This window comes from Sporosarcina sp. QA0331, from assembly GCF_055808055.1.
Genome location: NZ_CM147850.1, coordinates 170,716 through 228,386, shown reverse-complemented (window position 1 = coordinate 228,386; position 57,671 = coordinate 170,716). Strand labels below are relative to the sequence as shown.

The 57,671-nt window shown below is 44.7% G+C and carries 57 protein-coding genes, 1 pseudogene, 1 riboswitch and 1 other annotated feature (2 of these 60 only partly in view); of the genes and pseudogenes, 21 read left to right on the top strand and 37 right to left on the bottom strand.

Translation table 11 applies throughout. The annotated features are described in order from the left end of the window. Positions 1-64, bottom strand: the start of a protein-coding gene (locus tag AC0L13_RS01200; protein ID WP_473643125.1) for a helix-turn-helix domain-containing protein. It extends 1,220 nt beyond the left edge of the window; the window shows 64 of its 1,284 coding nt (coding positions 1-64); it begins with the start codon at positions 62-64; the stop codon falls past the left edge of the window. Positions 65-202: 138 nt separating this feature from the next. On the opposite strand from AC0L13_RS01200, the gene AC0L13_RS01195 reads away from it, so the two are divergent. Beyond that, positions 203-1,465: an MFS transporter gene (locus AC0L13_RS01195; RefSeq protein ID WP_473643122.1), complete on the top strand. Its 1,263-nt coding sequence runs from the start codon at positions 203-205 to the stop codon at positions 1,463-1,465. A gap of 288 nt (positions 1,466-1,753) precedes the next feature. On the opposite strand, the gene AC0L13_RS01190 is transcribed toward AC0L13_RS01195, so the two are convergent. The 12 genes and pseudogenes from AC0L13_RS01190 to AC0L13_RS01135 all read right to left on the bottom strand — a co-directional run bounded on the left by AC0L13_RS01190 (position 1,754) and on the right by AC0L13_RS01135 (position 13,329). Next, positions 1,754-2,545 (bottom strand): dioxygenase family protein, encoded by a 792-nt coding sequence (locus tag AC0L13_RS01190; protein ID WP_473643120.1) that lies wholly within the window; start codon positions 2,543-2,545, stop codon positions 1,754-1,756. 22 nt (positions 2,546-2,567) lie between these two features. Further along, positions 2,568-3,686 carry a muconate cycloisomerase family protein gene (locus tag AC0L13_RS01185; RefSeq protein WP_473643118.1) on the bottom strand — a complete coding sequence of 373 codons (1,119 nt, stop codon included), beginning with the start codon at positions 3,684-3,686 and terminating at the stop codon, positions 2,568-2,570. Then, a complete protein-coding gene (locus tag AC0L13_RS01180; RefSeq protein WP_473643116.1) occupies positions 3,664-4,323 on the bottom strand; it encodes a 3-oxoacid CoA-transferase subunit B in 660 nt (219 codons plus the stop codon). The genes AC0L13_RS01185 and AC0L13_RS01180 overlap by 23 nt, the downstream gene beginning before the upstream one ends. Next, positions 4,307-4,993 (bottom strand): CoA transferase subunit A, encoded by a 687-nt coding sequence (locus tag AC0L13_RS01175; RefSeq protein WP_473643114.1) that lies wholly within the window; start codon positions 4,991-4,993, stop codon positions 4,307-4,309. Before AC0L13_RS01175 ends, AC0L13_RS01180 begins: the two co-directional genes overlap by 17 nt. Position 4,994: 1 nt before the next feature. After that, a complete protein-coding gene (locus AC0L13_RS01170) occupies positions 4,995-5,702 on the bottom strand; it encodes a carboxymuconolactone decarboxylase family protein (protein WP_473643111.1) in 708 nt (235 codons plus the stop codon). Further along, on the bottom strand, positions 5,695-6,546 hold the full coding sequence (locus AC0L13_RS01165; RefSeq protein ID WP_473643110.1) for an alpha/beta fold hydrolase: 852 nt from the start codon (positions 6,544-6,546) through the stop codon (positions 5,695-5,697). Before AC0L13_RS01165 ends, AC0L13_RS01170 begins: the two co-directional genes overlap by 8 nt. Further along, positions 6,543-8,090 (bottom strand): 4-hydroxyphenylacetate 3-hydroxylase family protein, encoded by a 1,548-nt coding sequence (locus AC0L13_RS01160; RefSeq protein WP_473643108.1) that lies wholly within the window; start codon positions 8,088-8,090, stop codon positions 6,543-6,545. The genes AC0L13_RS01165 and AC0L13_RS01160 overlap by 4 nt, the downstream gene beginning before the upstream one ends. A gap of 156 nt (positions 8,091-8,246) precedes the next feature. Next, positions 8,247-8,714, bottom strand: a complete 468-nt coding sequence (locus AC0L13_RS01155; RefSeq protein WP_473643106.1) for a flavin reductase family protein — start codon at positions 8,712-8,714, stop codon at positions 8,247-8,249. Between the two features lie 348 nt (positions 8,715-9,062). Beyond that, entirely contained in the window at positions 9,063-10,409 is a 1,347-nt protein-coding gene (locus AC0L13_RS01150) for a GntP family permease (protein ID WP_473643104.1), read from the bottom strand. 161 nt (positions 10,410-10,570) lie between these two features. After that, positions 10,571-11,692 (bottom strand): RNA-guided endonuclease InsQ/TnpB family protein, encoded by a 1,122-nt coding sequence (locus AC0L13_RS01145; protein ID WP_473643102.1) that lies wholly within the window; start codon positions 11,690-11,692, stop codon positions 10,571-10,573. After that, positions 11,655-12,058, bottom strand: a pseudogene (locus AC0L13_RS01140) (IS607 family transposase); the annotation flags it as partial. The gene AC0L13_RS01145 and the pseudogene AC0L13_RS01140, both read right to left, overlap by 38 nt. A 134-nt stretch (positions 12,059-12,192) precedes the next feature. Then, a complete protein-coding gene (locus tag AC0L13_RS01135) occupies positions 12,193-13,329 on the bottom strand; it encodes a glycerate kinase (protein ID WP_473643100.1) in 1,137 nt (378 codons plus the stop codon). Positions 13,330-13,461: 132 nt separating this feature from the next. On the opposite strand from AC0L13_RS01135, the gene AC0L13_RS01130 reads away from it, so the two are divergent. Next, entirely contained in the window at positions 13,462-14,544 is a 1,083-nt protein-coding gene (locus AC0L13_RS01130; protein ID WP_473643098.1) for a CdaR family transcriptional regulator, read from the top strand. Between the two features lie 248 nt (positions 14,545-14,792). Here the strand turns inward: AC0L13_RS01130 and AC0L13_RS01125 are convergent, their stop codons facing one another. After that, positions 14,793-15,035 (bottom strand): glutaredoxin family protein, encoded by a 243-nt coding sequence (locus AC0L13_RS01125; RefSeq protein ID WP_473643096.1) that lies wholly within the window; start codon positions 15,033-15,035, stop codon positions 14,793-14,795. Between the two features lie 94 nt (positions 15,036-15,129). Here AC0L13_RS01125 and AC0L13_RS01120 point away from each other — a divergent pair, with 94 nt between their 5' ends. Continuing rightward, positions 15,130-15,864 (top strand): MBL fold metallo-hydrolase, encoded by a 735-nt coding sequence (locus AC0L13_RS01120; RefSeq protein WP_473643094.1) that lies wholly within the window; start codon positions 15,130-15,132, stop codon positions 15,862-15,864. Positions 15,865-16,065: 201 nt separating this feature from the next. Then, the gene (locus AC0L13_RS01115; protein WP_473643092.1) at positions 16,066-17,100 is read left to right on the top strand and encodes an AI-2E family transporter; all 1,035 of its coding nucleotides are present in this window, start codon (positions 16,066-16,068) and stop codon (positions 17,098-17,100) included. Between the two features lie 88 nt (positions 17,101-17,188). On the opposite strand, the gene AC0L13_RS01110 is transcribed toward AC0L13_RS01115, so the two are convergent. The 11 genes from AC0L13_RS01110 to AC0L13_RS01060 all read right to left on the bottom strand — a co-directional run bounded on the left by AC0L13_RS01110 (position 17,189) and on the right by AC0L13_RS01060 (position 29,411). Next, on the bottom strand, positions 17,189-18,016 hold the full coding sequence (locus tag AC0L13_RS01110; protein ID WP_473643090.1) for a PepSY domain-containing protein: 828 nt from the start codon (positions 18,014-18,016) through the stop codon (positions 17,189-17,191). An 86-nt stretch (positions 18,017-18,102) separates the two neighbouring features. Next, entirely contained in the window at positions 18,103-18,834 is a 732-nt protein-coding gene (locus tag AC0L13_RS01105; RefSeq protein ID WP_473643088.1) for a PepSY domain-containing protein, read from the bottom strand. 45 nt (positions 18,835-18,879) lie between these two features. Then, positions 18,880-20,238 (bottom strand): sensor histidine kinase, encoded by a 1,359-nt coding sequence (locus AC0L13_RS01100; RefSeq protein ID WP_473643086.1) that lies wholly within the window; start codon positions 20,236-20,238, stop codon positions 18,880-18,882. After that, complete coding sequence (locus AC0L13_RS01095) at positions 20,228-20,935, bottom strand: response regulator transcription factor (protein WP_473646801.1); 708 nt, start codon at positions 20,933-20,935, stop codon at positions 20,228-20,230. Before AC0L13_RS01095 ends, AC0L13_RS01100 begins: the two co-directional genes overlap by 11 nt. Positions 20,936-21,014: 79 nt before the next feature. After that, positions 21,015-21,842: an undecaprenyl-diphosphate phosphatase gene (locus tag AC0L13_RS01090; RefSeq protein ID WP_473643084.1), complete on the bottom strand. Its 828-nt coding sequence runs from the start codon at positions 21,840-21,842 to the stop codon at positions 21,015-21,017. 3 nt (positions 21,843-21,845) lie between these two features. After that, positions 21,846-22,457 (bottom strand): DedA family protein, encoded by a 612-nt coding sequence (locus AC0L13_RS01085; protein ID WP_473643082.1) that lies wholly within the window; start codon positions 22,455-22,457, stop codon positions 21,846-21,848. A gap of 347 nt (positions 22,458-22,804) precedes the next feature. Further along, the gene (locus AC0L13_RS01080) at positions 22,805-24,088 is read right to left on the bottom strand and encodes a DUF4139 domain-containing protein (RefSeq protein WP_473643080.1); all 1,284 of its coding nucleotides are present in this window, start codon (positions 24,086-24,088) and stop codon (positions 22,805-22,807) included. Between the two features lie 499 nt (positions 24,089-24,587). Continuing rightward, a complete protein-coding gene (locus AC0L13_RS01075; RefSeq protein ID WP_473643079.1) occupies positions 24,588-26,210 on the bottom strand; it encodes a long-chain fatty acid--CoA ligase in 1,623 nt (540 codons plus the stop codon). Positions 26,211-26,319: 109 nt separating this feature from the next. Further along, positions 26,320-27,468 (bottom strand): acyl-CoA dehydrogenase family protein, encoded by a 1,149-nt coding sequence (locus tag AC0L13_RS01070; RefSeq protein WP_473643077.1) that lies wholly within the window; start codon positions 27,466-27,468, stop codon positions 26,320-26,322. A 12-nt stretch (positions 27,469-27,480) separates the two neighbouring features. Next, complete coding sequence (locus AC0L13_RS01065; protein WP_473643075.1) at positions 27,481-28,248, bottom strand: 3-hydroxyacyl-CoA dehydrogenase; 768 nt, start codon at positions 28,246-28,248, stop codon at positions 27,481-27,483. 14 nt (positions 28,249-28,262) lie between these two features. Further along, the gene (locus AC0L13_RS01060; protein WP_473643073.1) at positions 28,263-29,411 is read right to left on the bottom strand and encodes a thiolase family protein; all 1,149 of its coding nucleotides are present in this window, start codon (positions 29,409-29,411) and stop codon (positions 28,263-28,265) included. Positions 29,412-29,610: 199 nt separating this feature from the next. On the opposite strand from AC0L13_RS01060, the gene AC0L13_RS01055 reads away from it, so the two are divergent. The 5 genes from AC0L13_RS01055 (at position 29,611) to AC0L13_RS01035 (ending at position 33,035) form a co-directional block, all read left to right on the top strand. After that, positions 29,611-29,964: a lmo0954 family membrane protein gene (locus AC0L13_RS01055; protein ID WP_473643071.1), complete on the top strand. Its 354-nt coding sequence runs from the start codon at positions 29,611-29,613 to the stop codon at positions 29,962-29,964. 13 nt (positions 29,965-29,977) lie between these two features. Then, positions 29,978-30,616, top strand: a complete 639-nt coding sequence (locus AC0L13_RS01050) for a PspA/IM30 family protein (protein ID WP_473643069.1) — start codon at positions 29,978-29,980, stop codon at positions 30,614-30,616. A 67-nt stretch (positions 30,617-30,683) separates the two neighbouring features. Next, on the top strand, positions 30,684-31,385 hold the full coding sequence (liaF, locus tag AC0L13_RS01045; RefSeq protein WP_473643067.1) for a cell wall-active antibiotics response protein LiaF: 702 nt from the start codon (positions 30,684-30,686) through the stop codon (positions 31,383-31,385). Beyond that, positions 31,382-32,425 (top strand): sensor histidine kinase, encoded by a 1,044-nt coding sequence (locus tag AC0L13_RS01040; protein ID WP_473643065.1) that lies wholly within the window; start codon positions 31,382-31,384, stop codon positions 32,423-32,425. Before liaF ends, AC0L13_RS01040 begins: the two co-directional genes overlap by 4 nt. Further along, positions 32,403-33,035 (top strand): response regulator transcription factor, encoded by a 633-nt coding sequence (locus AC0L13_RS01035; RefSeq protein WP_473643063.1) that lies wholly within the window; start codon positions 32,403-32,405, stop codon positions 33,033-33,035. The genes AC0L13_RS01040 and AC0L13_RS01035 overlap by 23 nt, the downstream gene beginning before the upstream one ends. 195 nt (positions 33,036-33,230) lie before the next feature. Here the strand turns inward: AC0L13_RS01035 and AC0L13_RS01030 are convergent, their stop codons facing one another. Both AC0L13_RS01030 and AC0L13_RS01025 read right to left on the bottom strand, forming a co-directional pair. Then, positions 33,231-35,042, bottom strand: coding sequence for a mechanosensitive ion channel (locus AC0L13_RS01030; protein WP_473643061.1), 1,812 nt, complete (start codon positions 35,040-35,042; stop codon positions 33,231-33,233). Between the two features lie 159 nt (positions 35,043-35,201). Then, complete coding sequence (locus AC0L13_RS01025) at positions 35,202-38,288, bottom strand: efflux RND transporter permease subunit (protein WP_473643059.1); 3,087 nt, start codon at positions 38,286-38,288, stop codon at positions 35,202-35,204. Positions 38,289-38,387: 99 nt separating this feature from the next. Between AC0L13_RS01025 and AC0L13_RS01020 the strand changes: the two genes are divergently transcribed. After that, positions 38,388-39,221 (top strand): TetR/AcrR family transcriptional regulator, encoded by an 834-nt coding sequence (locus AC0L13_RS01020; RefSeq protein ID WP_473643057.1) that lies wholly within the window; start codon positions 38,388-38,390, stop codon positions 39,219-39,221. A gap of 50 nt (positions 39,222-39,271) precedes the next feature. Here AC0L13_RS01020 and AC0L13_RS01015 read toward each other — a convergent pair whose 3' ends face one another. Both AC0L13_RS01015 and AC0L13_RS01010 read right to left on the bottom strand, forming a co-directional pair. Next, on the bottom strand, positions 39,272-39,736 hold the full coding sequence (locus AC0L13_RS01015; protein ID WP_473643055.1) for a DinB family protein: 465 nt from the start codon (positions 39,734-39,736) through the stop codon (positions 39,272-39,274). Positions 39,737-39,814: 78 nt separating this feature from the next. After that, a complete protein-coding gene (locus AC0L13_RS01010) occupies positions 39,815-40,147 on the bottom strand; it encodes a hypothetical protein (protein WP_473643053.1) in 333 nt (110 codons plus the stop codon). A 406-nt stretch (positions 40,148-40,553) separates the two neighbouring features. On the opposite strand from AC0L13_RS01010, the gene AC0L13_RS01005 reads away from it, so the two are divergent. Beyond that, entirely contained in the window at positions 40,554-41,204 is a 651-nt protein-coding gene (locus tag AC0L13_RS01005) for a CPBP family intramembrane glutamic endopeptidase (RefSeq protein ID WP_473643051.1), read from the top strand. Positions 41,205-41,255: 51 nt separating this feature from the next. Here AC0L13_RS01005 and AC0L13_RS01000 read toward each other — a convergent pair whose 3' ends face one another. Both AC0L13_RS01000 and AC0L13_RS00995 read right to left on the bottom strand, forming a co-directional pair. Next, a complete protein-coding gene (locus tag AC0L13_RS01000; protein WP_473643049.1) occupies positions 41,256-41,855 on the bottom strand; it encodes a class I SAM-dependent methyltransferase in 600 nt (199 codons plus the stop codon). 77 nt (positions 41,856-41,932) lie between these two features. Further along, entirely contained in the window at positions 41,933-42,970 is a 1,038-nt protein-coding gene (locus tag AC0L13_RS00995; protein WP_473643048.1) for a potassium channel family protein, read from the bottom strand. 181 nt (positions 42,971-43,151) lie between these two features. On the opposite strand from AC0L13_RS00995, the gene AC0L13_RS00990 reads away from it, so the two are divergent. After that, the gene (locus tag AC0L13_RS00990) at positions 43,152-43,772 is read left to right on the top strand and encodes a hypothetical protein (RefSeq protein ID WP_473643046.1); all 621 of its coding nucleotides are present in this window, start codon (positions 43,152-43,154) and stop codon (positions 43,770-43,772) included. A 63-nt stretch (positions 43,773-43,835) separates the two neighbouring features. Here AC0L13_RS00990 and AC0L13_RS00985 read toward each other — a convergent pair whose 3' ends face one another. After that, a complete protein-coding gene (locus AC0L13_RS00985) occupies positions 43,836-44,033 on the bottom strand; it encodes an ATP-binding protein (protein ID WP_473646799.1) in 198 nt (65 codons plus the stop codon). 471 nt (positions 44,034-44,504) lie between these two features. Here AC0L13_RS00985 and AC0L13_RS00980 point away from each other — a divergent pair, with 471 nt between their 5' ends. Together AC0L13_RS00980 and AC0L13_RS00975 are read left to right on the top strand one after the other, a co-directional pair. Beyond that, the gene (locus AC0L13_RS00980; RefSeq protein WP_473643044.1) at positions 44,505-45,122 is read left to right on the top strand and encodes a hypothetical protein; all 618 of its coding nucleotides are present in this window, start codon (positions 44,505-44,507) and stop codon (positions 45,120-45,122) included. A 6-nt stretch (positions 45,123-45,128) separates the two neighbouring features. Next, positions 45,129-45,722 carry a zinc metalloprotease gene (locus AC0L13_RS00975; protein WP_473643042.1) on the top strand — a complete coding sequence of 198 codons (594 nt, stop codon included), beginning with the start codon at positions 45,129-45,131 and terminating at the stop codon, positions 45,720-45,722. Positions 45,723-45,862: 140 nt separating this feature from the next. Here the strand turns inward: AC0L13_RS00975 and AC0L13_RS00970 are convergent, their stop codons facing one another. Genes AC0L13_RS00970 through AC0L13_RS00960 form a run of 3 tightly spaced genes read right to left on the bottom strand, consistent with a single transcriptional unit; the run spans position 45,863 to position 48,916 of the window. Next, entirely contained in the window at positions 45,863-48,070 is a 2,208-nt protein-coding gene (locus AC0L13_RS00970; protein ID WP_473643041.1) for a sensor histidine kinase, read from the bottom strand. Continuing rightward, complete coding sequence (locus tag AC0L13_RS00965) at positions 48,070-48,249, bottom strand: hypothetical protein (RefSeq protein WP_473643039.1); 180 nt, start codon at positions 48,247-48,249, stop codon at positions 48,070-48,072. The genes AC0L13_RS00970 and AC0L13_RS00965 overlap by 1 nt, the downstream gene beginning before the upstream one ends. Next, complete coding sequence (locus AC0L13_RS00960; protein ID WP_473643038.1) at positions 48,227-48,916, bottom strand: response regulator transcription factor; 690 nt, start codon at positions 48,914-48,916, stop codon at positions 48,227-48,229. The genes AC0L13_RS00965 and AC0L13_RS00960 overlap by 23 nt, the downstream gene beginning before the upstream one ends. Before the next feature lie 226 nt (positions 48,917-49,142). On the opposite strand from AC0L13_RS00960, the gene AC0L13_RS00955 reads away from it, so the two are divergent. The 4 genes from AC0L13_RS00955 (at position 49,143) to metG (ending at position 54,247) form a co-directional block, all read left to right on the top strand. After that, a complete protein-coding gene (locus AC0L13_RS00955; RefSeq protein WP_473643036.1) occupies positions 49,143-49,340 on the top strand; it encodes a hypothetical protein in 198 nt (65 codons plus the stop codon). A gap of 40 nt (positions 49,341-49,380) precedes the next feature. Beyond that, a riboswitch (cobalamin riboswitch) is annotated at positions 49,381-49,513 on the top strand. Between the two features lie 156 nt (positions 49,514-49,669). Next, the gene (gene metE, locus AC0L13_RS00950) at positions 49,670-51,970 is read left to right on the top strand and encodes a 5-methyltetrahydropteroyltriglutamate--homocysteine S-methyltransferase (RefSeq protein WP_473643034.1); all 2,301 of its coding nucleotides are present in this window, start codon (positions 49,670-49,672) and stop codon (positions 51,968-51,970) included. Between the two features lie 93 nt (positions 51,971-52,063). After that, a complete protein-coding gene (locus AC0L13_RS00945; protein WP_473643032.1) occupies positions 52,064-52,243 on the top strand; it encodes a hypothetical protein in 180 nt (59 codons plus the stop codon). Positions 52,244-52,296: 53 nt separating this feature from the next. Continuing rightward, positions 52,297-52,556, top strand: a binding site (T-box leader). A gap of 53 nt (positions 52,557-52,609) precedes the next feature. Continuing rightward, positions 52,610-54,247, top strand: coding sequence for a methionine--tRNA ligase (metG, locus tag AC0L13_RS00940; protein WP_473643030.1), 1,638 nt, complete (start codon positions 52,610-52,612; stop codon positions 54,245-54,247). 70 nt (positions 54,248-54,317) lie between these two features. On the opposite strand, the gene AC0L13_RS00935 is transcribed toward metG, so the two are convergent. Beyond that, complete coding sequence (locus AC0L13_RS00935) at positions 54,318-55,007, bottom strand: hypothetical protein (RefSeq protein ID WP_473643028.1); 690 nt, start codon at positions 55,005-55,007, stop codon at positions 54,318-54,320. Further along, a complete protein-coding gene (locus AC0L13_RS00930) occupies positions 54,964-55,521 on the bottom strand; it encodes a sigma-70 family RNA polymerase sigma factor (RefSeq protein WP_473643026.1) in 558 nt (185 codons plus the stop codon). Before AC0L13_RS00930 ends, AC0L13_RS00935 begins: the two co-directional genes overlap by 44 nt. A 506-nt stretch (positions 55,522-56,027) precedes the next feature. Between AC0L13_RS00930 and AC0L13_RS00925 the strand changes: the two genes are divergently transcribed. The 3 genes in view from AC0L13_RS00925 to AC0L13_RS00915 are tightly spaced (at most 30 nt apart) and all read left to right on the top strand, a layout consistent with a single transcriptional unit that may run on beyond the window. Next, on the top strand, positions 56,028-56,885 hold the full coding sequence (locus AC0L13_RS00925) for a hypothetical protein (protein WP_473643024.1): 858 nt from the start codon (positions 56,028-56,030) through the stop codon (positions 56,883-56,885). Then, positions 56,878-57,438, top strand: a complete 561-nt coding sequence (locus AC0L13_RS00920; RefSeq protein WP_473643022.1) for a hypothetical protein — start codon at positions 56,878-56,880, stop codon at positions 57,436-57,438. The genes AC0L13_RS00925 and AC0L13_RS00920 overlap by 8 nt, the downstream gene beginning before the upstream one ends. Positions 57,439-57,468: 30 nt before the next feature. Further along, positions 57,469-57,671: the 5' portion of a lysostaphin resistance A-like protein gene (locus AC0L13_RS00915; RefSeq protein WP_473643020.1), read on the top strand. Its footprint extends 688 nt past the window's final position; 203 of the gene's 891 nt are visible here — the first part of the coding sequence; the start codon lies at positions 57,469-57,471; its stop codon lies beyond the right edge, outside the window.

Below are 57,671 nucleotides of genomic sequence, written 5' to 3'. Positions count from 1 at the left end.
CGTCTGAGATGGTCATATTTTTCGCGGTGCGTATGCGTTTAATGTTTTCTCCGACATGGGTCAAGTTCCTTCACCCTTTTCAATGTTTTATTACTTGTAAGTATAGCAAATTTAATTAACAAAACTATTTTGTTTAATATATTGAACACGAATACCATTTGTGCTAAGTTCAATATATTAAACAACTAAGGGGTTGGGAGAATTGATCAAAAGAAATATGTCCTTAATTGTGACGAACCAATTTTTAACGGTGCTTGCGGACAGTATTTTCACCATTTCCATCATGTGGTATATGTACGACATAACACAGTCGCCGCTTTCTTCTGCATTAGTGACTGCTGTCGGCGCAATGACGGCCGTTTTCATTGCGCCTTTCATCGGTGTCCTTGTCGATCGAAAAGAACCGAAGTCTTCAATGCAGATCGGGTACCTTATCATGGTGGCAGTCGGCGTTTTATTGACACTCGCCTATCTGTTTTGGTTGGATGGCGTCGCTTTTGCGATCTACGCAGCGCTCATCGTCCACAATATTTGCATGACATTCATAGGTCCAGCGAAAAATAAGCTGTTACCGCGGATTGTCGGCGTTGACCGAATTGTCAAAGTGAACGGTTATATATCTTCCACAAGCGAGACGTCTTATTTGATAGGCCAGGGGATTAGCGGCGTGTTGATTACGATTATGGGGTTCGTCGGTGTCATGCTGTTGCATTCAGGAGTATATATCATTGCGAGCATCTTATTGATCTTCGTTATTAATATTTCGCTGCCGCGGGCTGAGGAGGAAACAGAAAGTGCGCCTGCGAAAAAATCTTCCATGCTTGCCGAATTCAAAGAGGGATGGACTGTCTTGCGGAATAATCGGCCTATCTTGAAGTTGTCAATCTTGGCTTCTTTAATGAATGCAACTACGATTGCAGGGGCTTTGATGGTCGTATTGATTACCGATCAATATGGAGGGAATGCATTTCAATTTGGTTTGTTCGGCGCTTTTGCAGCTGTAGGGGGAATATTGATTGGGCTAGTTGCGGATAAAGTCACCTCATTCGCGAAGCCATATATGGTCTTGTTCATTTCCTTAGCGGGGGCGGGAGCAGCGTTTATGTTTATGGGCGTTACATCGGATCTCTACGTGGGCATTGTTTTATATGTAGCAATGAATACACTCATGACGATATATGGCGTTTTATACAACTCCTTACTTATCGTGTTAGTCCAGGACAAATTCAGGGGCAGGGTCTATACGTTGAATAGTGCAATTGCAACTTTTCTAATGCCGGCGTTTGCCATAGCGGGTGGGATTATTGCCGAGTGGGGCATCTCCGTCAACCAATTATGGGTTGGCGCCGGTATTTGGGTGATACTTCTCTCACTCGTTTTCTTGTTTGACCCGGATCTGCGGGGTGTTCAGAAAGTTTCAGAGGAAAAAGTTGATGTTGGGGATGTGGCTGTTGAGGGGGAATGAAAAGTATGAGTGCAGGTGGATTATTACCGCTTCGATTGAGTTTATCACCGACTCTCGGCGTGTTATCACCGACATGAACTGGTTTATCACCGACTTTCGAGGCGTTATCACCGACTCTATACACTTTATCACCGACTCGACCAAAAATCATAGTTTATCAAAGAGACCTCCAGCGATTGTTTTGCGCGAGTTCGAACCTGTTTTGCTCGTCTCCTGACTATAGGACCAGTCAATCAACAAATAACATGCACACAGCCACCCCCGCTGTGTGCATCACCATACAATCTATCAACTATAAACAGGCTTATCCTGTAAGCGCAGCTTGAAGTCCAAATGGGCTGTGTAGAAGTCGGTTTCCAACCCTTTTTCCGCTCCGTCGTGTTTCTCCAATTTTGTAATGAGCGTTCCGCGCACCCCATTTGCGACATCGTTGTCCAAGTATTGATTCCCTTCGAAGAATACTTGGGAAATCAACGGATCGCCGTTTTGCGGTTTGAATAGGAAGTGGAGATGGGCAGGCCGGAATGGATGGGAGTCGATCCACGTCAGGAATTTGCCTGTCGGGCCGTTCGTTGGAATTGAATAGTCACCTGGTACAACCGTCTGCACTTCGAATTTTCCATTCTCGTCCGTGAATAGCACCGCGCGCAAGTTTTCGGCTGGAATTCCTTCTGCAAATCCGGAATACTCACCGTTCGTGTCCGCTTGCCAAATATCTACTTTCGTATTCGGCAGGGGATTGCCGTCTACATCTGTAACAGTTCCGCTAAAGAAAAACACGTCGCCTTGCTCGTCATCGCGCATCGGCATGACGCCTGGATTTTCGATTTCAGCCGCATTCGGAAGATAGAAAGGTCCAAGGATTGTCGGCTCTGTCCCCTCTACATTTTTATACATTTCCTGAAGAGCGTGAGTTTCGAAGAACACGTCCATGAACAGCGGAATTTCGCCAGCACGTCCGAGTTCATCCGCCCAATTGACGAGCGCCTGATAATCGTTATGATCGAGCTCATGCTCCCGAATTAATTCCTTAAATTTAACGACCATTCCATTGTAAACATCTACCACTTTTTGATTCATCTCTTCATCCTTTCATTTTTTATTAGTAATCCCTTGCATAATGGAAGATTTTCTCCACATCCATCTCCACGCCATAGCCTGGTCCGCTCGGGACTTTCAACTGAAAATCATCATAGGAAATCACATTTGTCGTAATCGTGTCTGTGAATAAAAGCGGACCGAACAGCTCCGTGCCGTACTTCATTTCAGGGATGGTCGAATAGAGATGAGCACATATTGCCGTTCCGAGCGACGATTCGATCATCGTTCCACCGTATAGCGAAATGCCCCCCGCTTCCGCAATGGCTGCCACCTTTTTCGTCGCAGTAAGACCTCCCACATTCGCGGGCTTGATGGAAAACACATTCCCCGCCCGATGCTTCGCCACTTGATAGGCCTCTTCCAACGAACTTAGCGACTCGTCCGCCATGATCGGCACACGGAACCTCGACGTAAGGCGTGCCATCCCTTCCTTATTCCAAGCAGGCAACGGCTGTTCTATCAAATCAATGCCGCCATCCTCCAACGCTTCAATACAATACATCGCCGTCGTCTCGTCCCATGCTTGATTGACATCGACTCGGACGCTCGCTTCGTCACCGACAGCTTCCTTGATCTTTAGCACATGGGCGACATTCCTTTTCGGATCACCCATGCCGATTTTCAACTTGAAAATGTTATGCCGTTTTGCATGCAAGCTTTCCTTCGCCTCTTCAATATCCCTTCGCGTATCCCCGCTCGCGAGCGTCCATGCGACCGGCAACGATGCGTGAATCTGTCCGCCGAACAATTCATGGACAGGAATCCCCTTTTCCTTAGCCGCAAGCTCGACGATTGCCGCTTCCACTGCTGCCTTTGCAAACGTGTTCCCTACGACATTCTTGTTGACGGTATATGAAATCGCATCGAAATGGGCCGCATTCCGCCCGATGACAAAAGGCTTTATATACATTTCAATATTCATCTTGATCGCTTCCGGTGTCTCCGCACAATACGAAGCACCACCGATCGTCGCGACTTCCCCCCAGCCTTCCAGCCCACCCTCTCCTGTCACCCGGACGAGGATGATCGTCTGCATGACAATCGTATGCATCGCTAGCTGGTGCGGCCGGATTGTCGGAAGGTCGACAATGAGGACATCAAGCGTTTGAATAATGTTCATATGCGGAATCCCCCTCCACGAAATGCGCGTCCGTACTTTCCCGTACTTGCTCGAGCGTGATGTCCGGCATAAGCTCTGTCAAAACCAGCTGTTCATTCACGACTGTGAAAACAGCCAATTCCGTAATGATCATATCGACGCTGCGGGTTGACGTGATCGGGAATGTGCATGATTTCATCAGCTTGCTTTTGCCTTCCTTCGTCAAATGAGAAGTCGTCACGATCACTTTCTTAGCGCCGACAAGCAAGTCCATCGCGCCTCCGACTCCGATAATGTTTTTTCCCGGGATGGCCCAGTTGGCGATTCGTCCGTTTTCATCGACTTGAAGGGCGCCGAGAATCGCAACATTGATATGCCCGCCACGAATCATCCCGAACGATTCTGCACTGTTGAAAAACGAAGCTCCTACTCGTTCGCCGACCGGCAATTTCCCTGCGTTCACTAAGTTCGGATCCTCTTCCTCAACATCCGTTACGCCTAACAGACCGTTTTCCGTATGAAAATGGATGAGGTCATCATCGATGTACTTCGCGACGAGTGTCGGAATGCCGATGCCTAAGTTCACGACAGAAGGGCCGATCAATTCACGGGCAGCACGCTTTGCAATCAATTCTTGAACATTAGCGATGGACGACACCTTCCTTCGTCAGGATTTTGTTCGCAACGAGGAGCCGATCGACAAATAGATGGGGCGTGACGATTTCTTCCGGGGACAGCTCACCGACCGCGACAATCTCATCCACTTCAGCAATGACGAGGTCAGCGGCAGTCGCCATGACCGGGTTGAAATTCCGAGCGGTCTTATAATAGATGAGATTGCCGAGTGTGTCCGCCTTATGTGCACGGATCAGCGCTATATCTGCTCGCAATGCATGTTCGAAAACATAGGGCTCTCCATTAAGTTCTCGTACCTCTTTCCCTCGCGCAAGCTCTGTCCCGACGCCGGTTTTCGTATAAAAGCCACCGATTCCCGCGCCACCCGCACGCATCGCTTCCGCCAACGTCCCTTGGGGCAGAAGCTGGAGATCGATTTCCCCACGCTGATACGCTTCACCGACTTCCCGGTTGCTTGTAAAATAGGAGCCGATAGCTTTTTGGATTTTTCGTTGACGGAGTAAGACGCCTAGCCCTTCACCCGCTTCGCCGAGGTTATTGCTTATGATTGTCAGCCCATCGACATCTTTCCTCGTTAGGCCATCAATCAAAGTGAGCGGCGCGCCGACGAGGCCGAAGCCTCCTACCATGATTGTCATCCCGTTCTTAATTGCAGAAAGAGCATTTTCAACCCGTTCATAGACGATGGCCATATTAGCCGCCTCCTTCACACAATGAATCGCTCGCCTCGAACCACGCCGGGATTCCGGCGGTCAACAGGCAGATGAGACCGACTTCGGCCAATTCTCCTTCAGTCGCCCCATTCTTTCGAGCTTGTTCCATCCATTTCCCGGCTTCTGTTCCCTGAAGGCCCGTACTATGGATACCGACCATTAAAAGGGATTTCATCTTCGAACTGACGACTCCTCTTACAAGCAGCAAGTCATCCCGCAGTTCCTCCGGCGCTTTTAATATGTTCGAAACAAACAATGCATCCTCTTCTTCTAGGATGGAAATGAAATAACTTAACATATGCTCATTGCAAACACCGTAAGGCATCTGGCCCTCTGGCAATCCTTTCAAGGAACATGCATACTTCACGGATTGGATGCCTGTTTGCATCGACTCGAGCCCGCCATATCGGTACGCGACAAGCAAGTACTCGACCAGCTCCTGAATGGTAGCGCCTCCATCGATGGCACCTTTCGTATGGTAGACCATGCTTCGCTCGTAGCATCTTGCTGCATTGATACCAACAAGAAGGAGGTCCTTTTCCTTGCCGGATAAAAGCCCGTCTCCCATGATGGCGCTGCGCAAGTTCGTGTAATGATCAAGCGCATCCGGCCGATAGGCGTACATTTTCGCTACCCAACCCGGAACTGCTCCATACACTTCCTTAAAATAAGTCAATCCGTCACTCATCCAACATCACCCCATCCAAGAAATCTCGGATTGCAGTCAAAATGTCATCCCGTTTCTCAAAGACCATCGTGTAATGATTAGAATCCGAACGGAATGTTGTCAGTTTTGATGTATGCTTTTTCGTTTCTTCATAATCGGCATCCATGAAGAACGGCAGGAACGGTCCGATGTCCCCGTCCGCTTGAATAAGCAATGTTTCGCAAGTGATTTTCTCCATCACTTCAATCGGGTTGAAAAAATCGAAGCTTGCAAAGTCCTCTTCGATGTTTTCATGAGCAGACTTGTGCATCCATCCGTTGCCCGTCCCATGGATTTCGTACTCCACAATTTCCTGGACGGCATCGGTCCATTTGATGCCGAGCCGTTTATAGAGCTGCTTCAGCTCTTCGACATACGCCCGCTTCGATTCATACGTCTTGCGGAGCCTTCCGAGTGACGGCCTGACAATATCATGTTGGCGTCCTGACATCCGTGCAGCGCCATCCAGTAAGATGAGTCCTTTCACGGTCGGCATTTCGCTTGCCACAATCGCGGAGACAAATGCCCCCATTGAATGGCCAAGTAAAATCGGGTTTTTTATTCCCAAAACGCCGATTAATTTTTCAACGTCTTCGGCGTGGGAGAAGATGGAGGGGACGTCATCCATCCCCGAACTATCTCCCCTTCCCCTTAGATCGCATGCGATGAACCGATAGTCTCCACGTAGGCTTTGTGCGTAATGAAGCATGTTCTTATGGGTTCCGGTCAATCCGTGAAGCGCGATGATCGTCCCCTTTTCGCCTGGATAATCGACGATTTGCAGATGACGCCCTTCTAGTTCTACTTTGTACATTTTCTTTGTCATTTTTTTAAGTAGCTCACATCATCCGGATTAATCCACGTATCATTCGTCCAGCCGTTCAAATCATAATCGCCCATACATTCCTCAACGAACTTCTCGAACTTATCTGCCTGCCCGCTTATATTAGCGACGACGAGGCTTTCCAGCCGGATATTTTCGTGGTTGCCGGAGTAATTGCGCTCATACAGTTCGTGCCTGCCGCCATATTCCGTTCCGATCGCATCCCACAGCAATTTGATGAGCTTAATTTTCTCCTCGGCTCCTACACCATATGAACCTCGGTACAGTTTTTCTAACAATGGACGGAGCTCTGGATTTTGGAAGTCTTTTGAACTTGATGGCTGTGCAATCAGGCTCCCTGCAACAACATTTTCTATGATTTCCTTGACCCGCGGCCACCCTTCGGACATGAACATCCGGTATGCGAGCCCGTAATTTAAATTCGGCAGCTTCGTCCCGTTTCGCCCTTCGTCCGGATTCAACGCCATCGCATCGCTCAATGCCCAGAACATGTTTTTCCAAGCGATCACTTCGCCGACGTTCACTTGGACGCCGCGGAATTGGTCTGAACCGTTCATCTTGACGGCTTTCAGCAATAAACCTGACATGAAATCGAGCTTGACAGCGAGCCTTGTCACACCATGGAATGTAAATCTGTGCAGGAATCCGCTGTCCGCGAAAAAGCTATTTACTTTCTCTACGTCTTTATAAATGATGATGTTTTCCCAAGGGATAAGCGCATTGTCGAAAATGAGGACCGAATCGTTTTCATCGAACCGGCTGCTCAATGGGTAGTCAAACGGACTTCCCATGACTGCTGCATTCATTTCATACGATGCACGGCTCACAAGCTTTACGCCAGGCGTATCCATCGCCGCCACGAAGACGAGTGCAAACTCCTCCTTTGTGATCGGGGCAGCGCCGTAATGGGCGACGAAATTGTAGTTCGTCAATGCAGATCCGGTCGCGACCATTTTTGCCCCGCTGACGATAACCCCTTGCTCCGTCTCCCCTACCGCCCGGACAAAAATATCGGACACCGCCTCAAGCGGCTTATGCCTGTCCACCGGCGGATTGATGATCGCGTGGTTGAAATACCAATTCCGCTCCTGCGCCTCTTTGTACCATCGGCGTGCATTGTCCGCATACTTCCCGTAGTAATCCGGGTCTGCGCCGAGTGTTGCTAGAAATGCCGCCTTGTAATCCGGCGACCTTCCCATCTGCCCGTACGTCAGGCGCGCCCATTGCGCAATCGCGTCGCGCGACTCCAACAAGTCCTGCGCACTCTTGTCCACACGGAAATACTTCTGCGTGAAGCCGCCATTCCCCGTATCCGTCTCGACTGTCAGGACTTCTTTCGTCTTTTCGTCATGCAGCGCATCGTACAGCCGAGCAATCGACCTCGCAGCGTTCCGAAAAGCCGGATGCGTCGTCACATCCTTTACCTTCTCGCCATTCAGCCATATTTCCCGCCCATCCTTCAAGCTTTCCAAATACTCCTTGCCGGTCAATGGTAATACCGTCTTCTTTTCCTGTTCAACTGGCATGTATTCACTCCTTCTTGTCCCATTACACCTATACGTATGCCTGTCTCATGGGAAAAATGCCGAAGTGAATGAAAAGAATATAGTTCCCCTGCCTCAGCGAATAAAAAAAGGCTCGCTTCCCGGCAAAATCTTTTGCCGACAAACTAGCCATTCACTTTATTGTTGAGGTGCCACTTTCGTGAACTTCCCACTGTAAAAGGCGAGCGGCGCCCCGTCTTCATAATCAAATCGTACAACCTTCCCGACAAACAATACATGATCGCCGCCGTCATACTCCGCCCACGGTTCACATTCCAAATACGCGAGCGAACCTTGGATCTGCATGCCATCCCATTCGAACGGTTCGGGAGTTTGTGGCCTGCCTGCAAAGTGCAACGCCGTATTTTGCTGGTTCTCCCGTAGAATATTGACTGTGAAACGATTGTTTTTCAAATACGGCAACGCTTTCGTCCGTCGATCCACCGACACGAGCACAAGCGGCGGATCAAGCGAAACCGACGTGAAGGAATTCGCCGTCAACCCATGCTTCCCTTGATCATGCGCACATGTCACGACGGTTACTCCCGTCGCAAACCGTCCAAAGCAATTGCGCAGCTCCCGTATATCTATCGCTGATTCACCCATCCGTTCATCTCCTTTCCAGTTGTTTTTATAATTATCATTTTCACAAATGGACAACTCATTCATGTACTATATGCATGGAAATGATGCACATATGCTGATTGGGAGATATCTATGGTAGTTATCACCACTTACGACGAGGTTATCACCGTTCATCCATTATTCCCCATTAATAATAGACTTGTCACACACGCATCGAAGTTTACCACCGATTTTCGACATGTTACCACCGATGCTCAGCACTTTATCACCGATTCGAACGAGTTTACCACCGTTGCTCAGTACGTTACCACCGATTCCACTATTTCTTCATGCAAAACGCTGATTCCCCGAAAGGAATCAGCGCTTTCTTTACACTAATATCATCCAAAGAATCATCGTCACGACAATCGTTGTCACGCCTTGCAGCAAAGTAGCTATCGTTTGCGCTTTGTAGGCGTCCGTCACTTTCATTCCGCTGAACTCCGTGACGACCCAGAAGAAGCTGTCGTTCACGTGGCTCACTGTCATTGCACCCGCGCCGACTGCCATGACGACAAGAGCGAGTGGAACGGCTCCCTCGATTCCCATCGCCGGAAGCAACGGAGCAACTAACGTGGAAGTGATGACCAAGGCAGCAGTTGACGAACCTTGTGCTGTTTTCAACGCCGCCGCGATGATGAACGGAACGAGTAGGAAGAATGCACCGCCTGCTAACGCATCGAAGTTCATTCCACCGATCAAATCAGCGACACCCGAATTCGAAATGACTTTCCCGAACGCGCCGCCCGCACCGGTGATGAGCAAAATCGGAGCCGCTTCCTTCAACCCTTCCCCGATCCACTTCGTCAATGTCTCTTCATTCCATTTCGGCAACAGGAGGAATGCTGCTAAGACGCCGAATAACAACGCAACTGAAGGCGCCCCTAGAAATTGAAGAAAATTGTTAAAACCGCCTTCCTCCATCGTCAACTTCGCGACAGAACCGACACCGATCAGAACGATAGGCAAAACAATCGGCAGGAACGCTTTGAACGTCGACGGCATTTGGCCGAATGACTTAACAATTTCATCATAGTCTAAACCGTTATCCTCTACATCTTCCGGAACCGAAATTTTCGATCCGACCTTCACTGCCCATAAATAACCGACAACGACCGCCGGAATGGCCACGATAAGACCGATTAAAATAATAGTGCCCAAATAACCTTCCGCGCCGATATTACCAGCTGCAGCAATCGGACCCGGTGTCGGCGGCACTAATGTATGTGTTGCATATAATCCCGTTGCGAGCGCAACAGCCATTGATGCTATCGCAACTTTTGCCCGTTTCGCCAATGCTTTCTTTAAGCTGGATAAAATAATGAAACCTGAATCACAGAAAACCGGAATCGATACGATATATCCGATAATGGACATCGCCAATTGAGGACGCTTCTCCCCGATCAGACGCAACACAACTTCCGCCATCCTGAACGCGGCGCCCGATTTCTCTAAAATAACGCCAATGATCGTACCCGCAACTATGACGAGTCCGATTCCCTTCATTAATCCTCCAAAGCCTTCGTTCACATTTTCAACGACAGTCAACAGCGGCATACCAGTCGTAATTCCGACGAAAAATGCGCCGGCCAATAATGATAAAAACGGATGCACCTTGAACACCGCTGTCAGGACTACAATAAGGACAACACTAAACACGATCATTGTAATTAACATTCCCTACACCGTTGCCAAAGCCTTATAAACTCTATAAAGTATGTTTAATTCTTGCTTCATCCTGTCCGATTTTGCATAAGCTACTTTCGTTTGGTCTAACAGTCCACAAGCGTAAATTCGGGTACAACGAACCCTACACATTAACAGCGTCTTGAAGGTGACTAAACTGTTAATCTTCCATAACCCGCTAAATTCAATGATGCGTTCACATCCCGATTCGACTTAAAGCCACATTCACATGAAAACACACGGTCAGACAGTTTTAAATTGTTCTTAATCGTTCCACATGATGAACACGTTTTAGAAGACGGGTAATAACGATCAGCTTGAATGAATCCAATGCCGTATTTTTCGCATTTGTATTCCATTTGGCGTATGAACTCTTTGAGCTTTTGATTAGCGATTGCTTTTGAAAGATGGCGATTTTTCATCATCCCCCTCACATCCAAATCCTCCATCACAACTTTGCTAGGCTTGGTTTTCACGACAGCGTTCGTTGCCTGGTGGATATGATTGTTTCGGATGTTTGCCAATCGTCTGTGCAAGTGTTGTATTCTTTTTTCGAGTCTTATAATGTTGCTTGTTTTGACGAAACGGCTTCCCTCCTTATTCATTTCGTATTTGCGGGAAACACCTCGTTGCAACCTACGCAAGCGTTTCTCGTTCTTTCGTATTGCTTTCGTTTTATTGATGTTTTTGAATACTTGACCGTTGGAACAAACTGCCAACTTTTTAATCCCTAAGTCAATTCCAACAATTTCATCTGTCAGTTCAGGCTGTTCAAATTGCTGTTCGATTCCCACGGAGATATACCAATATTTATTGTCATAGCTGATTCTCGGATTGGTATATGTTACGCCAATAGGAATCTGTTCACTTGTTTTAATCCAACCCACTTTTTCAATCAAAACAAGGTTCTTTTTCACCTTCAATTTACCAGTATCATTATAAAAAGATGGTTTAGACTTCTTTCGACTTTTAAATGTAGGAAACTTCGCCTTTCCGTTGAAAAACCTTTGAAAGGCATGACAAGCATCCTTTATAGCCTGTTTTGTAACATTGTTTGACACATCAAATAACCAATTAAATGCTTTTGTTTGTTTTAGTTTTGTCAATTCTTTCCGTAAATCATTATTCGAAATAAACATTTTTCCCAGCATGAAGTTTTCTTGTTGTCTGTTTAACGCCCAATTATACGCCCATCTGGCAGTACCTACAGACTTCCATAACTGTTCTTCTTGTTCTTTAGTTGGTCGGAGTCTGATTTTCTTCGATAGAATCATTCTCTAACAACTCCTTAATAATTTTCCTGGCTTTGTTCGCCCGTTTCCCTTGGAGTCTACAACTAAACACAGTGACAATTTATATTAAATCTTCAAATAACTCCTGTTCCACGGTCTTTTCAGTGTTATCTATGACTTCAATAGTCTTTCCATATTTACTGCATAGGTTCTGATTAGTTCATAGCCAAATTGGATTAATCTATCTTTATATAAAACAACAATCTTTTCCACTTCCCAATTCGTAACCATCGATTAGTTTGTTAATCCTTTTTTGTTGTAGTCAATCCCACCTCCAACATTTGTAATGTCCATTTTATTTAGTTGTCTTTCACCCTTGATGCCTAAGAAGTGATGTAGCTGTTCTTGCTAGTAGTATCAATTCGGCGAATTCACCAATTGAGTTATATTTCATCCACCACCAGTCTCTAATTTTATTATACTGAATAATATAATAAATTTAAAAGGCTTTATATTCTTTTAGAACTACATTTAGACAGTTGTTATTCCCCTTTTTCTGTGATCAGCTCCATGACCTTTTTCGTCTTCTTGCGCAAATGATCATAAGCATTTGCAATTGCATCTTCCATGGTCATATTTCCATCCATGATCGCGTGGACTTCCGTAAACAATGGCGTCAATGCATCGCGGCTTTCTTCATCTACAGCCCCCGAGATAAGAATGACAGGCTTTCCTTCCCGATGCGCCACTTTTGCAATGCCAAACGGTGTTTTCCCGGAAAGTGTCTGCAAATCGGTTTTCCCTTCGCCAGTGATGATCATATCCGCATCTTTCACATGGTGCTCAAAATCGATCGCTTCAAGCACGACATCGATCCCTTGCCGCATTTCACAATTGAAGAACGCTTGGAACGCACCTCCTGCTCCTCCGGCAGCACCTGCTCCTTCCTTTGTATGAAGGACAATTCCCGTTTCTTTTTCAATCGCGTCCGCGAATTTCCGCAAATTCCGGTCAAGTTCGTCCACGTCCGCTGGAGAGGCCCCCTTCTGCGGTCCAAAAACAGCAGATGCACCCTTACTACCGACAAATGGATTTTTCACATCGCTCGCAATTAAGAATTCACTTTCCGCAATCCGTTCATCCCAGTTCTCATCGTCTATTGAGCAAATATGCTCGAGTCCGCCTCCCCCTTTCGGCAGTTCAATTCCTTCTTTATTCAACATACGCATACCAAGAGCTTGGAGAATTCCTGCTCCTCCATCATTCGTTGCGCTGCCTCCGAGACCGATGATGAATTTCCGATAGCCGTTCTCCAATGCATGGCTGATCAATTCACCGGTGCCATATGAAGATGCGATTAACGGATTCTTTTCATTTTCTTGCAGACTCATAAGTCCAGAAGCCTCCGCAATTTCAATCGCGCACGTCTCGCCGTCACCAAGAATGCCATATGTCGCGGGAATCGGTCTGCCGAGCGGGTCTTCCACAGTTACTGACACGTACCTCCCGTTTGTCGCATCGACCAAACTCCTCATTGTACCTTCTCCGCCGTCGGCTGCTGGCAGCAGTACCGTCCTTATGTCCGGATCGACCTTATGTATACCTGCAGCCATCGCCTCGGCTGCTTCAATAGCTGTTAAACTTCCTTTGAATGAATCAGGTGCTACAATCACCTTCATGCAAAGCACCTCCAAGTTAAGTAATTAAAACGCTTTCATTTAATTATATGTTTTGAAAATGAAAATACATTATACTTGATGTATAAGTTTCACGTGGAAATGAAGGTGTTTTTTATACACGGGGGTGGTTTCTTGATTACGAAGAAGCTAGCAGAAGAAATAGTGGAACAGACAATGTTCAGGTTGGACAGGAATTTAAATGTGATGGATACGAATGGAATGATTTTGGCTTCCGGAGAAAAAGAGCGTATCGACCGCATCCATGAAGGGGCCGCACATGTCGCTAAAACGAGACGACCGCTTTGGATAGATGATGAGAATATATTGGATTGGCAAGGAGCAAAGCCTGGCGTGAACATGCCCATCTATTATAAGGACCGATTGATCGGCGTCATCGGTATTACCGGCAATCCGAAAGAATTAAAAGACATTGCGACGCTCGTTCAATTGACGACCGAGATGATGGTCCACCAATCACTCATTACATCGGAGTCGGAATGGAAGCGGAAGATCAAGGAACTCGTTTTTGAAGAGCTGATCGACAGCGGCCCTCTTTCACCGATTGTCATCGACCGGCTTGCCTTATTAGAATTCAATATGACCGGACCTTATTTGACGCTATTAGCGCAAACAAATAATTTGCCCGAATCTCCTCAGCGATTACTTGAAACGATGGAAGAGCAGTTCGAGAGAAACACAGCCCTGATCGGACACTCACAATTGAATGAGTTGTTCATCGTTCTGTCCGACGTGAAAATGTCCGTGCTTGAGTTGAAGCTGCAGAAAATCCTTGCTTTATTACAAAAGCATTCCTCCGTCGAAATCGGCGTCGGATTGCCTGTCAAAAACTTGGAAGGCATCTCCCATTCGTATGAAACAGCAAAATACGCAATCCAGTACGGGCATTCGAGTGAGCTAATCCATTATTACTATGATGATATCGAACTGATCGCCCTCTTGAAAAGCTGCCCGTCCCAATTGAAGGAACGCTTTGCCGAGCGGATTCTTGCCGGATTGAACGAGCAGCTCATTGAAACGTTGGAAGCATTTTTCGAACATGACCAAGCTATTGGCGAAACGGCAGCTACCCTTGCCATCCATCGCCATACCTTGACGTATCGATTGCGGAAAGTGAAGGAGCTCACATCATTGGACCCTACCCGTTTCCGCGATGCAGTATTATTCCAAATCGCATTGCTAGTGAGGAGTAATTAAAGAGGGATTTTGCAGTTATCACCGTTTATCTAAATATGTAATATGTATAGGATTCCTATTTGAATTCAAAAAACCCTCATCGACGTTTTCAGGTCAATGAGGGTGCATTCAGTTCATCAGCTCCATAATCACAAGAAAAACTCCTGTGAGGAAGAGCGCAATATGGCCGACGCATATTTTCGGGTAACATGTATCAGAAGTTTTGATCGAGCATGATTTGAAAGCAAGAAAGGACTTTTTCAACTTGCTTACGCTTTCAAGGCTTCCTGGACAGCTTCTGTGTCAAAACCAAGGATCCATTTGCCGTTTAGTTCAGTTTGCGGAACTCCCATTTGGCCTGTCGTTTCTACAAGCTTGCGGCCAGCTTCCTCGTCCGCTTGCACGTTCACTTCACGGTATGGGATATTTTGTTCATCCAAATAATTTTTCATCATTGTGCAGTATGGGCATGTACTCGTAGTGTACACTGTAGCTATAGGTGTATTCGACATTTTCATCTCTCCTTTATTTTTTGATTACACTTAGCATAATATACCCTAGTAGGTATAAAAGCAAACAAATGGATTTCACGGAGGTGCGGTAAAAATGAAAGTAATTCCGGTTGGGATTTGGGGTGGCTATCCGAAAGCGAACGGGGCCACTTCCTCTTTTTTGATTGAACATGACGGGTTTCATTGCCTCGTCGACTGCGGCAGCGGCGTTCTTGCTTCTTTGCAAAATTATGTACCGTTGGAAAAGTTGAATGCAGTTGTCATAAGCCATTATCACGCGGATCATATCGCGGATATCGGCAGTCTTCAATATAGTAGGCTCATCAACTATTATCTCGGGAATCCGTCTCCGGCATTGCCGATATACGCACATGACCGGGACGAAGAGAATTTTGCACAGTTATCGCATAAGGAGCAGACAATCGGCGTTGCTATACAAGAAACGGATATTATACATATCGGGCCATTCGAAGTTTCATTCTGCGAAACAATTCATCCCGTCTATTGTTTAGCAATGAAGTTCAAGGTAGACGGCCGTTCTGTCACATTGACAGCTGATACGGAATGGAGTGACAAACTCGTCGAATTTGCGAGCGGATCGGATCTTTTAATTAGCGAAGCGAACTTGTACGAGGAGCATCTCGGGAAAGCACCGGGGCATATGGCGGGAAGCGAAGCGGGACGACTTGCGAAAATGGCGGGTGTGAAACGATTAGTGTTGACGCATCTACCTTTGCACGGAAATCCTAAAGATATTTTAGATGCGGCAAAGGGAGTATATGGAGGGAATGCTGAATTGGCAGTCGTCGGGAAGGAATACGAAGTTTGATAGGAGAGTTTCGCACAAATTCAAAGGTATTTTAGCCATAAAGCAAAGGAATTTTTTCAATTGACTTATAGAATGTCAAAAAGTCACGTATACTAGTAAAAATGAAAGGGTTCCTGCTTGTAATCTTTTTATGACAAGTGGATACTATTAGTAAAGGTTCAAATTTTGCATATTAATTGGATATGAGAGGTACTTGCTTATATGGATTCGATATCGGCTTTATTCCGAAAAAAAGAAGTGAAGCGGATCATTATTTTCGCTTTGATCATTTTAATTCTCTACAGTGTACGGAGTATGATGAATTTAATCTTGCTCACCTTTATTTTCTCGTTTTTGATGAATCGCCTAGTCGATTTCACAGGTAAACGTCTGCGGTTAAATCATAAGTTGACCGTGATACTCCTCTATACTTTGATAGTCGGTATTTTGACTATTAGCCTCGTCAAATATTTACCTATTATCACAATGGAAATTAGCCAGCTTATTAAACAAATTACGAGCTTCTCCATACAATCGCATGACAATCCATTGCTTGTTTTTCTCGAATCTATTATTTCCAGCGAACAAATTAAAGGATATGTGGAAAATGGATTTTCATTTTTACTAAAATCGTTCACAGATATAAGTAAAACGAGCGTCCAAGTACTCATCGCCATCATTTTAAGCTTGTTTTTCCTTCTTGAAAAACCACGTTTAATAGAATTCACGAATAAATTTAAGAATAGTAAGATTGCCCCGTTCTATTTTGAAATTGAATTTTTCGGCAAGAAATTTTCCCGCACATTCGGTAAAGTAATCGAAGCGCAGTTCATTATCGCGTTTATCAATACTATTTTGACGGTCATCGTATTGATGGTGCTTGGCTTCCCGCAAATTATCGGATTGGCCATCATGATTTTCTTCTTAGGGCTCATTCCTGTCGCGGGCGTAATTATTTCACTAATACCACTCTCACTTATCGGCTTTACAATCGGCGGATTTTTGACAGTCGTCTACTTGCTCATTGCAATCATGGTCATTCATGCCATTGAAGCGTATATTTTAAATCCGAAGCTCATGTCTTCCAAAACGGATTTGCCGGTGTTTTATACGTTCATCGTTCTTATTTTTTCACAGAACTTCTTTGGCGTTTGGGGACTGATTATCGGGATTCCGGTATTTGTTTTCCTGCTGGACATCCTCGATGTGACAGACAAAGAACCGGAAAAGATTACTGTATTTGACAAAGACGTCTAATGGAAAGATTAGAAAAGCATAAAAAGAGCGTGCAGTATGGCAGCTGCACGCTCTGTTTTTATGTTTTTTGACGAATATCTTCAGTTACTTAATCATCATCCCGTTCAAATGAAAGGATGGCGCCTGTGTAGGCATGGATTTCAAGGTCATATTCGATGTCGCCGTCTTCCATTTCGATTTCATAGACATTGTCATCCAACTCGAAATCAGTTACGACACCACTTGCATGTTGCTTGGCGATGGAAATTGCTTGCTCCTTCGTCAGCAGCTTTTTTTTGTCAGTCTGTTTCACAGCTTGCTTTTCTTTTGTCGGTTCAACGACTTGTAGTGTAGAAGCCGCTACTTTTTCAGTTTGCGCTTTCACTTCGTTTTGTGGTTGCACTTGTTTCGCGCTCCGGTACCGTTCTTTTTCAAATTTCAAGAACTCTCCTGTTTCTGCATCTATCTCAATTTCGTATTTAAAATGATCGTCTTTCATTTCAATGTCATATTCTTTACGACCGTCATCCGTATCAAGCTCGATCTCCTTGACTGTACCAACCGCTTTCTTTTTCACAATAGCGATTGCTTCCTCTTTCGTCATCACCTTGCCGGATGTTACTGCTTGCTTGCGGTTCTTTTCCACTTCTTTTTCGAACTTAGTGATTTCTCCCGTGTATGCGTCCACTTCTAAATCGTATTCGTATTTTTCATCTTTCAAATCTACATCAAAATGATAACGGCCATCGTCTTTATCCAACTCGATTTCTGTCACGACGCCGCCTTTCACTTTGTCGGTAGCTACTTGTTTCGCTTCCTGCAATGAAATCATCTTATCTGCCTGCTTTGAAACGCTTGGAACCGAGTCATCTGCCAACGCAACGCCACCGATTGCTACAACTCCCGCCATCGCTGGGATCAACATCCATTTTTTCATGTTTGTTCTCCTCCTTTTCGTTCTATCTTCATAGTACCCTGTGAAGATGAGAGGACATTGAGAAGAATATTAGAATTTGATGAGAATTACTCATCCCAAGTGACCGTTATTACTTTGCCGGAAATCGCATGGATTTGATACGTTACTTCATCCATGTCATCTTCTGTGTCAATCTCGATTTGTACTAAATAATAGCCGCCATCAGTTGAATTCACAAAATCCACGTCATCGACTTCGCCGATCATTCCAGCTGGCAATTGAGCCAAACCGATCTTTTCCGCTTCCTGCTCGGAGATGAAAACTGTTTTTTTTGGCTTTTCCTGTTTCACTGGCTTAGATTGCTCAGGTGTCTTATTTGCATTTTGCTTCGGCGCTTCCGTGTTACCTTCTGCTTTATCCGTTGCTTTGCTATCTGCAGCTTTATTATCCCCCTCATCCGTTATCTCGCTATCCGCTTTACCTGTTTCATCAGGCGATGCTTCAACAGTTTGGCCTTTTTCCCCTTCATCTGTTTCCATTACGATATCGGTATTCGTAGATTCTTTCGTTTGAATAAGCGAAAGGACTTTGCCCGTTCCGGCATCGACTTCCACGTCGTATTCCGCTCCTGCTTTCGATACTTTCGCTTTATATACAGATCCCTCTAACATAAGAGCTTGCACTTCTCCGCCGTAGATCATCGACAGTTGGGATCGTATTTCCTGTTCCGGCAAGTTTTCCGCCTTTGTCAGTTTACCTGCCGTATACAGCTGCCCCACAACGACAATGATGATCGTCAAGACAATCGGGATGAACCAAGGTTTTTTCCATATCTTCATGCAAAAATCCTCCTTTCTTTCATCTTACCGTCCTAACATTAAAATTCACTGAGAACCTTCCTTTTTTTTCGGAATCAAAACCCGAATAACCGTCCCCATGTCAACAACGCTTTCAATCGTTAGTGTAGCACCAAGTCCGTCAGCAATTTCCTTCGCAATGGAAAGTCCTAGCCCTGTTCCGCCCGTCTTACGGCTACGATCCGATTCCACCCGATAAAAACGGTCAAAAATATGTGGCAAATCCGCTTGGGGAATTCCTTTTCCATAGTCCTTAACGGTAATTTCCACTTCGGACCCCTTATCATCGATAGAAGCGAATATTTCCCGATCGCTATATTTCCGCGCATTGTCGAGGAGAATGAACAGCAGCTGCTTTACGAATTTCCCGTCCGTATCGACGATTGCCGGTCCTGCCGCCTCAATCATGATGTCTCTTCCGTATGCCTGCCTCAACGGCTTAACTGCAGCTTCCAACAACTTCGTCAAGTCGACTTCCGCAAATTCAAACACTTCGGAACCGCTGCTTTTCGCCAAATCAAGCATTTGCGCAATCATCTCTTTCATCCTGCCCGTTTCAGAAATAATTGCATTCAGCGCCTCATCGACGACTTCCCGATTTTCGAAACCCCGCCTCGCCAATAAACGGGAGTAACTTTCGATCACAGTCAACGGCGTTTTTAATTCATGAGAAGCGTTTGAGACGAATTGCTCCTGCTTCATATAGTTCTGTTCTAACTGCTCCATCATCTCATTGAACGTTCTTTCCATTTGCGCCAGCTCGTCATTTCCATTCACTACACCGGTCAACTTTTCATACGTGCCAGATCGCCTGCTTCTATTCATCGCCGTTATGAGATTCTCGATAGGCCGGGTTACAATCCTGCCGAGCGTCATGCTTGAGAGGGTGATCGGAATCATTGCAAATGTCGTAACGCCGATCAAAACATACTTCAGAACCTGCATATTTTCCTCAACGTCTGTAAGCAGTTGTGTCATTCTCATTGTGACGACTTCGCCCGTCGGCCAAATGATCGGCATTGAAATGGATAGCGCTTCCGTACCTTCGAATCGGTCAATCGTATAGGAACTGCTCGGACTTACCTCGCCGCCGACTTTTCCGAGTCCAGCTAAAGACTGGACATTAATGAGAGGCTTATTATTGCTGTCTACGATCGAAATGGCGCCATTAGCAGGAATGAATGCACGCAATAGAATGTCCGCATCCACTTCTGTCTCCAGCTTGCTCAATGCCGCGGTCAGTTCCTTTGCTCGGCCGATCATCTGCTCATATTCCGTGTTATGGGACATCCTTTCGAAAAGGAAATAGATAAGGATGTTCGCTAGCACGAGAAGAATGAACATTAAAAGAGTCGAAAAGACATTTATTTTCTGTTTAAGTTTCATGGGTTGGTCCCTTCAATGCATAACCGACACCCCGGACTGTTTGAATGAGGGAAGGCTCATTTTTTTGATCAATTTTCTTCCGGACATACCGAATATAAACATCAACTACGTTCGTGTCGCCGTAATAGTCAAAGCCCCAAACTGCATCCAGCAGCTGTTCACGTGAGAGTACTTGATTCGGATGCCGGATCAAATGAAGCAATAAATCATATTCCCTCGGCGTCAAATCGATCGATTCGCCATTCCGTTTCACTTCGCGGGACTGCTCATGGATCGATAATCCAGCAAACTCATGAAGAAATTCATCTTTCAGGATCGTTTTCTTTTGAGACGTGCGTATTGCCGAACGTATACGAGCGAGCAATTCATCAATTTCAAATGGTTTCGTAACATAATCATTCGCCCCTAAGTCGAGCCCAGTCACTTTGTCTTCCACATCGCTTTTCGCTGTCAATAAAATAACAGGCGTACCGTCTTCCGCCGCTCGAATCCGCCGCAGCACGTCCAACCCGTTCATGCCGGGCAGCATGAGATCCAGTAGCACTAGATCCCACTCCTGCTCTCTGAATTTAATAAGTCCGTCTGTGCCCGTATGCGCGACACCGACCGAATAACCTTCAAACTCAAGCTCCAATTGAAGAACACGCGCGATTGCTTCTTCATCTTCAACAATTAAAATATGTTCACTCAAGTTCATCACCGCCACTTTTTCCTTTAGTGTAGCAGAAAATTGTTCTGATAATAAAAAAACGACCCATGAAAGAGTCGTAAATGCATTATAAAAATACGATTGCCGCTAAGATGATTGCTAGAAAAATTCTGTATAACGCGAACGGCACTAGCTTGATTTTCGAAATGAGCTTCAAGAAGAAGCGGATCGAAATGAGCGAGAATACAAATGCGCTCAGAAAACCGACGATGTAAAATGAAAGATGATCCATCGACATGTATTCCCAGTTTTTCATGACCGATACGAGACTTGCACCCGCCATAATCGGAACCGCCATGATGAACGTGAAGTCCGCTGCGGTTTTATGGTTCATTCCAAACAGGACACCTCCGGAAATCGTCGCACCTGACCGTGAAAATCCAGGCCATAACGATAAACATTGAACGAGCCCTACAGTGAATGCCTGCCGATATGTAATCTGGTCCAATGTTTGCACTTTCGGTCGTTTCGGTCCGAACTTGTCTGCCGCAAGCATCAGAAGTGCCCCAGCGACAAGTGCGAAAATGACCGTCTCGACGCCGAATAAATAATCATCAATCAAGTCCTTGAAAGCAAAACCAAAAATGACTGCAGGAAGCATGCCTACAATAACATGAAGCAAGTTAAACCGATTGCCCATCTTTTTGCCGTCCACTTCATAGAGGCCGACAAGGCTTAGCAACCTCTTCCAAAAAACAACGACTACAGCTAAAATCGATCCTAGTTGAATAACAATTTTAAATGTGATTGCTGGATATTTGCCGAGAAACTCCTCCGACTTCAACCACATATCATCAACGATTATTAAGTGACCTGTCGAGGAAACCGGCGCAAACTCCGTCATCCCTTCAACAAAACCAAGGATCAACGCCTTTACTAATTCAAATAAATCCATCCACTATGCCCTCTTTCTACGGAATCGGATATATAAAATACAAACCGCGATGCCGCCAATTACTATAAGTGCGTAAACAATATTAGAATAGACGTCCATATAATGAACGATCGATTCCCAATTTTCACCGACCGCAAACCCTATTGAAACAAGGATAGTATTCCAAATTAAGCTTCCGATCGTTGTCAGTGTGATAAACAGCAGGAAATTCATATGTGCCATCCCAGCCGGTACTGAAATTAGACTACGCAAGAGAGGAACGAGACGGCAAAAGAACACTGTCCAAGGGCCATACTTTTCAAACCATTTTTCAGCCCTTCGCAAATCCTTTCTCGACAGCCGCAACCAACGACCCCATCGGTCAACAAACTTCTCAAGTCTTGCTACATCAACGAGCAAGCCGACACTATATAGAATCATCGCACCGACGACTGCACCAATTGTGGCAGCGATGATGACACCCATTCTCGTCATCGTTGTAAAACCTGTTGCATATCCACTAAAGGTCAAAATGATTTCCGATGGAATTGGAGGAAATAAGTTTTCTATTAATAGCAGAAGCAGCACTGCGAAATATCCGTGCTCTCCTATCAATTCCGTTATCCAGTTTTCCATTGCACTCTCCTTGCCTGCTAAAAAAATTCAATTACATGTCCATTCTATCAGACGTCTTTATGAGACGTCGACATTGACTTGGAAGTTTCAATCTATCCTGATGGATTGTACGTATATAAATAGAAGAATATGAATGGGATTGTCGTGGATAAGTATGTCGAAATGGACTTATGCACTGAAAACTGTGGGTAAAACTGTTTATATGTTTATAATTTCTGAATAAAGGGTGTTTTTCATTGAATATTATCCACATGTGAATAAAAAAACACCTGAACGCCGGTTTTATCCACGACGATAGGTGCTTTTCCACATTTTCTTGATATATGCATAACTTGAAATATCATTCGTTAAAAACCAATTGTCCTTCTTGCGGCTCGATCGTGACGAATGGTGAACTTCACTTTTTCCTCTACACCGACCGGCACCTGGACAGGCAGCAAAATCTTATCTCGCTTCTTCTGCCATTCATGCGTCGATTCATCCACCGTCCATAAATGACCCGGAACTTGTTGACGGATGACCGCCTCGACCGGTGTGCCTTTCGTATTGCAAATACTATATTCGTATTCGGTATACTCGTATCCGCCTTCCTTATACTTACCTGATTTTTTGGCAGTCACTTCGATGTCACACGCTTCTCCCGACTTCAAACGGACTTTTTCACCGACTTCTGTATGCTTAATCGCATATTCGCCGATGAATTCAGCGCTGCCATCATCCGGATTCGTCCGGTACATTTTGAAAACCCCTGCCGGCAATGGAAAGCCGAGTCCATTCTCTGCCGTATTATCAAATTCAATGAAGATGTCCGGATTCGATGTCTGTTCATTAATTTCATAGATGATGCGCGCTTTTGAATTGGCGGATGACAGAAGACGAAGCTGCTTTTGCTGCCGATCTTCCAAATCGATTTCCCGCGGAAACGTGTACGTATGGAAATCAGAAAAAGCTTCCGTTTTATGTTGTTCGCGTCTCGACAGTTCAGCACTTTTCTCTTCGTTTTCGTTGCCTGCCTTGCTTAGTTTTCCGGAAATCAGACGAAGTGTCGCATCGTTAAAAGAGACACCTGAATAATTTTTCATCGTCAGCCAACCCGACATGTCGAAACGATCTCCATGCATGGAAATGACATAATCTGCTTTCCACGAAACACCGCCCGTCAAATACGACACACAAACTTCATCGCTTCGTTGCTTGGCAATTTTCCAAACGAGCGTTGGCTCCACATGATTTCCGCCTTCCAGTTCCGGGAATCGCAGCTCGCCTTTCGGATTGATAATAAACTCTTTCGTCTCGACATCCTGCATAACGACCGGCCCATTTCCGCGGAGCAATGTATACTTCCGATCTTGTTTGGCATACGGATCTCTAATTGTCAGCTGCTGGCCTAAATATCTTTCAAAAATCCTCAATTCATCCATTAAATCATATTCATAAACAAGCTCCGATACATCCAATCCCTCGACAATGATGGAATCGGGCTTTAACTTCCTCGACACCCCAACAAAATGGACGGAATCATTTTCCTCAAATTGTGGAATGGAACGTGTATCTTTCACAAGCGCAAAGCCATCATTGTAAACAGTTAAGGAACAAGCGGTCGTCTGGGATTTCGGAATTCGGTTCAGCATACTAAAACCTCCTAATTGATTGAACATTCCTCTACACTTTCCATTGCATATGCTCCCTATACGCTATTCCCTTTTCTCGAGGAATTAATGCGGAGGAGTGGAATAAAGTTTATCACCGCCTTGGGGGACTTTATCACCGACACTCGGCGCTTTATCACCGACTCGGGGTATTTATCACCGTTTGATTACAATTCAATTTTAAAAATCACCTGTTTAGGGATGGATTTCAATTGAAAAATGCTTTTATCACCGCTTGGAAGGAGTTTATCACCACTCAGATGAAGATTATCACCACTTAGATGAAGATTATCACCACTTAGAAGAGGTTTATCACCACTCAGCTATAGTTACCACCGATTCGAAGGCGTTTACCACCGATGCTCGAGTGTTTTCCGCCGTTGCTCCCTCATTTACCACCGATTCGTCCTAAATATGGAGATTTCCCATAGAAAATGCCATCAAAAAAACCATCCGCTCAGAAAAAGCGGATGGCCCCATTTCACACTTCCAACACATGGCCTTTCAATTGATCGCGCAAGGACGCTTTCAAGAACTTGCCGACGGATGTTTTCGGAATTTCATCCAAGAATACGACATCATCTGGAACCCATAGCTTCGCGAACTGCCCTTCCAAATAGGAAAGCAGCTCAGCTTTCATCGCGTCGTCCGCCGATTTGCCCTCTTTCAAAACGACACAGGCAAGCGGGCGTTCTACCCATTTTTCGTGTGGAACAGCGATGACGGCTGCCTCGAACACGGCTTCATGCGTCATTAAAGCGTTCTCCAAATCAACGGATGAAATCCATTCTCCTCCGCTCTTAATCAAATCCTTCGTCCGATCCATCAGTTTCAAGTAACCGATATCTGTCATCACCGCGATGTCGCCCGTGTAGAGCCAGCCGTCCTTGAACGCTTCCTCCGTCCGGTCGTCTTTGTAATATTCGCTTGCAATCCAAGGACCGCGCACTGCAAGTTCGCCCATCGTCTTGCCATCCCACGGCACTTCGCCGTCTTCATTCACAACTTTTACTTCAAGTCCCGGCATGATCAACCCTTGCATCGCGCGGATGTCGATCCGTTCGTCCATCGGCAGCTCCTCCATGCCTGACGTATACACCGACAAGCTGACGAGCGGCGACGTTTCAGTCATCCCGTATCCGACGTAGAACGGCACACCGAGCTTCTCTTCAAATGCACGGATCAAGCCCTTCGGCGATGCTGAGCCTCCGCTGACAATTCCGCGGACCGATGAAAGATCACGCGGATTTTGCTCCTGCTCTTTCAAAACTGCAAGCCAAATCGTCGGCACACCTGCCGTCAGCGTCACTTTCTCCTGTTCTATCAAATCAAGCAACAGCTGCGGATTGAAGCCCGGTCCTGGAAGTACTTGTGTTGAACCGTAGAAAACTGCGGCAAATGGCATCCCCCATGCATTGACATGGAACATTGGCACGACCGGCATGATGACATCGCCTTCACGCAGTCCCATCGCATCCGCCAGCCCGAGTGCAAAACTATGAAGGACGATGCCGCGATGTGTGTAGACGACCCCTTTCGGATTGCCCGTCGTTGCGGACGTGTAGCACATTCCGGCAGGCGTGTTTTCATCCAAGTCTTCCGGATAGTCGTACTGATCCGACGCCTCCGCTAGCAGCGCTTCATAGGAATGAACATTTTCAAGCGTCGTTTCCGGCACTTCCGTGCTATCACCCATAATGACGATATGCTTCACCGTCTTTAGAAGTGGAGCAAGCTTTTCAAAGTGAGGGAAAAGATTATCATCCACAAGCATGATTTCATCTTCTGCATGGTTGATGACATACGCCAAATGCTCCGGCGCCAGGCGAATGTTCACCATATGAAGGATCGCGCCCGTACTCGGCACGCCAAAATAAGCTTCCAAATGGCGATGATGGTTCCAGCCGAATGTCCCCACTTTCGTTCCGTGCTTCATCCCGAGCTTCGTCAAGGCGTTCGAAAGCTTCCTCGTCCGCTTCGCAAATTCACGGTATGGAATGCGATGAATCGTGTCCGGTCCCGTACGAGAGATGATCAATTTGTTCGGAAAAAATTGCTCGGCTCTTTTAATGAACGATGACAGTAATAATGGTGTTTGCATCATTTGAATCGCTCCCCTTTTGCGCTTTTATAGTGTGAAACATGTACAACCATCCCCGGCAGTCGCTTGCGCCCACACAATCATATGCGGACAGGCTTCCTGCTATTCCCTCCTAAAGCCCCATATTCTTCGCGATGATCACCTTCATAATTTCATTCGTCCCGGCGTAAATCGAAGCGACTGGGATATCGCGGTACCTCCTTGCGATCTTATATTCCTCCATATAGCCGTATCCCCCATGCAGCTGCATGCATTCCGCGGAAATCTCGCGCGCCGTTTCGGTGATCCAATATTTTGCCATGGACACTTTCGTCACGACATCCTTGCCAGCCAAATGATCTTCGATGAGTGATTCAAGAAACGCTTTGCCAAGCTCCACTTTCGTTGCGATTTCCGCAAGCTTGAACTGCGTGTTTTGGAATGAACCGATTGGTTTGCCGAACGCCTCCCGAGATTTCACATAGTCGAGCGTCATTTCGAGCATATCTTCTGAAGCGGTTTGCGCGGACAAGGCGACGAGCAGCCTTTCCTGCTGAAGCTTCTCCATCAAACAGCCGAAGCCCTTCCCCTCTCCGCCAATCAAATTGCCGACAGGTACCCGGCAATCCTCGAAGTAGAGCTCCGCAGTATCTTGCGAGTGCATGCCGACCTTATCGAGCTTTCGCCCTTTCGTAAACCCGGGTGTCCCCTCCTCAACCATAAGCAGGCTGATGCCTCGGTGCTTAGGCTCCGCGTGTGGATCCGTCTTCACTACGACAAGGAACAAATTCCCGTTTATGCCGTTTGTAATGAACGTCTTTTGTCCATTCACAACATAATGATCTCCGTCTTTGATAGCGGTCGTCCGGATGTTGGCGAGGTCCGAACCGGTTCCCGGCTCCGTCATCGCAACGCCTGTAATAAAATCGGCACTGATGCACCCTGGAAGCCAACGCTTCTTCTGTTCGTCCGTCCCATATGATTCGATGTATGGAACGACGATGTCATTATGTAGACCGACCCCCGTCAATCCCGCTCCGACCCGTTCCATCTCTTCCCCGATGATGACCCCATAGCTGAAATCGAGGCCAAGACCGCCATACTGCTCCTCCACTTGCGGACAAAGAAACCCCATTTCCCCGAGCTTCCGCCAAAAACTGACAGGAATGAGCCGATTCTTTTCCCATTCCTCGTAATAGGGAACCGCTTCCTTCGACAGGAATTTCCGAAGCGTCTCCCTGAATAGGACATGTTCATCTGTTTCAAATCGATAGCGTGCCATCAAAATCCCCCCTCACTTTGGCTGCATCCTTATCGCCCCGTCCAGCCTGATCGTCTCCCCGTTCAGTAGCGGATTCGTAAAGATGCTTTCGACAAGCCGCGCGTATTCTTCGGGACGGCCGAGCCGTTTCGGGAACAACGTCAGCTCTTCAAGCGCATTGCGCGCGGGCTCCGGTAGCCCAGCAAAGAGTGGCGTTTCAACAAGTCCAGGAGCGATTGTCATGACGCGGATGCCGTAACCTGCGAATTCACGTGCGATCGGCAACGTCATTCCAACGACTCCGCCTTTCGATGCACTGTAAGCCGCCTGTCCGATCTGCCCTTCGAACGCCGCCACGGATGCGGTATTGACGATGACTCCCCGCTCACCGTCCGCGTTCGGTTCATTGCCCATCATGGCGGCAGCCGCCACCCGGATGACATTAAAGGTGCCTGTCAAATTGACACGAATCACTTGCTCAAAGCGATCAAGTACTATCGGACCTCCTTTCGACACGACTTTTCCAGGTGTCGCAATGCCTGCACAGTTGACGACAGCATTCACCTTTCCGAATACGGACACAGCTTCCGCCACATTCGCTTCGACATTTTCTGCACTCGCCACATCCGTCTTTAGGAATAAAACATTATCTCCCAGCTCGTCGACTAACGCCTTTCCACGTTCTTCATTCATATCGAAAATGGCAACTTTGCCACCTGCCGCAACGATTCGACGAGACGTCGCCTCCCCCAAACCGGAAGCGCCTCCCGTGATAATCGCTATAATATCTTGCATTTCCATTCGTTCATCCCCCTTTACAAACGTTCAATAATTGTTGCGTTCGCCATTCCCATCCCTTCGCAAATGGCAAGAAGTCCGTACCGTCCACCCGTACGCTGCAGCTCTTTCACCATCGACACGAGCAATTTCGTTCCTGTTGCGCCAAGCGGATGACCGAGCGCAATCGCTCCTCCGTTTGGATTCAACTTTTCAGGATCTGCACCCGTTTCCTTCAACCAGGCGAGCGGCACAGGAGCAAATGCTTCATTCACTTCATATACATCCATGTCTTCTATGGAAAGTCCCGCCTTCAACAGAACCTTCTTTGTCGCCTCAATCGGACCGGTTAACATCAATGTCGGATCTGAGCCGACAACCGTACGGGCGACAATCCGCGCAACTGGCTTAACCCCAAGTTCTTCCGTCTTTTCCTTCGACATGAGCAAGACAGCAGAAGCACCATCGCTCATTTGACTCGCATTTCCTGCGGTGATGACGCCATTTTCATCGAACACCGTTTTTAAGCCAGCGAGTGCTACGGGCGTTGAATCCGGACGCGGGCCTTCATCCCTTGCAACGGTTTCCACTTCACCATCGACGCGATTCACAGAAACCGGCACGATTTCGTCATCGAATTTGCCTTCTTCAATGGCTTGGATTGCTTTCTGATGGCTTTCGTACGCGAAACGGTCGAGCTCTTCACGGGACAGTCCCCATTGTTTTGCAATGCGCTCGGCGGATAATCCCTGATTGATGATTTCATGCTTCTCTGTCAGCTTTGGGCTTGGTTTGGCGTCCCCCAAATTCGAAAACATCGGCGCCCTCGTCATGCTTTCGACGCCTCCCGCAATGACGATGTCCATGTCCCCTGACGCAATCGCTTGCGAGGCGAAATGGACGGCCTGTTGGCTCGATCCGCATTGCCGGTCAATTGTGACGCCCGGCACATGGACAGGAAAGCCAGCAATTAAAGCCGCAGTCCGTGCAATATTGCCCCCTTGTTCACCAGACTGCGTGACGCAGCCTAAAATGACATCTTCTATATCGCTTTTGTCGATTCCCGCGCGTGCCACCAGTTCCTCAAGGACGACAGCCGCAAGCTCGTCCGGACGATATTCCGAAAAGCCGCCTTTCCGCCTTGCGACAGCTGTCCGCACCCCTTCGACAATGACCACTTCTCTCATATCGGCACCCCATTCTCTGAATTGATTGATAGTTCGTATAGTTATAGCTTACAGGAAAGCGCTCTCAATATCCATAGCATTTTCAAGGTCCCTAAGATGGAATCGGTCTCAAGTCGTAGATGAATATCCGCATTGCGCCCGTTTGGACGAGACGATTCCCATTGTAAGATGTAGATACAACGAAAGGAGGAACAACAATATGAAAAAATTTGGTTTAGTGACACTCGGCATAGTGGCAGCGATCGTTGTTCTCGCAAACTTAGGATCGATCTTGGCACTTGCTATTTCCGGCGCGATTGCTTTTGCAGGGTTCCATTATTACAGGAAGAGTGACTCGACATTCCTGAAGCTGTTCTGGGGGATCGTTTTGCTCATCGGATTAGTGACAGCCGTTTCCAACGTGCCTGCATTCATCGGCATCATCGCTTTGCTCGGCGTCTACTATGTATGGCGTAAATGGAATGACCGTCCAAATGACAATGTGATTGAAGCTAAATATTCCGATGACCCGTTCGTCAACTTTGAACGTCAATGGGATGAAATTACAAAATAAGGAGGAAACTAAGATGAACACATTATGGAACAGATTAAAGTATACGGTGCAAGCAGATTTGCATACGATGCTCGACAAAAAGGAATCAAAAAATCCAATTGCAATGTTGAACCAATATATAAAGGAAGCGGAAAAGCAGACTGAATCGGTCGGCAAGCTATTGGAACGTCAAGGGAAATTGAAAGTCGCTCTTGAAAAGGAATTCTCTGAAGCTGAGGCGATGTTAGAGAAACGACGTCGTCAAGCTGAACTTGCCCGCTCGACTGGTGAAGAGGATTTGGTCGCATTCGCTGAAGATGAAATTCATGCATACGAGACTCGTGCAACGGAATTGGCGGCAAGCATTACGCAATCCTCAGAGGAAATGTTCGCGTTGGAACGGAAATTCGAGGAAATGAAACATAAAGTGAAAGATATGAAAGTCCGTCAACTGCAATTGATGGGCAAAGAAAACGTCACACGTGCCCATCGCCGTATGGATCAATTCATCTCCCCTGAAAATGGCGACAAGCAAGTTTCAAGCGTTGAGGAAATGAATGCGTATATCGAAAATCTCGGCGGCAAGATCAACCGCGAGTATGAAGTATCGTCAATGGAACGCAGATTGGAATTGCTTGAAAAAAGTGCCGCAAACAAAACGGAAATTGTGTAAACTATATAGATGAAGGGAAGGTACCCACCTTCCCTCTTCAATCTGACATCAAGAAGGGGGCATTACAATGAAGCAAATGGATACGAATAAGATGACTTTCTGGATTGTAGCGTTTCTTTCGCTCGTTTTCATAGAGGCTACTTTCCTATCGAATGGGAACATCATCTTCCTCCTTCTCGGTGCCGGATTTACGTATTTCGGTTTTAAAAAGCGCTCCAAATGGATGACTTTTTTAGGACTTTTCTTCATTATCATGGCGTTGATGACATTGTGGAGTCTGCGCATGCTGTTGCTTGCTGGGTTCGTCTATGTGTTATTCCACTTGTGGAAAGGAATGCCCGCAGAGCAAATGATGCGCCCGCTGAAAGAGTTCCAAAAGGAGACGCCTAACGGCATTTGGAAAAACAAATGGTTTTCCGTACAGGCATCCCCCTTTTCCTCATATGAATGGGAAGATGTGCAAATTCAAGGCTTTTTCGGGGATATCCATGTCGATGTGACCGACACGGTTCTTCCGAAAGGGACGTCTTTCATCGCCATCCGACAAGGATTTGGGCGAGTTAAGATTGACCTTCCTTATGAAATCCCTGTGCGCATCCATTACAATACAATGTTCGGCGAAGCGCGGATTCTCGATATTAGTCCAAAGCGGATGATCAATGAAACGCTTCATTATAAAGATGGCTATGATACCGACATCGGAGACCGGGCGGAGCTGATCATCTCCCTCTCTACGTGGATCGGAGATATTGAGGTGGTGCGGAAATGAAAAACTTTTTCGGCCGTAGCCTCTTCTTATCGTTCATTTTCATTGGAATTGCGGCATTATACTTCTATTCACTCGTCGATGTTCCGTTGAATGAAAGTTGGCTTTTCTTCTATGCAATCCAATATGCGAGCGTACCGTTAGGCGCGTGGATCATTTTCACTTGCATTACGCTTGGTTCGATTATTGCAGGCTGGATGGGCGGCATCGGCCGTTCTAAGGAGAAGGCGATTGAAGAGCAGTTGATAGGGTTGATTCAACACGATGAGGTTGTGAAAATCACTAAATCGTTTTCCCCGAAGATTGATAGAACACTTGAAGATGTGTCCAATATTTTGACGACACAGCGGAAAAGTTTACAGCGGATTACAGATGAACGCGCAGAGGCGCAAGATAAATTAATTCAGGAGCAGATCGTACAAGAACGGCAACGTCTTGCCAGAGAGCTGCATGATTCCGTTTCCCAGCAGCTGTTCGCCGCTTCGATGCTCATGTCCGCCATTAATGAGCAGGAGCACGAAAAGGAAGTGCAAAAGCCGCTTTTACAAGTGGAGAAGATGGTGCAGCAGGCACAGCTCGAGATGCGGGCATTGCTGCTTCATTTGCGGCCAGCTGCCTTGAATGATAAATCGTTGGCAGAAGGTCTTGAAGATCTATTGGTCGAATTGAAAGAGAAGGTTTCGTTCAACATCCGCTATCGTTTAGAGGAAGTGTCTTTGTCAAAGGGAGCGGAGGACCATCTATTCCGGATTGCGCAAGAAACGTTGTCGAACACTTTGCGGCATGCACAGGCGACGGAGGTCGATGTTCTTTTCGTAGAACGCGACGGTCTCGCCATTTTCCGTGTACAAGATAACGGGGTCGGCTTTGAGGAGTCGGACGGCAAAGGTGGTTCGTATGGACTGCAGAACGTGAAGGAACGGGCGATCGAGATCGGCGGCACATGCAAAATCGTATCGGTCCCTTCGCAAGGTACGATTGTGGAAGTGAAATTGCCGACAAAAAAGGGGGATGAACTCGATGATTCGGATTCTATTGGTTGATGATCATGAAATGGTGCGGATCGGTGTGTCGGCATATTTGCAGACACAACTCGATATGGAAGTAGTGGATGAGGCGGTCAACGGGAAGGAAGCTGTCGAAAAGGCGCTCTCATTGCGGCCTGATATCATTTTGATGGACATGGTCATGCCGGAAATGAACGGTGCGGAGGCGACTGCTGAAATCATCAAGCAATGGCCGGAAGCGAAAATTGTCATCGTTACTAGTTTCCTTGATGATGACAAAGTATATCCGGCACTTGAAGCCGGCGCGATCAGCTACATATTGAAAACTTCGAATGCCAAGCGGATTGCAGAAGCGATACGCGAAACGCTGAAGGGCCAAACTGTGCTGGAACCTGAAGTGACGTCGAAAATGATGCAAAAGATGCGATCCGGCAACGGTCACCGTCTCCATGACGATCTGACGGAGCGAGAATTGGAGATTCTTCTTTTATTGGCGAAAGGAAAAACGAATCAAGAGATTGCCGATGATTTGTTCATCGCTTTGAAGACGGTGAAAACACATGTAAGTAACCTGTTGTCGAAGCTCGAAGTGCAAGACCGGACGCAAGCCGTCATTTATGCGTTTAAGAATGATCTCGTTGATTGAAACATAGGTGTAAAGCAACAAAATGTGCGTAAATTGCGCCATAACTATGTCGAACTTGCGCATAACTTGCCGAGATTGCTCCATAACCCCTCTGAACTCGAGCATAACTCGACAACATTGCGCAATAACTTCCATGCAAACGATAAAAAAACTGCCCCACCACCGGGTTTCCGATAGATGGGGCAGTTTTTACGTTTATTTATTTCCGCGATTCGGATCGAATGGGTAGTCTTCACCCGGATCCGTCGTATTGTAGCCGTCTTTGTTTGCTTCGTTCGTTCTCGTTGGATCATTTTCGTCGAACGCATCTGTCATATTCGAATCTGCCGGATCGGATAATGGCAGTTCATCGGATGACGTGTTGCCTGTCCGCGGTTCATAGTCCTTGCCGGTCGGATAGTCGCTGCCATTGCCGACTGGAGGTATATGATCTTCCTTCGCTGTTTTGTCTACAGCTTGTTGAGCTTTATTCGCGGATTGCTTCGCCTCCCGCTTCATCTCGCTCTTCTCCTGCTCCCACTTCTCCTTGGAAACATCCGCATTTTGCAAGCTGCTTTCCATTTTCGTCAAATAGCGGGAAGCATGTTCACGTCCACCTAAACCGAATGCAAGTCCAAACGCCAATGCGACTCCTCCAAGGATAAGGATGAATGCTGCATTGATGATTGCTGGAGCGATGCCGAGCTGGCTCAATGCCATAAAGAACGCGAATGCCAGAATTGCGTATTTTGCGACGTAGCGCAATACATGTGGAGCACCCGATTGTGTCGTCATGATGCTGCCCACGAATTTCTCGGCAAGGTTTGCGAGCCAGAATCCGATTGCCAAAATGACAACAGCTGCGACGACCATCGGCAAGTATGCAAAGATGCCCGTTGCGAGCGTCACCATGAAGTTCAAATTCAGAATTTGAAGCGCTTCAACGACGAACAGCAAAATAATCACGACTTGGATTATCGTTCCGATAATTTGCGAGAAAGTAGGCATGGACGCGTTCGAACGCACACCGATCTTTCCAAAAATCGAATTGACGCCAAGATTATTCAATAAGGAAACAACAATTTTCTTAACCCATTTCGCCAAGTAGATACCGACTAGTACGAGTACTACTGCTACTGCGATTTTCGGCAGCATCGTCATAATGTCGTTCAGCATGGCGATTGCTGGCTGCGAAATTCCTTCAAGGTCCAATACTTCCAACGCAGAAATGGTTACCGGCAGCATGATCAGAACAAAGACGATCGTGCCGATAATGCCCGAAATGCTCGTCCCATTTGAAGAGGATTTGAGCTTATGTGTAAATCGGTCGACACCAACAGATTCAAGCAGCTTCGTCACAATCGTACGGACGATTTTCGCGATAACCCATCCAACTGCAAAAATCAACGCCGCCCCGACTAGCTTCGGAATAAAATGCATGAAGCTTGCAAGCATTCCTTCAAATGGCCCGCTAATTCCGCTGAGACCGAGCGCGTGTAGGATGGCAGGCACGAATAACAGCAATACGACATAGAACGCGATATTCGCAGCCGTCTCAACCCATTTCGACTTGTCGATTTCATCTGGGGAAGCCCCTACTTTCGCCACGTACTTATTAAGCTTCATCTTGCCGCCAACTGCCAAAATCACTTTTTTGACAATCAATGCAAGAACCCAAGCCAATAGCAGAATGAGCCCCGCTTTCAAGATACTGAGGATCGCTCCGCCGATTCCCGAATACATCGTCATGAACGGTGTAGCGATCATTGATGCATTCATGATGTTAAAGAAGAGAAGGAATGCTAATAGTAGGATTCCGAAGAAGAAGACTTTGCTGATGATCTTTTCCACATTCCATTTTCCTTCTTTAACGTCTAGCCTTTCGTTGACTCTAGATTTCTTCAAACGTTTGTGCACTGCATTTTCCACTGCTTTCGCAATGAAAAAGCCGATCAGCAAGACGAGCAACCCGAGAATCAATTCGGGCAGCCAGCTTAGCATATTGGCAAAATACATATCTCTGAACATTCCGTGTCCTCCATTCAATTAGGTAGTCTATTTAGGACTATTCCTATTAACGGGGACGTCTAAACCTATAAACCTATTATTCTTGGAAGAAAACGTAATATTAATATACAAAAAAACAGAAGAAGGAACAAAATTCTGCTCCTTCTTCTGCTTAATTTATTAATCCTCTTCCAAATCCAAACGGTTTTTCTTGAACATTTTCGATAGGATTTCGTACACGATCGGCACAACGATTAGCGTCAACAATGTAGAGCTGACCAAACCGCCAATAACGGTGATGCCGAGACCTTTCGAAATCAATCCGCCACCTGCTCCATTACCGATCGCCAATGGAATAAGGGCACCAATTGTAGCGATCGCTGTCATAAGAATTGGACGTAAACGTGTAGCGCCCGCTTCCAATATAGCTTCACGCATTTTCAGTCCGGTACGCTCCATCCGAATAATACGGTCTACAAGTACGATCGCATTCGTGACAACGATACCGATCAACATCAACAGACCCATCATAACCGGAACGGAAATCGTTTCGCCCGCGATAAGCAAGCCGACGAATGAACCGATAACTGCAAATGGCAACGAGAATAGAATCGCAAATGGCGCGACACCTTCACGGAACGTTACAACGAGGATGAAGTAAACAATCGCAATCGCTGCAAGCATTGCAATACCAAGCTGTGTAAATGCTTCTTCCATGTCAGCTGCGACACCTGCCGTATCGACTGCTACGCCTTTCGGCAGATCCAATTCGGCAATTGCTTTGTCGACTTCCGAAGTCGCTTTCGAAATATCCGCGTCTACGAGCTTACCTGAAACAGTGGCATAATATTGTCCTTTGCTTCGGGCCAACGTATTGAATGTCGAACCTTCTTCAACCTTTACTAAATCAGAAAGCTTCATTGTCGTGCCCATTGCCGTAGGAATTTCTTGTTCCAGCATTTCATCGATCGATTTCGGCTGTTCAGCTTCCTTCTGTTTCACGACAACTTCCAATTCATCGCGATCTTTTCCGACCGTCGTGACAACTTCCTGCGTTCTGGATGGGTTAAGCATCATGATGATTTGCCCAGTCGTTAATCCATACTGCAGCAATTCATCTTGCGTTGCTTTCAATGTGTACTGAACGTATGCATCCTCAGCACTTGAAGAGACATCCTCAATACCTTTGTTATCTCCCATTACTTTTTCAACCTGCTGGACAGCTTCCTTCAGGCTGCTTAAATCTTCACTATAGAATGTGTAGCTAATTTCATTTGTGGACATTCCCATAGAACTGAAATCTTGGCTTTTCCATTCTCCTGACTGACCGATGTTGAATACATAGTCTTCAACTTCTGCACGGGCTCCTTGGAAGTCTTCCATGTCAGGATCAAAAATAAGATACATGAGCGCACCATTCGAGCCGCCGCCCATCATCGCTGTCATCGGGTCGGCGCTGTCCATGATGGATAATTGAACGATGTCAATATCATCTCGTTTCAGCATTTCCTTCTCAACAACTTCGACGTTTGCCAACGTTTCATCCTGAAGCTCACCTGTGGCAGGTGTATACGTAATATACATTACTTTTTCTTCATCACTGCCCAAGAAACTAAAGCCGATTAATGGCATTAGCCCTAAGCTGCCCGCCAATAGAACGACAGAAATGATTGACGTGATGATTTTATGATTCAGCGACCAACTTAAAACGCCTTTATACCAGTTCGCCATTTTGCCGGCTTCTTTATGGCGGCTTTCCGTTTTTTCGCCATAAAGTTTTTTCCTAAATAGGAAATGGGACAATGCCGGCACAATCGTAATCGCGACGAGCAATGAAGCACCAAGCGCAAACGACATCGTCAATGCGAACGGCATGAACAACTCTCCAACCATACCGCCTACAAAGATAAGCGGCGCAAATACCGCAACTGTGACGAGCGTCGAAGACATGATCGGCTTAAACATTTCAATCGTCGCTTCGCGAATTAACGCGCGACCCGATAGTTTTTCCGTTTTCAAATGAAGTCGCCGGTATATATTTTCCACGACGACGATGGAGTCATCGATAACACGGCCGATTGCGACTGTAATCGCACCAAGCGTCATAATATTGAGCGTAATATCCATCCAATGGAGAATCATGAGCGCCATGAAGACGGAAACCGGGATTGAAATAATGGAAATGATCGTAGATTTGAAATCACGCAAGAAGAGTAGGATGATCAATACCGCAATCAAACCACCGAAAAGCGCCTTTTCAACCATCGTCGAAACTGATTTCTCAATCGGTTCTCCTTGGTCAAGTGATACGTCGATGACTAAGCCATCTATCGCTTTTTCTTCATCTTTCATTAACTTCTTCACGTCATTTACGACATCGACCGTATTCGCGCGTTGTCCTTTGACGATTTGAATCGCAATCGCATTTTCACCGTTTGTACGGGAAACAGACTGCACCTTGCCGACTTTTTCAATTGTCGAAATATCGCCAAGCTTCACGAATGGCGATGGATTTGACTCTGACGGTGTGACAGGGATGAGCATGCCCTTCAGCTCATCGATCGTCATGAACTTGCCGTCAACAGCGACAGCTTCCTCGCCTTCCTCAAATTCAAAAAGGCCGAGTGACACTTCCATATTGCTCGCTTGAATCATTTGCTTTACAGAGTCTTCCTGCAAACCAAGCTGAGCCATTTTCTCTTCGTCGTACGTAAGCTCTACTTCTTCAATATGCTGACCAGATATCGTCGCAGATGCAACGCCATCGATCTTTTCGATTTTCGGAAGCAATATATCTTCAACTGTTGAAGTCAATTCAACGATATCTTCCGTTGTACTGCTCACACTTAACGCAACGACTGGCATCATATTCATGCTGATTGCAGTTATGACCGGTTCCTGCGCGCCTTCTGGCAAGGTCAATGAATCCATCGCAGACGCCAATGCCCGCTTCGCCTCGTCCATATCAATGCCGTAATCATATTCCACTTGAATACTAGACATATTGGAATATGAATTGGAGTAGACAGATTTCACATGGTCTAAGTTCTCTACTGCCCTCTCGATAGGGACCGAGACTTCCTCCATGACCTGTTCGGGAGTTGCACCAGGATAGACGCCCATGACCATTAAGTACGGTATCGAAATATCCGGAAGCGTCTCTGTTTTCATTTGCGTTGCCGAATAAACACCTGACACCGTTATAATAATGGTGAGTAACCATACTGCTAATTTATTCTTTAGAACAAAATTGACTAAGCCTTTCACCCTTACACCTTCCCCTTAATTGACAGTTTTGACTCAATTATTTATACTAATGACTAGTCGGTCAATTGTCAAATGAAATACTAGGAGCGATTCGGATATATGGCAAAAAAACAACTTATTATGGAGAAAGCTTTGGAGCTATTTGCAAAACAAGGATTCGAAGCGACATCCGTTCAACAAATAACTGATCATTGCGGCATTTCCAAAGGGGCTTTCTATTTGTCGTTCAAGTCTAAAGACGAGTTGATCGTCGGTTTGATTGATCATTTTATGAGACAGTTTACCGCCGACATTGACTTGGTGGTCAGTGAAGAGAGCGAAAAGGATTTATTATACAATTTCTATTACACAACGTTTCAATCTTTCAATAAACACTCTGATTTCGCCAAGCTCCTTATGAAAGAACCGGCGCAATCTTTCAATGAAGAGCTTTTTTCCAAGCTTCATCATTACAATAAATCTCTCGAAAAAGTGATTTTATCAATGATTGAGCGATTGTATGGCGAACGGTCCAACGACCTGAAATATGATTTACTGTTTTGCATTAAAGGCTTCATGAGCACTTATTCAGAGCTGTTCATGATATATAAATTACCGATCGACATGGAATCGCTTGTCCGATCACTTGTCGAAAAAACAAATTTGCTTGCAAAAAACATGACGGTTTCCTTCATTACCGATGAATTAATACAGGTGATCGATCAACCTTTGAATGCAGAGCCTTCTTTAGAGCAAATTATTGAGATCGTAGACAAGAATATTGAAGAGATGGAGGATTCGATCGAAAAAGAGTCGTTACTCCTATTGAGGCAGGAACTGTCAGAACCGACGCTGCATCCAGCGATTGTAAAGGGGTTATTAGCAAACATCCAGCACCACCCGCATTGCAAATGGGCTGCTTATTTACTCCGGAGGCATTTTGGAATAAAGTAAAAAAACGCTTTGTCAGCTATTCAAGCTGTCAAAGCGTTTTTCATCTATTCTTAATTTCCAGTCGCCCGATTCAATCCATGAATAACCCCTGCATGCACACCTTCATGCCATAAAGCGAATTGCATGACTGCATCGACCGTCGACATCGTTAACATATTCCCTAGTTTAAGCGGCTCAGGCAAATCTTCGTCAAGCTTGCCTTCCAACGCTTCAATAACGCGAGGCGTTTGTTCTCGGAGAGCAGTAATCAATTCCTCATTCGACGGGACTTGACCATCCCAATTCGCAGGGCTCGTCCCCCTATCAAAAAAGGCATCCCACTCACTATGCTGTTTTTCATAAGATGGTAAAACTTTCGCCGCAAACTGTTCCAATAAAATATAAATATGACCCGCATTCCAACGAATTGTATTATTGAACCCCGTCGGTTGCTTGTCCCACGCATCTTCATTCGCTTGCGATAAGCGCCCCATCGTATACATTCTAGCAAATTTCAATTGTTCAATCGTTTCCATTTCCCATTCCCCCCTTTTCTCCATCTTACTAGAAAAGGAGGAAAAAGAAAAAGCGGACATCGACTAAGGAGTCCGCTTTCACGTTACATCTATTGGCTTGTCATTTCTTTTCTGGCTGTTCCACTTCTCACGGGTCTCGCTGTTGAATTCACGGGTTTCATTTGGCAACCCCGCATGCGCTTCGTCGGTCACCACTTGGAATTCATTGACTAGCGGTTTATTTTCACTATAAGCGGATGGGTCATCCATGCCTGTTTTGTCTTGTGCATTTTTTCGGAATTCATTTGTCCAGTTCGAGTCGGCAGGGTCCGCCAAAGGCAGCTCATACGTTGGTCCTACCCCTTTTCCGGGATGCAAGATCTTCGGTTCCAAGTCCTTTTTATTCGGATATTTACCATCAACGATCGTCATATGGATTCCTCCTTTTTCTCTCATCAAACACGGAGATCCCGCGCGTGGCGAGAGGTGGTTTTTATCTATACCCTTCGCTGTTTAAGTACAAACCTCTTTTTTCAAAATAATTCGCAAAGGGAACATCAGCCTATTAATTTCGTCAAAGTTACATAGAACCTATTCTATAACTTAACAAGTTGCTTTCCGTTTCAGCACTCGCTTTCCGCGGGCGTTGCCTTAGCCTCCTCGTCGCTTCGCTTCTGCGGGGTCTTCGGCTAACGCTATTCCCGCAGGAGTCTCGTGCTTACACTCCAAGCAACCGCAACTACTTATTTGATTAAGTAATTCACAAATGAGTAGTTACATGCACGGTTCATTCGTAAAGAAATTCAAATCAGCCGAGAAAATTGCGCGGGGTGATTGTATGCAAAAATGGTTCGGGTCTGTTTTTCCTATTTTGAGCATTTTGCTCTTATTATGGATTGAGCAAAGTGTTGGCGTATCATACGGAGTTAAAACTGTAGCGAAGGTCATACTATTTCTCGCAATCCCTTTGGTGCTTTTTCGTGCAACAAGGTTTCCATTTCTCCGGTTCCGAAATGCGGATCGAAAGAGCGTAAGACTTGCTTTCATTTTAGGAATATCGATCATGGTGCTCATCATCGGTGCTTTCCTTTTATTGCAAATGCATATCGACATTGTTTCCTTGCGGGACGATTTGCTGCAATCCGGTATCACATCTACAGTATTCCCTTTCATCGCGCTTTATATTTTGATTGGAAACTCAGTCATTGAGGAATTCTTTTTTCGAGGATTGTTACCAAGCTTATTCGGTCAGTCAAATATGCGGTTGATCTTGCCACCGTTCTTTTTCGCTATATACCATATCGCGATTTTCCTGCCTTGGTTTACGCTGCCAATTTTAATGCTAGCGGTTGGCGGCCTTTGGGCAGGCGGACTGATTTTTCAATTGATGAATGAAAGATGCCGCACAATCCTGCCGTCTTGGATCATACATATGTTTGCGGATGTCGGCATATTACTTATTGGGGTGTATATCCTTTATTTTTATTGACACGGAAATGTTTGATTTTTTCCGGGTTGCCGAAGATGATCAGTGGAAATCTTATGGTTTAGCCCATATCAAATATAAATAACCTGCCAAATAACGCTCTTCCCTAACAAGACTTAGACGTGACTCTTTTACAATATCAGAAATATTTCTGTTCTGATGGCATCCTACAACCTTTAGCGCCAACGGATTCAAGGATTTTTGCAAACCTCCCAAAAGTTTATTTGTACTAATGCCATGCTCCAACATAAGTATTTTCCCTTCTGGCTTACACCACTTTTGAAATTTATTCAGGACATTGACAGGATCTTGGTAAGCACATAAACTGCCAGAAGATATGATAGTATCAAAGCTGTTTTCGTTAAATTCAACCGTTTCAACATCAGTTTCTATAAATGTAGATTTAAAAGGATAGTCGTTTGCCGCATTCTGTGCAGTTTTCAACATTTCGTGACTAAAATCCAATCCTGTCAATTCAATATCTTTACTATAGAAAGGGTAGTTAAGTCCAGAACCGATGGCAACTTCCAAGACTTTTCCTTTTGCATCTCGAAAAATCCGTTGACGAAACTTAGAAGCCTGATCATTTAACCGGCGTTTATTATATTTTTTTGCCTGCTTATCAAATTTTTGTATTAATGATTGACGATCCATTTCTTCCCCCTCTCTCCTTTCAGTCTATATAGTATATAGAAAAACGTGCTGACTAATACTACATTTTATAAACCAAATCACTGTCTGAATGTATGTCCTTTATTTTTATTGACACGGAAATGTTCGATTTTTTTCTGGTTGCCGATGACGATCAGCGTATCTCCCCTCTGGAACTTCTCACTCAGATCCGGGTTGCTTAGCAGTTCTTCATTTCGTAAAATCGCGACGAGGGTGATTTCAAAATGTTTCTGCAAGTTCGCGTCCTCGATTGTCATACCGATAAACGGTTCCGTATTTTCTAGGACTACTTCCCCTACCATGAACTCTTTTTTCTCCGAGCGGATCAGATCATTAATGTAATCGGTTCCGTTCGGTTTTATGACGGACATCGCCAACTCCCTTCCTCCGATGATGGAAGGGTTGATGACACTTGTCGCGCCGGCTTTTTCTAATATATCCTGCGAGTCATCCCGTTCAGCACGTGCTGCGATGACGATATCCTCATTGATGCTTTTAGCAGTCAAAGTGATGAACACATTGTCTGCGTCATTGGAGAGAGCGGTAATAAGAGCACGTGCTTGACCGACGCGCGCTTGCAGCAAAATGGCTTTGTCAGTCGGATCACCGATGATTCGTAAAGTGCCCGGTTCGACAACTTCCATAAGATCACTTTCATTGTCATGAATAAATAAAATCTGAACGCCTTCCTCCTTCAACTGCTTATACACTTGCCTACCGACGCGCCCAAAACCACAGACGATTATATGATCATTCAAATTAGCAATTTGTTTTTCCATCCTTCTCACCCACACCCTATTTGATAATTGCTGTTCGATGAAATAGGAAGCACCGACTCCCAATGCGTACGTCACAATTCCTGCTCCTAGCGGCACAAGAAAGAGCGCAAACCAACGGCCTTCTTGCGTTGTCGGATAAATATCTCCATAACCGATTGTCATTACGGAAATAATCGTCATCCAAAAGGCATTAAAAGGAGATAAATCTTCAAAATACATAAATCCAATCGTCGCTGCAATGAGGAGAAGCACTGTTAAGCCAATCAGAAAAATGACCCGCTTATATCGCCTATCCAAATCCATCCATCGGCTATACAAACCGGCCACCTCCGTACAAACGTTTTTCTATTTGTATTCCTTTGCTTGGTCGGTTGTAAACCTTTATTGCTGGGTCTTTATTTTCACGTATTTAATATCCCGATAGCAATGATAGTTGGAAGTGTTAGAATATTAGTAGATGTAAATTTCTGACTGATGAACAACTATTAGGAGGAGTATAATGGAGAATTTAATAATAAAAGAAAAACATTCTGTCGGTTTGTTTAAGTTCGGAATGACAATAGAAGAAGTTGAACAGAGTAATCAAAACTACATCGAGAAGTACGGCATCTATAAGGACTCATTCTTTTTTGAGTACGATGAAGATGGAGAGGTTACTAGTATTCACCTCATCATAGAAGAACTTAAAAAGCACTTTCAATGCCACTTCAGGGGAATTGATTTGTTGAACTTGAAGGCGAGTGAACTCGTACAGGCTTTGGATGGCATTTCTCCCTACAATAGGAGTCAAGATGCATCGCTAGGTTTCACGTATCAATTTCCTAATTTAGGTTTAGAATTATGGAGGGGTAGAGTTTGTACTGAAGAAGACCTTGAAGCAGATTGGTTCAAAGAACTAATTCCCGAGAATCAAGAAGATGAAAAGCGGTTTCTGTTCTTTGAAACAATCACTTTCCATCATAAAGAAAAAGTGTTTTACTATCGCCCGGTAACTGAAACCAATATTGAAAAGAGCCCCACTCAGCCAACGGACGAATATTGGTTGAAAGGGCCAGATCCAGACCGGGTGCGAGAACTTGCTATTAAATTTGGATTGGACATACCTAAAAATCTGAAATAGTGTATAGACGATTAGTAGAAAAACCGCATGCTTGCCGATAATTTCAGCATTGCATGCGGATTTTTATTTCGTCGGCACTGAAACGGTCACTTTGAACAGATCGCCATCCAGATCGATTTTCATCGTTCCACCGTGCATGTCGGCGATTGATTGTGCGATGGCTAAACCGAGGCCCGAGCCGTCGGTATGACGAGATGTGTCTGCATTCTTGAAACATTCGAATAGCTCATCGACATTTTCACCTAGCTCGAATTTCGTAATGTTATTTTTACGATGAACTCTACGGACTCCCCTACTTTCCGGAGAGTGACATACACGCGAGTGCTCATTAACGGATGTAGTCCAAACAATACTATGAACTATACCTTGGTTTTTATTGCTAATCTATCGCTTGCTATAGAAGGGTAGCTATCTTCTTTTCCAACCTTCGAATGAAGAACGATGAAAAAAGTTATTTGTTATTCAATTCCAATTGTCAAGCCATTTACTTGTTATTTGGATTTTCCCAATACCAGTCATTGATTTATCAACGATTACATGTCATCAAACGAAGAAATGAGTGGAAAAACCAACTTTATTGTAAATGATTTTCCCAATAGCAATTTTTCGGAGGAATGTTAAGATTAGTGAACAACTTTATATCTCTGGATTTTCCTGGATGGGGGGGGGTTAAGGTAATTATTTTGGCAAGTAGTTTTTGCAACAGGTAAATACTTATAAGGGGATGAAAAGGTGAAATTTAAATTCATGTCATTGTTGATTCTGTGCGTTGTTTTGGTTGCTTGCTCATCAGGAATTGATGAATCAGGAAATGAAGCGTCAAATGAAACAGATAATGTGAATGTTGTTAAAAGTATTTCTGCTGAAATTGAAGATTATACCTTTGATGAAGCCATGAAACAAGTAGACTTAATTGCAGAAGTTCAAATTACCAATGTTGTTGGAGAAATTGAAGATCCAATTGATAAAACAATTTTTGAAGTAGAAGTAATAAATGTTTTATTAGGGGATGTTGAACAAAAGCACATAAAGATATTACAGCACGGCACAAAGGAAGTACGGTTTAATGACAACGATTTATTCAAGGTAGGAGAAAAATATGTATTATTTTTAAGGGAAACTATCGAATTCCCTGACGCCGACTATTGGATACAAGGAGAAGAAGGTGGTGTTTATAAAGAAGTAGACAATAGTTTAATAAAACTGTTCGGGCACTACGAAGAATTGAAAGGTGCCGAAATAGTTGATGCCAATTTGAGTAAGTCACAAGAATATATGGATCAACAGATATTGGATAAAGAATCTTTCATTAAGTTAATTCGAAATATTGCTGAAGGCAAGGAGGAGTAAATTAAAATGAAATATTTAAAGGTTATAGTTGTATTCATTGTTTTATTGTTGACTTTTGGAAGTGTCTCTTCAGCTCATGAACAATTTCAACCAACACACGATTTCTATCCTTGTAACCCTGGAGGGGAGTCTTCGGGCTTCATCGTAAATTGTGGAGCGCCTTATGGACATGCAGGGACAACATATATTACTTTTACAGATGCTCTCCTTCCTTCCGCTTATCAGGGCTATATAGACACCGCTGTAACCAGATGGAATAGTACAGGAGTTGTTAGAATGACTCGAGTCCTTTCAAGTCCAAATAAAATGACCAGATATTATGACCCCAATGGTTCTAGTAATGCAAGTGTAACAAGTTCTATCAATAGTCTTACTGGTCATAAAGTGTCTTGGGAAATGAAGTTTAATGGGTCAAAAATGGATAACAGAAATCCGGGACTAAATCAAAATACAGCTACGCATGAATTTGGTCATACCATAGGATTGGGTGATTTGAAAAATGATTCAAACAAAAATAAAATAATGTTTGGAAGTGCATCAAGAACCGTATCAACTCCACAATCTGCCGATATAACCGGTGCTAAGGAAGCTGTGAAATAAGTTTACAATTTTTAACCTCTCGGAGATTCAAGAATATAATAAGAGTTTTCTATACTTTAAAACTGTAACTTTTCACAAGGTTTAAGAAGAAACCCACAATCCGCATGCACACCAATTTCTTGGCAATGCATGCGGATTGTTTATTTTGTCGGCACGGTAACAGTCACTTTGAATAAATCGCCATCCAAGTCGATTTTCATCGTCCCGTCGTGCATATCGACGATTGATTGTGCAATGGCCAAACCAAGTCCGGACCCATCAGTATGTCGCGATGTGTCTGCACGCTTGAAACGTTCAAATAGTTCATCTACATTTTCTCCAAGCTCGTATTTCGTAATATTTTTTACGACGAATTCCGCGGACTCCCCTACTTTTCGGAGAGTTACGTACACGCGAGTGCTTGGGAGCGAATATTTGATAGCATTCACAATCAGGTTATCAAGGACGCGCCACCATCTTTGGCCGTCTACATATGCGATAAGCATGTCTTCGGGAAGGGACGTCCGGAAATCGAGTCCGGAGTCGGCAATATCTTCAGCATGCTCAGCAAGCGCTTGCTGGAGCAATTGCGTCAAATCGACACGCTGTTTGTGCAGTTCCAAATTGCCGCTTGCCATTTTCGACACTTCGAATAAGTCCTCGATAAGCGTCTTCAGCCTTTGCGATTTCTTATCCAATATATCGACATATTTCGCGCGTTCCTCTGGCGTAATCGTTTCATCCTTTAAGAGATCAGTATACGTAATAATCGATGTCAACGGTGTACGCAGATCGTGGCTCACATTCGTGATCAATTCCGTTTTCAGCCTCTCGCTTTTCGCTTGTTCGCTCATGGAAACCCGCACGCCTTCTCGAAGATTGTTCAAATTTTTCGCATGGTCTGCAAGTGGTGAACGACCTTCGATTTTGATATCTTCATTCAGACGTCCCGAAGCCATTTTTTCCGTATCAATGATGATTCGGTTCAAGTAAGCTGAACGACGAATGAAAATATAGAGCGCTGGCAAGCCAAGGAATAGAACACAAAAGATATAAATAACGAAGAAAACCCCATACATGAACATACCAACAAACCCGATACCCGCAAGGAAAAATCCGATAAGCAGGATGAACGACTGAACGCCGATCGACTTTTTCAGGAACATCTCACGGATTGCCCTAAAGAATTGGAGCGTGAAACTGTTTTTTACATCCTTCGCAAATACCCCTTCCCGCTTCCATCGTTCCACACTGTTCACGAGCTGGAATGCAAGCAACGCAGTCATGATGACACCGGCAATAAAGAAGGTCCCCAGCCAAATAACCCAACTTTCCAGTCTTTGTTGCGTAAAGAAGTTCAACAGACTGTGGGACTCTCCATTGATGTATTCCAATAAAATCAGCGCCGACATGAAAAATGCCGCTGCCTTTACATCGATTTTCACTTCAGAATACCAATCTGCAATCGGTGTTCCTGTTACCCATTCCTTCTGAAACTTCATGACAGTTAATAAGGCGATGAGCGCCAGCAAGCCAAGGACCCAAAAAGCATACATACCATATTTGCCTCTGTTGAAATCCTTGTATTGGGCATATAAAGCACCACCTTTCTCAAAGGCCGCCTTCGGAACGATGACAACACCTTCAAAAGATTGCACGGGATTTGCCATAGCAGTTATTTCTTCATCAGACACATGAGCATCTTCGTAGTAATTAATATAAGGTGTTGTCCATTCTGAATAGCGTCCCGGTAATGAGCTCACCTTTAAGTAGTCACTATTTGCATTGAAGTTCTTTTTATAAACAGCAGACTTTGAAATATCACCACGGGAAAACGTCTCACCAGTTTCTACATTCTTTAATTCATAGGCGACATGCAGTGAATAGGATTTGCTTTTAATTTCATTCAAATATTTTTCTAAAACCTTTTCTTTCGCTTTACGGATTTTCGCCTCTACATGTCCATTCCCCTCAAAATTCTTTCGGATATCCTCCAATTTCATATCCCGTTCTTCAATCAATGTCTCCCTTAATAAGTTATTACTAGCATCCCTTGCATCGGCAATTCTTTGTGCGTATTGGTCATGGATATTAGCAAGCTGATCCGCCAGTGTGCCATAGCGAGTCCGATGCTCTTCAATTTCGCTATCGGATACTGTAATTTTCTTCTTTGCCTCCTCTATATTGATCGGATTTAGAACGGAAGGACCGATTACATCATAAAACTCGTCTAACCGCCACTTCATATCATCCGAATCGGAAAAGTCCTTTCCGAACAGCCCCGTTCCTTGTCTTACAAATGAAAGACTGGCCAGCAGCATAATCGTAACAAGCGTAGCCCATATGACTAGAAGAACTTTATTTTTCATTAGGCTGCGCCCCCTCTAATGATGCGTGTGAAATAAGCGATTGCCCGTGAAGAACGTTCCCAGCCGCTTTCGATCATGTCGAGGATGTGAGGGAAACAATATCCGATAGTGACGACTGCAATGCAAATGGAGAAAACTGAAAATACTACACTCCAATCACTTCTCGATTTTGTATCCAATGCCCCACACCACCTTTACATATCTCGGATTTTTTGGATCTGCTTCGATTTTCTCGCGGATTTTGCGGATATGGACCGCCACAATATTTTCCGCATTATACGCTTCTTCATTCCACACACGCTCGTAAATCTCATTTATTGAAAACACACGCCCCGCGTTTTTCATAAGCAATTCTGTAATCTTGTATTCGATTGGCGTCAGCTTCACCGGTTTCCCATCAACCGATAACTCCTTCGCATCTTCATCGAGCGCCAACCCATCAATTTCAATCTTTTTCTGGCCATCGTATGTACCAAACTGGACATAACGCCGCAGCTGCGACTTAACGCGCGCCATCAACTCAAGCGGATGGAACGGCTTCGTCACATAATCATCCGCGCCGACCGACAATCCATGGATTTTATCCGTATCCTCCGCCTTCGCGCTTAGCATGATGATCGGGATGTTTTGCGCCTCCCGGATTTTGAACGTCGCCGTAATCCCATCCATATTTGGCATCATAATGTCGAGGATAAGCAGATGGACTTCGTTCGTTTGGATCAATTCAAGCGCCTCTTTCCCATCCGCCGCCTTTAACACGTTATATCCTTCATTTTTCAAATAAATTTCAATCCCATCGCGGATCTCCTTATCATCATCCGCCACGAGCACTGTGAACTTCGCCATCACCCGCACCTCACTTTCCTCTATGATACCAATTGTAATGGTTAAATCTTAACAATTCATGATGGGAATTATGAAGAAATTCTTAAGATGGGATTGTTCGACTTCAGATTTATGCCTAAAAATGATTGACCGGTGATAAAGATGGCTTGGGTGGTGATAAACGTTGTCCGAGTGGTGATAAAGTTTTGCTGACTTCGAATATTATCGGATTTGCATGGAGTTTGCCATGAAAAATGCCAAATTAGAGCGCATCAGTGGTAATGCCGGCTGCATCGGTGGTAACTGTACGAGAATCGGTGGTAAGCGTTTAAGTATTAAAGCCGTTTTTATTGTCGCTGAAGCTTCAGTAAGCAAGCGCATGTTTTCCTTAGTACACCATATTTACAATCGAAAAACTCTGATTTATTCTTCAAGTCGCCGTTGACAGAAAAATTTGCACATGCTACCTTTAATCAAATACAAAATCGTATAGCTAAGGAATAGGTGGTCTGAAATCTTTCAGATCTTAAATGGGAAGCCGGTGCAAATCCGACGCGGTCCCGCCACTGTGACAGCATTTCGCTGAAGCCAGACACCAGCCTATTTCAATAACGCTGCAAACCTACGGTAGATAGGATGGTGTTAGAATACATGCGCAAATCAGGTTGCATGCTTTTTCAGTATGCAATAGCCGTTTAAGCTGGCATTTTCGTACACTTCTAACCTTCCGTTAGAGGTGTTTTTTATTTCAAAAAAAGATGGGAGATGGGAAGTATGACAACAATCTGCAGTACGTTAGGATACCCTTATATCGGTGAAAATCGTGAATGGAAACGGAACTTGGAAGCTTTCTGGTCAGGCCATATAGGCGAAGAGCAATTGGTGAATGATATGCAAAAATTGCGGCTCGCCCACCTCCAAAAACAACAGGATGCAGGAATCGATAAAATTGCAGTCGGCGACTTCACATTTTACGATCGGATGTTGGATACGGCTGTTATGTTCGGTATGATTCCGGAACGTTACGATTGGCAAGGCGGCGCCGTTTCACTATCCACTTATTTTTCCATGGCTAGAGGAAATGATGATGTCGTCGCGAGCGAAATGACAAAATGGTTCAATACAAATTATCACTATATCGTGCCAGAGTTTGAGAATCGTAAACTTTCATTAACTGAAAACAAGCCTCTCAACGCTTATCGGGAAGCTAAAGAACTGTTAGGGATTGAAGGCAAGCCTGTGCTGATCGGCCCTTACACTTTTTTGAAGCTGTCAAAAGGGTATTCGGACAATGATATACCTGCCTTCTTATTGCATCTTCTCCCCCTTTACGAACAAATTTTAAAGGAACTGTCTGCGGCAGGAGTCCAATGGGTACAATTCGATGAACCTATTTTATCCACAAGCATTCAACAAGATGAGATGAAGACGGTTCACGAGATTTATAAGCAGCTGAAGACCGCCGCACCTGAGCTGAAGTTCATGATTCAAACGTATTTCGATTCAATCGAATGGTATAAGGAAACAGTGGAATTGCCTGTTGACGGAATCGGCTTCGATTTTGTGCATGGTTTGCAGAAGAACGTAAGCAATCTAAAGACACTCGGATTTCCTGCCGACAAAGTATTAGGAGTTGGCATTATTGACGGACGAAATATTTGGAGAGCCAATCTTCGAGAGAAGATCGAATTGGTACATACTCTTTCTTCTGTCGTACTATCTGAAAGAATGTGGATCCAGCCTTCGTGCAGCCTGCAGCATGTCCCCGTTACGACACGTTCAGAGCAAGCATTGGAAGCTACCATTAAAAATGCATTATCTTTTGCGGATGAGAAATTGCTTGAAATCCGTACGATTACCGCTAACTTGAATGGAGATGAAGAAACTGCATTTGGCGAGATTGAAGACAGCGTTGCAGCTTGCGAGCGTCTATCAGTGCTTCCTGAAAGGAACCGAGAAGACGTCAAAGCGGCTGTCAGCAAAATTTCCAGCAAAGACAGTGAGCGGAACCTTCCTTTTAATAAACGTAAGGAAGCTCAGCAATCAGCCTTTTCGCTTCCACTTCTGCCGACGACTACGATTGGCAGTTTCCCGCAAACGCCGGAAATTAGAAGGACAAGAACCAAATGGCGCAAAGGGGAAATTACGAATGAGCAGTATGAGGCGTTTATAAAAGAGAACATTCAATCTTGGATAGATATTCAAGAAGAGATTGGCCTTGATGTATTCGTTCACGGTGAATTCGAACGGACGGACATGGTTGAGTATTTCGGAGAAAAATTGGATGGCTTCACATTTACCGAAAAAGCTTGGGTTGTATCATACGGCTCCCGTTGTGTGAAACCACCTGTCATTTACGGGGACGTCGCTTTCAATCAACCGATGACTGTCGAGGAATCAGTCTATGCCCAATCCCTCACTGACAAACCAGTGAAAGGCATGCTGACAGGTCCTGTGACGATCTTGAATTGGTCTTTCGTTCGGGATGATATTTCGTTGGAGGAAGTAGCAAACCAACTGGCACTCGCCCTTCGGAAAGAAGTTTCCGCATTGGAATCTGCCGGCATCCATATGATCCAGGTTGACGAACCAGCCTTGCGCGAAGGCTTACCGCTGAAGAAAGAAAGATGGAATGACTATTTGGATTGGGCCGTAAACGCATTCCGTATCACAACAGCAGCAGCGGAAGAAACAACGCAAATCCATACGCATATGTGCTATTGCGACTTTAACGATTTCATCAACTCTATTAGCGCCTTGGATGCCGACGTCATCTCTATTGAAACATCAAGAAGCCACGGCGAACTTGTCCAAGCATTCAATGAGTTTCATTACGACAAAGGAATCGGTTTAGGCGTGTATGACATACATAGCCCACGCGTTCCGTCGACCGATGAAATGGCATCCATTATCGATAAAGGGCTTGAAGTGCTATCTCCTGACCAATTTTGGGTAAATCCCGACTGCGGCTTAAAAACGAGGAAGCATGAAGAAACCATCGCCTCCTTGCGCAATATGGTTGCAGCTGCAGAGCAAAAACGGGAACAGCTTCAAGTGCTCCAGGCAGACCATTGATAAACACATTGCCCGATTCCATAAGAATAGCCTTACACGCATAATCACCAGTCAACTAACACATGCTTTTATTCATCGGGAGGTGAATTTAGCATGACAAAAGAAAAGAAAATCAAAAAAGGCAATACGTTGGATCGTGAGGAATTCGGATACGGATTCGATATTAGCCCTGATGATATGGGCGTCATCGGGAAGAATGACAATGTGAAAAATAAAAACAACAAAACTAATGAAGATAAGAACGACCAAAAGCGTCCGCCTACGAATTGGTAAACACTATTGATTTCTCTGAATCAAACGACTATAATCATTTCAACTACATCTTACTAAAGGCAATGAGAGGGAAAAGTAAAAAGAGGATGTCGCCTAGAGAGCTTCTGTCGGTGGAAATGAAGTGGACAAATCTTTTGAACATGATCCTTGAGCCGCGCACTGAACGTCTTCGGACTAGTAGGATGCGACGAGAGTTGGCGCTTGTTATCCACGTCAAAGTATAACGCTTTTTTGGCGCGTACTTTTGGAGGCATTCAGCGTGAGCTGCTTGCGAAGTAAGGTGGTACCACGGGTGATAGACCCCGTCCTTATCGGTTTTTATCGATAGGGGCGGGGTTTTTTATTTTATTCAGAGGAGGAAATTACATGAGTGTTTTTATCGGAGGGGCTTGGCCGTATGCGAATGGATCGCTGCATCTTGGGCATATCGCGGCGCTGTTGCCGGGAGATATTTTAGCGAGGTATTACCGGTTGATAGGTGAGAAGGTTCTTTACGCCTCGGGAAGTGATTGCAACGGGACTCCTATTTCGATCCGGGCGAATACAGATGGAGTGTCTGTAAAGGAAATTGCTGACCGTTACCATACGGAATTTATCGTCTGTTTTTCAAGATTGGGATTCTCGTATGACATTTACACGCGGACGGACGGAAGATTTCACCACCAAGTTGTCCGGAATGTATTTTTAACGTTATTGGATTGCGGTTTTATCTTCAAAAAAGAAGTGGAACAGACATATTGCGAATTTGACGAGCGTTTTCTTCCCGACCGATTCGTCGAGGGGATTTGTCCATATTGCGGAAGCAGAGCGCGTGGTGATCAATGCGACAATTGCGGTTCCATATTGGATCCGCTTGATTTGACGGAGCGCACATGCAAGCTTTGTGGAAATGAGCCGACTGTACGGAAAACGGAGCATTTTTATTTCAAATTAAGTGCTTTTCAAGAGGAACTTGATAAATATGTTGCGGATGCCAAAACGGAAGGAAGATGGCGTGAAAACGCGATTCACCAATCTCAGCGTTATTTACGGGAAGGCCTTCGTGACCGTGCCGCCTCAAGAGATTTGACGAACGGCGTCGGCATTCCTGTCAGAGGCTATGAGGATAAGAAAGTGTATGTGTGGATCGAGGCGGTGACGGGCTATTATTCCGCGAGCCAGGAGTGGGCCGCTTTGAACCGCACCAATTTTGAAGAGTTTTGGAATGAAGATACGGTCTCCTACTATGTGCACGGCAAAGACAATATCCCCTTCCATACGATCATTTGGCCAGCCATTCTTATGGGGATTGGCAAAGAGGACGCATTGCCGTCACATGTCATTTCCAATGAATATTTGACATTGGAGAAGCGCAAATTGTCGACGAGCCAAAATTGGGCAGTTTGGGTGCCGGATATTTTGGATCGCTATCACCCCGATTCGGTGCGGTATTTTTTGACTGCGAATGCTCCGGAAAATCGAGATGCTGATTTTTCATGGCGCGAGTTCATTTATAGCCATAACTCCGAACTTTTGGGCGCTTACGGGAATTTCGTGAACCGGACGTTGAAGTTTATCGAGAAATCGTATGACGGCGTTGTCCCAGATGCGGAGATTAATGGGGAAATTAAAAAGACCGTTGTGGATCTTTACAGAATTGTCGGCGAGCGCATCGAGACTGGACATTTTAAAGAAGCGATTGAAACGATATTCGATTTTATCCGACGAGCTAATAAATACTTTGACGATGAGAAGCCTTGGATTCAGGTCAATGAGGATGCAGCGGCATGTGAACGGACAATGGCGACATGCGTATATATCATCGCAAACTTAGCCCAGCTCCTCTCCCCTTTCCTACCGTTTTCGAGCGAGGAAGTGCAAACGATGCTTAAACTGCGAAAACCCGAATGGAAGGAAATCGAACTTGGAGAATTGGTATTGCCTCGTGTGAAACCGCTGTTTGAAAGGATTGATACAGGACAGATTGATGTGGAAGTAGAAAGGCTGGAAAAACAAGCTTTGTAAAACATGGCCGCCATGCACAGTCACAATTTGTGTTCGTTGGATTGTGTCTGTGCATGGTAGCTTAGCTTGTTTATTGGTCTAGCGGTCCAAACAGAATGATATCTTTAGAGAATTGTATACTGCTTATTGTGTTTTTATCATGAATATCAACAAAGCAGTTAAAGTGCCACTTTTTGTATAAAGAATCTCCGACTGAGAATCTGACTATACCATGACCCCGCTCTTCATTATAAACTTCATAATCGGGTCTTCCAAAAATCTTTATCATGTCTTCCTTCGTAATGTGAGGGATGTTACTAATACTAGTAAACTTTAATTCATCTTTAGTAAATTGCAAATAGATGTCTCCATACGTAAATACGGTATCAATTTCACTAAGTGTTTTAACAGTGTTAGGTTCACCTAATAATCCTTTAACTTCATCCAACGTCATACCGTAGGTTATAGAAGGAACGGGACTAAATATACCATTCTTTGCATCGATCAATAGTTGTTCATTTAATTCAAGCGGATAAAACTGTGAGCCAGAATCGCGGCCTATTAAATTTCCATCCTTGATTTGTATAGTCGATAGCAATAATACACAAAAGATTAATACTGAAAAGGTGGATGAAAGGATAAGTTTCGTATTAAAAAGGTTCTTCTTTTTTGCATCTAATTTATTTAAAACAACACTCCTATGTTCTTGACTAAACACCAAATCCTTAAAAACGGAGTTATTCATATCCTCTTTCAATTCCATCAATTGCTTTTCTAACATCCACATCACCTTTTTCTAATTTACTTTTTAACAGTTCTCTCGATTTAACAATTCTTGACTTTAATGTATTCTCATTAACGACCAACAGCGTAGAGATTTCCCTAATATTTAGTTCCTCAAAGTAATATAAAAAAAGTATTTCCCTGTATTTGATTGGTAGGTTCATAATGCTGTTTATCAGATGCTTTTTACCTTCGCTTAACATTACTAGTCGTTCAGGCGTATTTATTTCTTCGTCACGAGAAAATATACTAAGGTGACTAGTTACTATCGTGTATTTATGACTCCAACTTTTAAGATAGTCTTTGCACTTGTTGATCGCAATTCGATATAACCAAGTCTTCAATGTTGAGTCACCTTTAAAATCATCTAACTTCATGTAACAAGTAAGAAAAACTTCTTGTGTAATCTCCTCCGAAATCTGATTATTTTTAACATATGAATAGCAAAGTTTAAACACGCTTGTACCATATGTCTTCATAATTTCATCCAATGTCTCTTTTTTATAATCCAATTGTCACCCCCCCTTCAATGCTCTTCAATTATTAGACGACTCTAAGAAATTAATAGTTGAAAAATTCTAGTTAAATAACAGGATAACAAAAATTCACAAAACTTTTATGTGTTCCCATCATTTTATTTATTTTTCGGATGAGGGGATCATTCCGGCATCTGAGGGCGATTGGTAAGTGTATCGGCGATAAATTCAAGAGAGTCGGTGATAACCACGAGCAAGCCGGTGATAACCAGCTGCGAGTCGATGATAAACTTCTTTCAACATCATAAACAGATGGACGACTATAAAAAACTACATATTAATGCATAAAAAGGCTCCTAATTAATGGTTGAACGGTAATAAAGACGAGCTGAGTGGTGATAAACTCTTGATTCGGTGGTGACGGGGTGCGAATCGGTGGTAAACTTCCCTCCTCCACAATTTTAAATAAATTAACAGGTGCATTCCCACATCTGATTTGAGACAATAAACGGACAAAGGAAAAGGTTGGAAGGAGGATGACTGTGAAAGAACGTTATTTCTGGGCGGCACTCGGACTTATTGCAATCAGTTGGATTGCGAATTCATTATACGCACACTCGAAACAATTGGATGAGCCCATTTTTCTAGATCATTATATAGAAACGACGACGGATGAACATGACCATAACTATGTCACCTTCTACTACATAGCGAATAAAAACGATCACTCTTATATCAATTATATAAGATTAGGTGATGTCGAAGGCTTTCCGCAGCGTGACTTTTTCTATACGGATACCGCTGCTCCTTATGCAATTGACACGTATAATCATCAAGATTTAAGAAGCATAACAGTCAAATTACGGTCGTTCAGCGATAATACAGAGGAACAATCATTCAACGAAATGGAAGTGTTTTATTCAGACGGAAGATCATCAACCGCGTCCATCGGGGAAGTGATCATCCATCCAAAGAGGTACTATTGGAATGAAGACACTAGGGCGTTAGAGCAGCCATCTAGCGGAAGCAGTAATGACGGTTCGAGTTGGGATACATTCCGAGCAACCGAGCCATCGGCAATCGAGAAGATCGACTTCCCTTTCAATGAACCGATTGAAGACAGGTTCAGCTTCACGATCAGCGGTAAACAAACGGAGCAACCGCTGGATTCCCTCAAGCTTCCAATTCAATTAGAGAAGGATAAATCTGTGACATTCAGAGTCAATTTTAAAGAAAAAAGTTTTGTGAACCCTTTCGAATTCGCCATCCGTATATCTGGAACAACGGAGCAGGGAAAACCATTCACAAACTATGCTCACTACAATCTTTTCCCATATTTAACACAGGACGACGTGAATCGAATCATCGAGGAGAAGACAGGGAGGGATTCGGGTGAATAAAGCGTTGCGCTATATGTTCTGGGGTTACCTTTTCATCTTCTTCCGACTCCATGTCATGATTGACCTGTTCATGGACCCTATCGGTTATTATTTGATCTTCGCCGGATGTACTAGGCTTGTAGATGCTTTTCCTAGAGCAAAAAAGGCAATGATTGTCGGATTGATTGGCATGCTTGTGTCCGTGCCTTCTGTATTTGTGAACCTAACCGATACCACGCTGTCTATCGGGTGGTCTATCTATGGGACGCTTTTGTCAGTACTTAAACTAGTGATTGCCTATTATTTATTCAACGTATTGATAGATGTAGTTAAAATGGTTGGCAATCAATCGCTGCAAAATCGGACGAAAACAACTCTTAAATTTTATGTCTCTATTCACCTTTTCTCCTTGGCACTCCTATCGTTTTCAATGAATGTCGCAGGCGATGGATGGGTAGCTTTATCGTTAATTTCAGTAATTGGCGTTCTTATCATGGATGTTCTATTTTTACTTTTGATCGGAGCTATTCGACGCGTTTCACCTAAAGATCATCGAATCAGTTATTCTATTTAGCATATATTTGAGTAGAATGGAGGGAATTATTTGTTCAAAAACAATTCAAATCAAGTGCGCGCGGGCTGGCTGATCTTTTTGGCGTTCGCATCGATGTTCATCACACAGCAGATTTTTGCGCTGCCTGGAGGAGTTTTGCTCGCAATCGTCGATTTCCCGTTTCAAGACGGAAATTACGATATGGATATCATGGCTGCATTCGACAGACATCCATGGATTTTTCTATTAACCCA

Excerpts from the sequence above, each read along its gene's own strand:
- AC0L13_RS01190 (WP_473643120.1), bottom strand. The coding sequence starts at position 2,545 with ATGAATCAAAAAGTGGTAGATGTTTACAATGGAATGGTCGTTAAATTT.
- AC0L13_RS01185 (WP_473643118.1), bottom strand. The coding sequence starts at position 3,686 with ATGAACATTATTCAAACGCTTGATGTCCTCATTGTCGACCTTCCGACA.
- AC0L13_RS01175 (WP_473643114.1), bottom strand. The coding sequence starts at position 4,993 with ATGGCCATCGTCTATGAACGGGTTGAAAATGCTCTTTCTGCAATTAAG.
- AC0L13_RS01170 (WP_473643111.1), bottom strand. The coding sequence starts at position 5,702 with ATGAGTGACGGATTGACTTATTTTAAGGAAGTGTATGGAGCAGTTCCG.
- AC0L13_RS01165 (WP_473643110.1), bottom strand. The coding sequence starts at position 6,546 with ATGACAAAGAAAATGTACAAAGTAGAACTAGAAGGGCGTCATCTGCAA.
- AC0L13_RS01160 (WP_473643108.1), bottom strand. The coding sequence starts at position 8,090 with ATGCCAGTTGAACAGGAAAAGAAGACGGTATTACCATTGACCGGCAAG.
- AC0L13_RS01155 (WP_473643106.1), bottom strand. The coding sequence starts at position 8,714 with ATGGGTGAATCAGCGATAGATATACGGGAGCTGCGCAATTGCTTTGGA.
- AC0L13_RS01150 (WP_473643104.1), bottom strand. The coding sequence starts at position 10,409 with ATGTTAATTACAATGATCGTGTTTAGTGTTGTCCTTATTGTAGTCCTG.
- AC0L13_RS01145 (WP_473643102.1), bottom strand. The coding sequence starts at position 11,692 with ATGATTCTATCGAAGAAAATCAGACTCCGACCAACTAAAGAACAAGAA.
- AC0L13_RS01135 (WP_473643100.1), bottom strand. The coding sequence starts at position 13,329 with ATGAAGGTGATTGTAGCACCTGATTCATTCAAAGGAAGTTTAACAGCT.
- AC0L13_RS01125 (WP_473643096.1), bottom strand. The coding sequence starts at position 15,035 with ATGTCGAATACACCTATAGCTACAGTGTACACTACGAGTACATGCCCA.
- AC0L13_RS01120 (WP_473643094.1), top strand. The coding sequence starts at position 15,130 with ATGAAAGTAATTCCGGTTGGGATTTGGGGTGGCTATCCGAAAGCGAAC.
- AC0L13_RS01115 (WP_473643092.1), top strand. The coding sequence starts at position 16,066 with ATGGATTCGATATCGGCTTTATTCCGAAAAAAAGAAGTGAAGCGGATC.
- AC0L13_RS01110 (WP_473643090.1), bottom strand. The coding sequence starts at position 18,016 with ATGAAAAAATGGATGTTGATCCCAGCGATGGCGGGAGTTGTAGCAATC.
- AC0L13_RS01105 (WP_473643088.1), bottom strand. The coding sequence starts at position 18,834 with ATGAAGATATGGAAAAAACCTTGGTTCATCCCGATTGTCTTGACGATC.
- AC0L13_RS01100 (WP_473643086.1), bottom strand. The coding sequence starts at position 20,238 with ATGAAACTTAAACAGAAAATAAATGTCTTTTCGACTCTTTTAATGTTC.
- AC0L13_RS01095 (WP_473646801.1), bottom strand. The coding sequence starts at position 20,935 with ATGAACTTGAGTGAACATATTTTAATTGTTGAAGATGAAGAAGCAATC.
- AC0L13_RS01090 (WP_473643084.1), bottom strand. The coding sequence starts at position 21,842 with ATGGATTTATTTGAATTAGTAAAGGCGTTGATCCTTGGTTTTGTTGAA.
- AC0L13_RS01085 (WP_473643082.1), bottom strand. The coding sequence starts at position 22,457 with ATGGAAAACTGGATAACGGAATTGATAGGAGAGCACGGATATTTCGCA.
- AC0L13_RS01080 (WP_473643080.1), bottom strand. The coding sequence starts at position 24,088 with ATGCTGAACCGAATTCCGAAATCCCAGACGACCGCTTGTTCCTTAACT.
- AC0L13_RS01075 (WP_473643079.1), bottom strand. The coding sequence starts at position 26,210 with ATGATGCAAACACCATTATTACTGTCATCGTTCATTAAAAGAGCCGAG.
- AC0L13_RS01070 (WP_473643077.1), bottom strand. The coding sequence starts at position 27,468 with ATGGCACGCTATCGATTTGAAACAGATGAACATGTCCTATTCAGGGAG.
- AC0L13_RS01065 (WP_473643075.1), bottom strand. The coding sequence starts at position 28,248 with ATGGAAATGCAAGATATTATAGCGATTATCACGGGAGGCGCTTCCGGT.
- AC0L13_RS01060 (WP_473643073.1), bottom strand. The coding sequence starts at position 29,411 with ATGAGAGAAGTGGTCATTGTCGAAGGGGTGCGGACAGCTGTCGCAAGG.
- AC0L13_RS01055 (WP_473643071.1), top strand. The coding sequence starts at position 29,611 with ATGAAAAAATTTGGTTTAGTGACACTCGGCATAGTGGCAGCGATCGTT.
- AC0L13_RS01050 (WP_473643069.1), top strand. The coding sequence starts at position 29,978 with ATGAACACATTATGGAACAGATTAAAGTATACGGTGCAAGCAGATTTG.
- liaF (WP_473643067.1), top strand. The coding sequence starts at position 30,684 with ATGAAGCAAATGGATACGAATAAGATGACTTTCTGGATTGTAGCGTTT.
- AC0L13_RS01040 (WP_473643065.1), top strand. The coding sequence starts at position 31,382 with ATGAAAAACTTTTTCGGCCGTAGCCTCTTCTTATCGTTCATTTTCATT.
- AC0L13_RS01035 (WP_473643063.1), top strand. The coding sequence starts at position 32,403 with ATGATTCGGATTCTATTGGTTGATGATCATGAAATGGTGCGGATCGGT.
- AC0L13_RS01030 (WP_473643061.1), bottom strand. The coding sequence starts at position 35,042 with ATGTTCAGAGATATGTATTTTGCCAATATGCTAAGCTGGCTGCCCGAA.
- AC0L13_RS01020 (WP_473643057.1), top strand. The coding sequence starts at position 38,388 with ATGGCAAAAAAACAACTTATTATGGAGAAAGCTTTGGAGCTATTTGCA.
- AC0L13_RS01015 (WP_473643055.1), bottom strand. The coding sequence starts at position 39,736 with ATGGAAACGATTGAACAATTGAAATTTGCTAGAATGTATACGATGGGG.
- AC0L13_RS01010 (WP_473643053.1), bottom strand. The coding sequence starts at position 40,147 with ATGACGATCGTTGATGGTAAATATCCGAATAAAAAGGACTTGGAACCG.
- AC0L13_RS01005 (WP_473643051.1), top strand. The coding sequence starts at position 40,554 with ATGCAAAAATGGTTCGGGTCTGTTTTTCCTATTTTGAGCATTTTGCTC.
- AC0L13_RS01000 (WP_473643049.1), bottom strand. The coding sequence starts at position 41,855 with ATGGATCGTCAATCATTAATACAAAAATTTGATAAGCAGGCAAAAAAA.
- AC0L13_RS00990 (WP_473643046.1), top strand. The coding sequence starts at position 43,152 with ATGGAGAATTTAATAATAAAAGAAAAACATTCTGTCGGTTTGTTTAAG.
- AC0L13_RS00975 (WP_473643042.1), top strand. The coding sequence starts at position 45,129 with ATGAAATATTTAAAGGTTATAGTTGTATTCATTGTTTTATTGTTGACT.
- AC0L13_RS00970 (WP_473643041.1), bottom strand. The coding sequence starts at position 48,070 with ATGAAAAATAAAGTTCTTCTAGTCATATGGGCTACGCTTGTTACGATT.
- AC0L13_RS00960 (WP_473643038.1), bottom strand. The coding sequence starts at position 48,916 with ATGGCGAAGTTCACAGTGCTCGTGGCGGATGATGATAAGGAGATCCGC.
- AC0L13_RS00955 (WP_473643036.1), top strand. The coding sequence starts at position 49,143 with ATGAAAAATGCCAAATTAGAGCGCATCAGTGGTAATGCCGGCTGCATC.
- metE (WP_473643034.1), top strand. The coding sequence starts at position 49,670 with ATGACAACAATCTGCAGTACGTTAGGATACCCTTATATCGGTGAAAAT.
- AC0L13_RS00945 (WP_473643032.1), top strand. The coding sequence starts at position 52,064 with ATGACAAAAGAAAAGAAAATCAAAAAAGGCAATACGTTGGATCGTGAG.
- metG (WP_473643030.1), top strand. The coding sequence starts at position 52,610 with ATGAGTGTTTTTATCGGAGGGGCTTGGCCGTATGCGAATGGATCGCTG.
- AC0L13_RS00935 (WP_473643028.1), bottom strand. The coding sequence starts at position 55,007 with ATGTTAGAAAAGCAATTGATGGAATTGAAAGAGGATATGAATAACTCC.